The 54,895-nt window shown below is 63.6% G+C and carries 59 protein-coding genes, 2 pseudogenes and 1 riboswitch (2 of these 62 cut by a window edge); of the genes and pseudogenes, 13 read left to right on the top strand and 48 right to left on the bottom strand.

Features of this window, described 5'->3' with window-relative positions; translation table 11 throughout:
- Together FJ938_RS15655 and FJ938_RS15650 are read right to left on the bottom strand one after the other, a co-directional pair.
- A protein-coding gene (locus FJ938_RS15655; RefSeq protein ID WP_181165565.1) for a type II toxin-antitoxin system VapC family toxin crosses the window boundary here: on the bottom strand, window positions 1-102 show its beginning. The gene continues 300 nt to the left of window position 1, outside the view; 102 of the gene's 402 nt are visible here — the first part of the coding sequence; it begins with the start codon at window positions 100-102; the stop codon falls past the left edge of the window.
- Complete coding sequence (locus tag FJ938_RS15650) at window positions 99-371, bottom strand: antitoxin (protein WP_140608982.1); 273 nt, start codon at window positions 369-371, stop codon at window positions 99-101. Before FJ938_RS15650 ends, FJ938_RS15655 begins: the two co-directional genes overlap by 4 nt.
- Before the next feature lie 225 nt (window positions 372-596).
- Between FJ938_RS15650 and FJ938_RS15645 the strand changes: the two genes are divergently transcribed.
- The 3 genes from FJ938_RS15645 to FJ938_RS15635 all read left to right on the top strand — a co-directional run bounded on the left by FJ938_RS15645 (window position 597) and on the right by FJ938_RS15635 (window position 3,439).
- The gene (locus tag FJ938_RS15645; RefSeq protein WP_140695159.1) at window positions 597-1,583 is read left to right on the top strand and encodes a sulfate ABC transporter substrate-binding protein; all 987 of its coding nucleotides are present in this window, start codon (window positions 597-599) and stop codon (window positions 1,581-1,583) included.
- A 254-nt stretch (window positions 1,584-1,837) separates the two neighbouring features.
- Window positions 1,838-2,287: an Rrf2 family transcriptional regulator gene (locus FJ938_RS15640; protein WP_023768256.1), complete on the top strand. Its 450-nt coding sequence runs from the start codon at window positions 1,838-1,840 to the stop codon at window positions 2,285-2,287.
- Window positions 2,288-2,296: 9 nt separating this feature from the next.
- The gene (locus FJ938_RS15635; protein WP_140695157.1) at window positions 2,297-3,439 is read left to right on the top strand and encodes a hypothetical protein; all 1,143 of its coding nucleotides are present in this window, start codon (window positions 2,297-2,299) and stop codon (window positions 3,437-3,439) included.
- On the opposite strand, the gene FJ938_RS15630 is transcribed toward FJ938_RS15635, so the two are convergent.
- The 7 genes from FJ938_RS15630 to FJ938_RS15600 all read right to left on the bottom strand — a co-directional run bounded on the left by FJ938_RS15630 (window position 3,434) and on the right by FJ938_RS15600 (window position 11,340).
- Entirely contained in the window at window positions 3,434-3,982 is a 549-nt protein-coding gene (locus FJ938_RS15630; protein WP_140608988.1) for a gluconokinase, read from the bottom strand. The genes FJ938_RS15635 and FJ938_RS15630 overlap by 6 nt on opposite strands.
- A gap of 2 nt (window positions 3,983-3,984) precedes the next feature.
- Complete coding sequence (locus tag FJ938_RS15625) at window positions 3,985-4,971, bottom strand: ABC transporter permease (RefSeq protein WP_140695154.1); 987 nt, start codon at window positions 4,969-4,971, stop codon at window positions 3,985-3,987.
- Entirely contained in the window at window positions 4,968-5,948 is a 981-nt protein-coding gene (locus FJ938_RS15620) for an ABC transporter permease (protein WP_140695151.1), read from the bottom strand. Before FJ938_RS15620 ends, FJ938_RS15625 begins: the two co-directional genes overlap by 4 nt.
- Entirely contained in the window at window positions 5,945-7,492 is a 1,548-nt protein-coding gene (locus tag FJ938_RS15615; RefSeq protein WP_140695148.1) for a sugar ABC transporter ATP-binding protein, read from the bottom strand. The genes FJ938_RS15620 and FJ938_RS15615 overlap by 4 nt, the downstream gene beginning before the upstream one ends.
- Window positions 7,493-7,567: 75 nt before the next feature.
- Window positions 7,568-8,695: a sugar ABC transporter substrate-binding protein gene (locus tag FJ938_RS15610; protein ID WP_140695145.1), complete on the bottom strand. Its 1,128-nt coding sequence runs from the start codon at window positions 8,693-8,695 to the stop codon at window positions 7,568-7,570.
- 223 nt (window positions 8,696-8,918) lie between these two features.
- Entirely contained in the window at window positions 8,919-9,953 is a 1,035-nt protein-coding gene (locus FJ938_RS15605; protein ID WP_181169113.1) for a LacI family DNA-binding transcriptional regulator, read from the bottom strand.
- 157 nt (window positions 9,954-10,110) lie between these two features.
- Complete coding sequence (locus tag FJ938_RS15600) at window positions 10,111-11,340, bottom strand: MFS transporter (protein ID WP_140695142.1); 1,230 nt, start codon at window positions 11,338-11,340, stop codon at window positions 10,111-10,113.
- A gap of 160 nt (window positions 11,341-11,500) precedes the next feature.
- On the opposite strand from FJ938_RS15600, the gene FJ938_RS15595 reads away from it, so the two are divergent.
- Window positions 11,501-11,791, top strand: coding sequence for a DUF3175 domain-containing protein (locus tag FJ938_RS15595; RefSeq protein ID WP_140609000.1), 291 nt, complete (start codon window positions 11,501-11,503; stop codon window positions 11,789-11,791).
- 14 nt (window positions 11,792-11,805) lie between these two features.
- Here FJ938_RS15595 and FJ938_RS15590 read toward each other — a convergent pair whose 3' ends face one another.
- Together FJ938_RS15590 and FJ938_RS15585 are read right to left on the bottom strand one after the other, a co-directional pair.
- The gene (locus FJ938_RS15590) at window positions 11,806-12,582 is read right to left on the bottom strand and encodes a FadR/GntR family transcriptional regulator (RefSeq protein WP_140609002.1); all 777 of its coding nucleotides are present in this window, start codon (window positions 12,580-12,582) and stop codon (window positions 11,806-11,808) included.
- Window positions 12,583-12,684: 102 nt separating this feature from the next.
- Window positions 12,685-13,581 (bottom strand): NAD(P)-dependent oxidoreductase, encoded by an 897-nt coding sequence (locus tag FJ938_RS15585; protein ID WP_140695139.1) that lies wholly within the window; start codon window positions 13,579-13,581, stop codon window positions 12,685-12,687.
- Between the two features lie 118 nt (window positions 13,582-13,699).
- On the opposite strand from FJ938_RS15585, the gene FJ938_RS15580 reads away from it, so the two are divergent.
- Window positions 13,700-14,638, top strand: coding sequence for an NAD(P)-dependent oxidoreductase (locus tag FJ938_RS15580; RefSeq protein ID WP_140695136.1), 939 nt, complete (start codon window positions 13,700-13,702; stop codon window positions 14,636-14,638).
- A gap of 252 nt (window positions 14,639-14,890) precedes the next feature.
- Here FJ938_RS15580 and FJ938_RS15570 read toward each other — a convergent pair whose 3' ends face one another.
- Together FJ938_RS15570 and FJ938_RS15565 are read right to left on the bottom strand one after the other, a co-directional pair.
- A complete protein-coding gene (locus FJ938_RS15570; RefSeq protein ID WP_140695134.1) occupies window positions 14,891-15,673 on the bottom strand; it encodes a FadR/GntR family transcriptional regulator in 783 nt (260 codons plus the stop codon).
- A 189-nt stretch (window positions 15,674-15,862) separates the two neighbouring features.
- On the bottom strand, window positions 15,863-16,852 hold the full coding sequence (locus FJ938_RS15565) for a sugar-binding protein (RefSeq protein WP_140695131.1): 990 nt from the start codon (window positions 16,850-16,852) through the stop codon (window positions 15,863-15,865).
- A gap of 454 nt (window positions 16,853-17,306) precedes the next feature.
- Here FJ938_RS15565 and FJ938_RS15560 point away from each other — a divergent pair, with 454 nt between their 5' ends.
- From FJ938_RS15560 to FJ938_RS15550, 3 genes and pseudogenes are all read left to right on the top strand, one after another.
- Complete coding sequence (locus FJ938_RS15560; protein WP_140609134.1) at window positions 17,307-18,050, top strand: ATP-binding cassette domain-containing protein; 744 nt, start codon at window positions 17,307-17,309, stop codon at window positions 18,048-18,050.
- Window positions 18,051-18,110: 60 nt separating this feature from the next.
- On the top strand, window positions 18,111-19,109 hold the full coding sequence (locus FJ938_RS15555) for an ABC transporter permease (protein ID WP_140609012.1): 999 nt from the start codon (window positions 18,111-18,113) through the stop codon (window positions 19,107-19,109).
- A gap of 45 nt (window positions 19,110-19,154) precedes the next feature.
- Window positions 19,155-19,283 (top strand): annotated as a pseudogene (locus FJ938_RS15550) (amidohydrolase); the annotation flags it as partial.
- A gap of 107 nt (window positions 19,284-19,390) precedes the next feature.
- On the opposite strand, the gene FJ938_RS15545 reads toward FJ938_RS15550, so the two are convergent.
- From FJ938_RS15545 to FJ938_RS15515, 7 genes and pseudogenes are all read right to left on the bottom strand, one after another.
- A complete protein-coding gene (locus FJ938_RS15545; RefSeq protein ID WP_140695128.1) occupies window positions 19,391-20,656 on the bottom strand; it encodes an ABC transporter substrate-binding protein in 1,266 nt (421 codons plus the stop codon).
- 23 nt (window positions 20,657-20,679) lie between these two features.
- On the bottom strand, window positions 20,680-21,516 hold the full coding sequence (locus FJ938_RS15540; protein WP_140695126.1) for a carbohydrate ABC transporter permease: 837 nt from the start codon (window positions 21,514-21,516) through the stop codon (window positions 20,680-20,682).
- Window positions 21,513-22,436 carry a sugar ABC transporter permease gene (locus FJ938_RS15535; RefSeq protein ID WP_140695123.1) on the bottom strand — a complete coding sequence of 308 codons (924 nt, stop codon included), beginning with the start codon at window positions 22,434-22,436 and terminating at the stop codon, window positions 21,513-21,515. Before FJ938_RS15535 ends, FJ938_RS15540 begins: the two co-directional genes overlap by 4 nt.
- Window positions 22,429-23,586 (bottom strand): ABC transporter ATP-binding protein, encoded by a 1,158-nt coding sequence (locus FJ938_RS15530; RefSeq protein WP_140695120.1) that lies wholly within the window; start codon window positions 23,584-23,586, stop codon window positions 22,429-22,431. The genes FJ938_RS15535 and FJ938_RS15530 overlap by 8 nt, the downstream gene beginning before the upstream one ends.
- The gene (locus FJ938_RS15525; protein WP_140695117.1) at window positions 23,583-24,419 is read right to left on the bottom strand and encodes a metallophosphoesterase; all 837 of its coding nucleotides are present in this window, start codon (window positions 24,417-24,419) and stop codon (window positions 23,583-23,585) included. Before FJ938_RS15525 ends, FJ938_RS15530 begins: the two co-directional genes overlap by 4 nt.
- 184 nt (window positions 24,420-24,603) lie before the next feature.
- Window positions 24,604-24,843 (bottom strand): annotated as a pseudogene (locus tag FJ938_RS15520) (carboxymuconolactone decarboxylase family protein); the annotation flags it as partial.
- Between the two features lie 21 nt (window positions 24,844-24,864).
- Complete coding sequence (locus tag FJ938_RS15515; protein WP_246673345.1) at window positions 24,865-26,364, bottom strand: DHA2 family efflux MFS transporter permease subunit; 1,500 nt, start codon at window positions 26,362-26,364, stop codon at window positions 24,865-24,867.
- A 117-nt stretch (window positions 26,365-26,481) separates the two neighbouring features.
- On the opposite strand from FJ938_RS15515, the gene FJ938_RS15510 reads away from it, so the two are divergent.
- Both FJ938_RS15510 and hutH read left to right on the top strand, forming a co-directional pair.
- Window positions 26,482-27,483 (top strand): ornithine cyclodeaminase family protein, encoded by a 1,002-nt coding sequence (locus FJ938_RS15510; RefSeq protein ID WP_140695114.1) that lies wholly within the window; start codon window positions 26,482-26,484, stop codon window positions 27,481-27,483.
- Window positions 27,480-28,991, top strand: a complete 1,512-nt coding sequence (gene hutH, locus FJ938_RS15505; RefSeq protein ID WP_140695111.1) for a histidine ammonia-lyase — start codon at window positions 27,480-27,482, stop codon at window positions 28,989-28,991. The genes FJ938_RS15510 and hutH overlap by 4 nt, the downstream gene beginning before the upstream one ends.
- Here the strand turns inward: hutH and FJ938_RS15500 are convergent.
- The 17 genes from FJ938_RS15500 to FJ938_RS15415 all read right to left on the bottom strand — a co-directional run bounded on the left by FJ938_RS15500 (window position 28,956) and on the right by FJ938_RS15415 (window position 44,487).
- On the bottom strand, window positions 28,956-29,756 hold the full coding sequence (locus tag FJ938_RS15500) for a 3-methyl-2-oxobutanoate hydroxymethyltransferase (RefSeq protein WP_140695108.1): 801 nt from the start codon (window positions 29,754-29,756) through the stop codon (window positions 28,956-28,958). The genes hutH and FJ938_RS15500 overlap by 36 nt on opposite strands.
- A 45-nt stretch (window positions 29,757-29,801) precedes the next feature.
- The gene (locus FJ938_RS15495; protein WP_140695105.1) at window positions 29,802-30,116 is read right to left on the bottom strand and encodes a MocE family 2Fe-2S type ferredoxin; all 315 of its coding nucleotides are present in this window, start codon (window positions 30,114-30,116) and stop codon (window positions 29,802-29,804) included.
- 28 nt (window positions 30,117-30,144) lie between these two features.
- The gene (locus FJ938_RS15490; protein WP_140609033.1) at window positions 30,145-31,224 is read right to left on the bottom strand and encodes a fatty acid desaturase family protein; all 1,080 of its coding nucleotides are present in this window, start codon (window positions 31,222-31,224) and stop codon (window positions 30,145-30,147) included.
- Between the two features lie 18 nt (window positions 31,225-31,242).
- Entirely contained in the window at window positions 31,243-32,157 is a 915-nt protein-coding gene (locus FJ938_RS15485; RefSeq protein ID WP_140609035.1) for a sugar phosphate isomerase/epimerase, read from the bottom strand.
- Window positions 32,158-32,214: 57 nt separating this feature from the next.
- On the bottom strand, window positions 32,215-33,303 hold the full coding sequence (locus FJ938_RS15480) for a Gfo/Idh/MocA family oxidoreductase (protein WP_140695103.1): 1,089 nt from the start codon (window positions 33,301-33,303) through the stop codon (window positions 32,215-32,217).
- Window positions 33,304-33,470: 167 nt separating this feature from the next.
- Window positions 33,471-33,929 (bottom strand): DUF126 domain-containing protein, encoded by a 459-nt coding sequence (locus tag FJ938_RS15475; protein ID WP_140695100.1) that lies wholly within the window; start codon window positions 33,927-33,929, stop codon window positions 33,471-33,473.
- Complete coding sequence (locus FJ938_RS15470; RefSeq protein ID WP_140695097.1) at window positions 33,926-35,176, bottom strand: aconitase X; 1,251 nt, start codon at window positions 35,174-35,176, stop codon at window positions 33,926-33,928. Before FJ938_RS15470 ends, FJ938_RS15475 begins: the two co-directional genes overlap by 4 nt.
- A gap of 228 nt (window positions 35,177-35,404) precedes the next feature.
- Window positions 35,405-36,472 (bottom strand): ABC transporter ATP-binding protein, encoded by a 1,068-nt coding sequence (locus FJ938_RS15460; protein WP_140695095.1) that lies wholly within the window; start codon window positions 36,470-36,472, stop codon window positions 35,405-35,407.
- A complete protein-coding gene (locus FJ938_RS15455; protein WP_140695180.1) occupies window positions 36,472-37,260 on the bottom strand; it encodes an ABC transporter permease in 789 nt (262 codons plus the stop codon). The genes FJ938_RS15460 and FJ938_RS15455 overlap by 1 nt, the downstream gene beginning before the upstream one ends.
- On the bottom strand, window positions 37,260-38,129 hold the full coding sequence (locus tag FJ938_RS15450; protein ID WP_181165567.1) for an ABC transporter permease: 870 nt from the start codon (window positions 38,127-38,129) through the stop codon (window positions 37,260-37,262). Before FJ938_RS15450 ends, FJ938_RS15455 begins: the two co-directional genes overlap by 1 nt.
- Before the next feature lie 67 nt (window positions 38,130-38,196).
- On the bottom strand, window positions 38,197-39,258 hold the full coding sequence (locus FJ938_RS15445) for an ABC transporter substrate-binding protein (RefSeq protein ID WP_140695093.1): 1,062 nt from the start codon (window positions 39,256-39,258) through the stop codon (window positions 38,197-38,199).
- Between the two features lie 40 nt (window positions 39,259-39,298).
- Window positions 39,299-40,273 carry a PfkB family carbohydrate kinase gene (locus tag FJ938_RS15440; protein WP_140695091.1) on the bottom strand — a complete coding sequence of 325 codons (975 nt, stop codon included), beginning with the start codon at window positions 40,271-40,273 and terminating at the stop codon, window positions 39,299-39,301.
- Entirely contained in the window at window positions 40,270-41,310 is a 1,041-nt protein-coding gene (locus tag FJ938_RS15435) for an ADP-ribosylglycohydrolase family protein (RefSeq protein ID WP_140609049.1), read from the bottom strand. The genes FJ938_RS15440 and FJ938_RS15435 overlap by 4 nt, the downstream gene beginning before the upstream one ends.
- Window positions 41,311-41,313: 3 nt before the next feature.
- Window positions 41,314-42,039: a GntR family transcriptional regulator gene (locus FJ938_RS15430; protein ID WP_140609051.1), complete on the bottom strand. Its 726-nt coding sequence runs from the start codon at window positions 42,037-42,039 to the stop codon at window positions 41,314-41,316.
- Between the two features lie 416 nt (window positions 42,040-42,455).
- On the bottom strand, window positions 42,456-42,620 hold the full coding sequence (locus FJ938_RS15425; protein ID WP_140609053.1) for a DUF3309 family protein: 165 nt from the start codon (window positions 42,618-42,620) through the stop codon (window positions 42,456-42,458).
- Window positions 42,621-42,942: 322 nt separating this feature from the next.
- Complete coding sequence (locus FJ938_RS15420) at window positions 42,943-43,506, bottom strand: hypothetical protein (protein ID WP_140695177.1); 564 nt, start codon at window positions 43,504-43,506, stop codon at window positions 42,943-42,945.
- 345 nt (window positions 43,507-43,851) lie between these two features.
- A complete protein-coding gene (locus FJ938_RS15415; RefSeq protein WP_226890641.1) occupies window positions 43,852-44,487 on the bottom strand; it encodes an isoprenylcysteine carboxylmethyltransferase family protein in 636 nt (211 codons plus the stop codon).
- A gap of 684 nt (window positions 44,488-45,171) precedes the next feature.
- Between FJ938_RS15415 and FJ938_RS15405 the strand changes: the two genes are divergently transcribed.
- The gene (locus FJ938_RS15405; RefSeq protein ID WP_181169112.1) at window positions 45,172-45,702 is read left to right on the top strand and encodes a hypothetical protein; all 531 of its coding nucleotides are present in this window, start codon (window positions 45,172-45,174) and stop codon (window positions 45,700-45,702) included.
- Between the two features lie 153 nt (window positions 45,703-45,855).
- Here the strand turns inward: FJ938_RS15405 and FJ938_RS15400 are convergent, their stop codons facing one another.
- From FJ938_RS15400 to FJ938_RS15385, 4 genes are all read right to left on the bottom strand, one after another.
- A complete protein-coding gene (locus FJ938_RS15400; RefSeq protein ID WP_140695086.1) occupies window positions 45,856-46,881 on the bottom strand; it encodes an ABC transporter substrate-binding protein in 1,026 nt (341 codons plus the stop codon).
- A gap of 27 nt (window positions 46,882-46,908) precedes the next feature.
- Complete coding sequence (locus FJ938_RS15395; RefSeq protein ID WP_140695083.1) at window positions 46,909-47,673, bottom strand: ABC transporter ATP-binding protein; 765 nt, start codon at window positions 47,671-47,673, stop codon at window positions 46,909-46,911.
- The gene (locus tag FJ938_RS15390; protein ID WP_140695081.1) at window positions 47,670-48,464 is read right to left on the bottom strand and encodes an ABC transporter permease; all 795 of its coding nucleotides are present in this window, start codon (window positions 48,462-48,464) and stop codon (window positions 47,670-47,672) included. The genes FJ938_RS15395 and FJ938_RS15390 overlap by 4 nt, the downstream gene beginning before the upstream one ends.
- Before the next feature lie 125 nt (window positions 48,465-48,589).
- A complete protein-coding gene (locus FJ938_RS15385; protein WP_140695079.1) occupies window positions 48,590-49,198 on the bottom strand; it encodes a YkoF family thiamine/hydroxymethylpyrimidine-binding protein in 609 nt (202 codons plus the stop codon).
- Window positions 49,189-49,302: riboswitch (TPP riboswitch) on the bottom strand. Its footprint overlaps the gene before it by 10 nt.
- A 183-nt stretch (window positions 49,303-49,485) precedes the next feature.
- On the opposite strand from FJ938_RS15385, the gene FJ938_RS15380 reads away from it, so the two are divergent.
- The gene (locus tag FJ938_RS15380) at window positions 49,486-49,794 is read left to right on the top strand and encodes a hypothetical protein (RefSeq protein WP_140695077.1); all 309 of its coding nucleotides are present in this window, start codon (window positions 49,486-49,488) and stop codon (window positions 49,792-49,794) included.
- A gap of 167 nt (window positions 49,795-49,961) precedes the next feature.
- On the opposite strand, the gene msrA is transcribed toward FJ938_RS15380, so the two are convergent.
- Together msrA and FJ938_RS15370 are read right to left on the bottom strand one after the other, a co-directional pair.
- Complete coding sequence (msrA, locus tag FJ938_RS15375) at window positions 49,962-50,480, bottom strand: peptide-methionine (S)-S-oxide reductase MsrA (protein ID WP_140695075.1); 519 nt, start codon at window positions 50,478-50,480, stop codon at window positions 49,962-49,964.
- Between the two features lie 160 nt (window positions 50,481-50,640).
- Entirely contained in the window at window positions 50,641-52,155 is a 1,515-nt protein-coding gene (locus FJ938_RS15370; protein WP_140695073.1) for a glycosyltransferase family 39 protein, read from the bottom strand.
- A 196-nt stretch (window positions 52,156-52,351) separates the two neighbouring features.
- On the opposite strand from FJ938_RS15370, the gene FJ938_RS15365 reads away from it, so the two are divergent.
- A complete protein-coding gene (locus FJ938_RS15365; RefSeq protein ID WP_140695071.1) occupies window positions 52,352-53,059 on the top strand; it encodes a hypothetical protein in 708 nt (235 codons plus the stop codon).
- Between the two features lie 156 nt (window positions 53,060-53,215).
- Here FJ938_RS15365 and FJ938_RS15360 read toward each other — a convergent pair whose 3' ends face one another.
- The 5 genes from FJ938_RS15360 to FJ938_RS15340 all read right to left on the bottom strand — a co-directional run.
- Entirely contained in the window at window positions 53,216-53,533 is a 318-nt protein-coding gene (locus FJ938_RS15360) for a hypothetical protein (protein ID WP_140695174.1), read from the bottom strand.
- 102 nt (window positions 53,534-53,635) lie between these two features.
- Window positions 53,636-53,830: a hypothetical protein gene (locus FJ938_RS15355; RefSeq protein ID WP_140609073.1), complete on the bottom strand. Its 195-nt coding sequence runs from the start codon at window positions 53,828-53,830 to the stop codon at window positions 53,636-53,638.
- On the bottom strand, window positions 53,815-54,054 hold the full coding sequence (locus FJ938_RS15350; RefSeq protein WP_140695068.1) for an ABC transporter permease: 240 nt from the start codon (window positions 54,052-54,054) through the stop codon (window positions 53,815-53,817). The genes FJ938_RS15355 and FJ938_RS15350 overlap by 16 nt, the downstream gene beginning before the upstream one ends.
- Entirely contained in the window at window positions 54,051-54,251 is a 201-nt protein-coding gene (locus FJ938_RS15345; protein WP_140695066.1) for a hypothetical protein, read from the bottom strand. Before FJ938_RS15345 ends, FJ938_RS15350 begins: the two co-directional genes overlap by 4 nt.
- Before the next feature lie 2 nt (window positions 54,252-54,253).
- Window positions 54,254-54,895, bottom strand: partial view of a glycosyl hydrolase 108 family protein gene (locus FJ938_RS15340; RefSeq protein ID WP_246673343.1) — the 3' portion only. It continues 111 nt past the right edge of the window; only the last 642 of its 753 coding nucleotides appear in the window; its start codon lies beyond the right edge, outside the window — the gene reads right to left on this strand; its stop codon occupies window positions 54,254-54,256.

Below are 54,895 nucleotides of genomic sequence, written 5' to 3'. Positions count from 1 at the left end.
CACTGCGGAGTCCCCCACACGCAACACGGTACTCGCGGCTTTGCCAGCCGGGTTTCGGATCATGTCGCTGATGATGTTCGTGTCCAGCATGAACCGCATCAAAGAATGTCCTCGGGTTTGACAGGCGCGTCGTCGAATTCAGGGAAATCGTCCTCGGGACCGAGCGGTAGCTCGTTCGCCCACTGGGCAAGCAGCGCGGTGAGACCCGGCCTGCGAACCGGCTCGATGACCAGACGGTCGCCTTCCCGACTGATCAGGACCCTGTCGCCCGGAAGCTCGAACTCGACGGGAATGCGCACTGCCTGGCTTCGATTGTTGCGGAACAGCTTCGCCTCTTTGGGCGTCGTCGTTGACTGGCGGTGCTGGGGCATTGTTGGCTCCTTTGCATATGCCAAATGTATATGCATATAAAAAAGCAAATACAATGCGCGAGACCGCCCGACCGGCTGGTTGGAACGAAATACCAATCAGACGCTGTTTCGCCCACGTCTTTTCTCACGGCCCGGGCGCAGAGCCTCCCCGCATGCCTCGTCGGGCGCTCCACACCCCGGCTATGGTGTGAGCCCATACACGCATTGCATCCGGAGCCTGTTTTCATGAAGCGATTTTTCCTCGGCATCGCAGCTTTTGCGGGTCTCGTCCTCGCATCCTCCCAAGCCTGGTCGGCCGACAAGCTGCTCAACGCCTCCTATGACGTCGGCCGCGAACTGTTCGTTCAGGTCAACAAGGCCTTCATCGAGAAGCATCCAGGCGTGACAATCGACCAGTCGCATGCCGGCACCTCGGCCCAGGCGCGCGCCATCGCCGAAGGCCTTGGCGCCGATGTCGTCACCTTCAACCAGGTCACCGACGTCGATTTCCTGGTCAAGAAGGGCCTCGTCTCCGCCGACTGGCAGAAGGATTTTCCCGACAACGCCTCGCCTTTCTATTCGCTGCCCTCTTTCCTGGTGCGCGCCGGCAATCCCAAACACATCAAGGACTGGAACGATCTGGTGCGCGACGACGTGCAGGTGATCTTCCCCAACCCGAAAACCTCCGGCAATGCGCGCTACACCTATCTGGCGGCGACCGCCTACGCCAAGGAAGCCTTCAAAGGCGACGACGCCAAGGTGAAGGAGTTCATCACTAAGCTGTTCAACAACGTGCCGATCTTCGACACCGGCGGGCGCGCCGCGACCACCACCTTCGTGCAGCGCGAGATCGGCGACGTGCTGATCACGTTCGAGTCCGAGACGCGCGGCATCCGCAAGGAATATGGCAGCGACAAATTCGAGCAGGTCACGCCCTCGGTCAGCCTTTTGGCGGAGTTCCCGGTGGCGATCGTCGACAAGGTCGCCGACGAGCATGGCACCCGCGATCTGGCCAAGACCTATCTCGACTTCCTCTACACGCCAGAGGGCCAGGACATCGCCGCCGAAAATGGCCTGAGGGCCCGCGACCCCGCCGTCGCCGCCAAATACAAGGCCGATTTCCCCGATGTGCGGCTGCTGACGGTGGAAGATGTTTTCGGCGGTTGGGGCAATATCCAGAAAGAGCATTTCGCCGCCGGCGGCCTGCTCGACCAGGCCTATGGCAGCCGCTGAGAGCTGCAGCACCGAGACGCGATGAGAGAGCCGGCGCTTTGCCGGCTTTTTCGTTTATGTGCCGGCAGCCGGTTCCGGCCGGGATTCTGCCGGCGCAATGCAAAACGTTACAAAGAATCAACGCGTTTGTGCCTAACGTGCCGTCCGGCGACTTGTTGTCGAGAAACGGCAGCGCGGGGGAAAAGCGTCATCATTTACACACAAACAGCCGCCAGATGCGGGGTGGTTGGGGTTTTTAGCGGGTTGACTTGGGCATGCTGACGAAAAAGGGCAAATACGGCCTCAAGGCCCTCGTGCATCTTTCCAGCCTTCCGGTTGGCCAATTGGCCTTCGTCAACGACATTGCCGTCGCCAACAACATCCCGAAGAAATTCCTCGACGCCATCCTGGGCGAATTGCGCAATGCCGGCTTCGTCCAGAGCCGCAAGGGCAAGGAAGGTGGCTATCGCCTCGCCCGCCCCGCCTCCGAGATCAAGATCGGCCACGTCGTACGCGTGCTCGACGGGCCGCTGGCGCCGATCCCTTGCGCCAGCCGCACACAATATCAGCGCTGCGAGGATTGCGACGAGGCCACCTGTCAGGTCCGGCACATGATGCTGGAAGTGCGCCAGGCAATCGCCGAGGTGCTGGACAATCGCAGCCTCGCCGCCATGCGCGATGCCGACAATGATGATTTTCCGGTCGAGTTGACATCCCAGATCTAGAGCCGGTGGATGAGGCTGCCGAAGTTCGCGAAATCCGGAAAAGCCGCCCGCAAGCAGCCATCGGCTGCCAGCTTTCGCACCGAAATCATCGCCGACATCTTTGTCCCGGAATATGCCGAGGATGTGCGCTTCTTCAGCCGCAAGCTGGTTCATCCCGGCCGGCTGCGTCGCTTTTCCAACCGGGATTTTCGCGAAAGCCTGCTTGCCGTCTTCTATCTGGCGGTCGCGGCGATGCTGCCGGTGCGCTGGTGGGCATCGATCTGCGACCGGGCGTCCCGGCTTCGCCTGAAGCGCCATATGCGCAAGGACTTTTCCGGCTATGCCGGCGCCGTGCGCGCAGTGCTTGGCGACAGCATCGACGCGCGCAAGCTGTTCGAAGCCTTGCTCGCCGCCCACCATCGCCGCCGCTTGCAGCTTGCCGCGCATCTGGCTGCCAGACGCTGGTCACCTGTGGTCCGGCTGGAAGGGCTCGACGGGCTGCAGGCCGCCCTGCGGCGCGGCCATGGCGCCATCCTCTGGTGTGATCAGTTCACCGCCCAGACCATCATCGGCAAGCGCGCCTTGCATGAGGCCGGCATCGAAGCGCATCAGGTGAGCGTCAACACGCATGGCGTGTCGGAAACGCCTTTCGGCCTGCGCTTCCTCAACCCGGCGATGGTCCGTGTCGAAAACCGGTTCCTGAAAAGCCGGATCATCTTCGATCGCCATGACGCCTATCAGGTCACGATCCGCATCCAGAAGATCCTGAGGCAGAACGGCGTTGTGCTGATGACCAACACCATCCATGCCGGCTCGACCTTTACCGAGGCCGCCATGGGCGAGAGCGGCTGGACGCACCTGGCCTCGGCACCGGCGAATTTCGCCGCCAGAAGCAAGACGCCGCTGTTTGCCATGTCGACTTTCGAGGCGGTTCCCTTCCGCGACTACCGCGCCCTGATCAGCCCCGAACTGCTGCCGGCGACATCGGCGACAGACCCAGCCAGGGACGGAGCGAAGAACCTTGCCTTGCAGGCGCATTACATCCTGCTGAAGCGCGACTGTCTGCTGCAGGCCCTGAAACACTGCCCCGAGCAGATGATGTCCTGGTCCGGGCGCCGGCGGCTGACAGAGGCGGCTCCAAGCGTCGGCATCGGCGCCGAAGAAGCCTCATGATCGGCGTATCGAACGGACCGCGTCGGTGACGAGTTCGTCGACCGGGCGCGTCGCGTCGAGCGTCAATGCGCGTTCCTCCACCCCAGGCGGTTCGAGGATGGCGAACTGGCTGTCGACAAGGCTCGCCGGCATGAAATGGCCCTTGCGGTTGCCGACGCGCCGCCTGGCGGTGGCGGGATCGATCTCCAGATAGAGGAAGACGATGTCGGGGCAAAAGCGGCGCAGGCGAGCGCGATAACCCCACTTCAGCGCCGAGCAGGCGGCGACCACGCCTTGCCCCCTGCCAACCGACGCCGCGATGCGCTCGCCGATCGCATCGAGCCAGCCTTCGCGCAGCTGGTCGGTGAGCGGCTCGCCGCGTGCCATGCGGGCGACATTCTCAGGCGGGTGCAGTCCGTCGCCTTCGATGAAGGCCGCACCCAGCGCAGCGGCCAGCGCGGTGCCGACGGCCGACTTGCCGCAGCCCGCGACGCCCATCACCACGATGGCCGGGGGCGCCGAGCCGGGAGCGCCCGTCGGCGCCTGTGCTGCCTCTTCGTCCACTGTCAGCGGCTTGCCGGCGCGCGGCCATAAAGCAAGAGCATGGCCACGATGACGACGCCATAGATGATCTGCCGTCCGGCTTCCGGCATCTGCATGACCGACAGGATGGATTGCAGCAGCGTGATCAGGATGACGCCGGCAACGGTGCCAAGATAGGAGCCGCGCCCGCCCAGGATCGAGGTGCCGCCCAGCACGACGGCGGCGATCGACGGCAGCAGGTAGGCGTCGCCCATCGATTGTGCCGCCTTGGACGCGTAGCCGGCCAGGAGCACGCCACCGAAGGCCGAGAGCCCGCCGGAGACGGCGAACGCGATCATCACCACGCGCCGCGTATCGACGCCGGAGAGATAGGCGGCGCGCTCGCGGTTTCCGATGCCATAGACCGTGCGGCCGAAGCCGGTGCGGGTCAGCACGAACACCATCGCCGCACCGATCAGCGCCCAGATGATGACCGCGTTAGGGACGCCGGGAATGGTAAAGCCTGTCGCAAGATATCGCATGGCGCCCGTAGCCGAATCCTGTGGCGAGAAGCCCCCCGTATAGACCACCATCAGCCCTTGCGCGACGGCATTGGTGGCGAGCGTGATGATCATCGAGGGAATGCGCAGATAGGCGACGCCGAGGCCGTTGACGATGCCGATCAGCACGCCGCAGAAGATGCCGAACGGGATGGCCAGCGCCACGCCGGCCGGACCGTAGGCCGCGGCCGCGCAGGCCATCATCGCGCCCGTCGCCACCGACCACGGCACCGACAGGTCGATCTGGCCAAGCAGGATGACCAGCATCATGCCGGTCGCGATGACGCCCAGGAACGAGGCCACCTTGAGCTGCTGCAAAAGATATTCAGGCGACAGGAAGCTGCGCGAATAGAGGCTGCCCAGCAACAGCAGCACCACGATGCAGGCAAAGGCCGTCAGCACCGCCGGATCGGCGCGCCGGATGAATTTCGGCATGCGGCCGGCAATGCCGCCAAGCGTCGTTTCGCTCACAGGAACCACTCCAGCCGGTTGCGGACCCGAAACAGGGCGAAGGCGCCGAGGCTGACCGCGACCAACAGGATAATGCCCTGGAACAAAGGCTGCCAGAGCGGATCGAAATCAAAGACGAACAACAAATCGCCAATCGTGCGGAAGGCAAGCGCGCCGAAAATCGCCCCGATGGCACTGCCCTTGCCACCAAATAACGAGACGCCGCCAAGCACCACGGCAGCGATCGAAAACAGCGTGTAGGCATTGCCGCTGGCATAGGCCGCCTCGCCCGTATAGGTGAAGAAGGTGAGGAACAGCCCGCCGATCGACGCCAGCAGCCCGGCCAGCGTGTAGGCGGCGAACTTGCCGCGCCGGATCGGCACGCCGGACATATAGGCCGCCGTCTCCGACGACCCCGCCGCGTAGGCCGCGCGGCCAAGCACCGAGCGGCTGAACGGCACCCAGATCACCAGCACGACGGCGAGCAGCACGACAAGGCTCGCCGGCACAACGCCGAACACGCGGCCCGTCAACGCATCGGCCAGGTCCTCATTGACCGAACCGCCCGGAAAGGGCCGCAGCAGGAGGCCGATACCGTAGTAGATCGCCCCCGTGGCGATGGTGGCGACGATCGGTTGCAGCCTTCCGTAGATGACGATGGCGCCGTTGATCGCGCCGCACAGAAGGCCGACCGCCAGCACGGCAAGCACGCCAAGCGCCGTCTGGATCGGAGTGCCCACCACAAGCCAGGAAGCCAGGCAGTTGGTGAGGAGGAAAATCATGCCGACGGACAGGTCGATGCCGGCGGTGATCACCACCAGTGTCTGCGCCATGGCGACGAAGGCAAGCAGCACGCCCTTGTTTGCCGCCGTCTGTACCACATTGGGGGTGAAGCCGGCCGGATGGTTCGAGGTATAGATGACGAACATGGCAATAAAGATGCCGAGCGCCAGCAGCGTTCCACGTTGCTCGGCCAGCCAGTAGCGCCAATCCTTCACGCCTCCGCTCCCAGGCCCACCGGGCTCTCCTCGCCATGGATGTTGAGCGCGCTCGCTATCAGCGCCCGCTCGGTGATCTCGGCGCCGACTAGTTCACGCTTGACCGCTCCGTCATAGAGCACCAGCACCCGGTCGCAGCAGCCGATCAACTCGTCATAGTCGGTCGAATAGAACAGGATCGCCGCCCCGGCATCCGCCAATTTGCGCATCAGCTGATAAATCTCCTGTTTGGTGCCGACGTCGATGCCGCGCGTCGGATCGTTGAGCAGGATGATGCGCGGCTGGCGCATCAGCCATTTGGCGATGACCACCTTCTGCTGGTTGCCGCCCGACAGCGCGCCGACCGGAATGTCGAGACCAGCGGTCTTGATCGCCAGAAGGCCAACCATATCGTCGATCAGCCGCTGTTCGGCGGCGCGGTCGATGATGCCGCCCTTCGACAACCGGTCGAGCGAGGCGAAAGACAGGTTCTCGCGCACCGTCATCGGCAACATCAGGCCCTCGGTCTTGCGGTCTTCGGGGATGAGCGCCATGCCGATGCCGTCCTCGCGCGCCGTGGCGGGACTGGTGATCGCAACGGGTTTGCCGTCGATCAGGATCTGACCGGACAGACCGCGCAGTACGCCAAAAAAAGCGAGCAGCAATTCACGCTGACCCTGGCCGTCGAGGCCGCCAAGCCCAACCACCTCTCCTGCCCTGACGCTCAGCGAGATGTTGTCCAGCCGGTCCGTCCAACCGAGCTTGCGCGCCTCGAGCCTAGGGGCGGCACTGGCCGGAGCCGCCGGCAGTTTGGGCGGAAAAATGTGGCTGTATTCGCGGCCGATCATCAGCTCGACCACCTCGTTGTCGCTCTTCGAGCCGGCCTTGTAGCTGGCGACGTTACGGCCATTGCGGAACACCGTGCACTGGTCGGCGAGTTCGGCGATCTCGTTCATGCGATGCGAGATGTAGAGCAGCGCCAGCCCTTCCGAGCGCAGCCGTTTCAGGACACCGAATATTTTCGAGACATCCCCGGCTGTCAGCGCCGAGGTCGCTTCGTCAAGGATCAGGATGCGCGGCTTCCTGGCCAGCGCCTTGGCGATCTCGACCATCTGCCGGCGTGACAGCGGCAGGTCCCTGACCAGCGCCAGCGGATGGATGTCGGCGGCACCCGCCCGTGCCAGCGCGTCCTCGGCGATGCGGCGCTGGGCCTTGCGGTCGATCATGCCGAAGCGCTTGGGCGGATCGGAAATGACGATGTTGTCGGCGACGCTGAGTTCGGAGATCAGCGACAGTTCCTGAAAGATGCAGACGATGCCCGCTCTGTTCGCCGCACCTGGCGAAGCGAAGGTCACCTCGCGCCCGTCCAGCAGCATGCGGCCCTCGTCGGGGGCCACGACGCCGGCCACGACCTTGATCAGCGTCGACTTGCCGGCACCGTTTTCACCGAGGATGGCATGGATGCTGCCGGCCTCGACTGAAAGTTCGGCCTTTTCCAACGCGCGCACGCCGCCATAGCGCTTGGAAATACCTTCCATGCGAAAGAGAGGAGCCGCACCGTCCATCAACCCTCCAGGGCGATCATGGGATTGCAGGCTGGCGCCGAGGGGTGAGCCGCGGCGCCAGACGATGGCCAGCGATTACTGGTTTTCCTTGGTCTGCCCCATGATTTCCTGGGCGCTGAAATTGATGCCGCAGGTCGGGAAGGAATTGCCGACGAAGAAGTTGTCCGACTCTTTCGGGAAGTAATCCGTGCCTTCCTTCATGTCCGGATCCGTGGCGACAGCCAGGGGCAGCTTCACCTCCTGCGGCACCACTTCGCCTTCGAGTGCCGCGATGGCCGTCTTGATAGCGACGGCGACCTGGGCCGGGCCGGAGCCGGCGGAGGTGCACTTCAAGCCGTCGGCCGAATGCGCCGCGCAGAATTTGCGGAAGCCGTTTTCGGTCTCGCCGCCGAACGGCACGAATGGATGCTTGGCGTCGATCATCGCCTGCACGATGCCAGTGTCGCCGCCCTGGCCGGTGATGCCGTCGAACGGACCGTTGGTGGCGATCGCGTCGGCGGTCACCTTCTGCGCCACGCCGTCATCCCATTTACCGGCAACTTCGGTGACGGCCCATTTCTTGCCGGAAGCATCCAGCACTTCGTGGATTCCGTTGTGGCGGTCGGTGTCGACCGAGGTCCCGGCCACCCCGCGCACTTCCAGGATCTTGCCGCCATTCGGCACCTTTTCGACCAGCCATTTGGCCCACAATTCGCCAAGGCCCTTCTGGTCGACATTGACGTTGATGGCGTCCTTGGTGTCGAGGATGTTGTCGAAGGCGACCAGCACGATGCCGGCTTCCTTGGCGCGCTTGATGACCGGGCCGAAAGCGGTCGGGTTCTGCGCGTCGGTGACGATGGCATCATAGCCGGAATCGATGAAATTGTTGATCGCCGAAATCTGCGCCGGCACATCCTCTCCGGTCGACACGACCTTGAATTCCTTGATCTTTGCCTTGACGTCGGGCTGCGCCGCATAGGCTTTGGCCGTCTGCACCATCTGGATGCGCCAGGTGTTTGCGATATAGCCATTGGCGAAGGCGATGCGGTACGGCCCTTCCTTCTTCGGATATTTGAAGAATTTCGTGTCCGCGCTCCACGGCGCGAAACAGTCGGCCTGGGCGGCGGGACCGGAGACGATCTCCGGGCCGGCGGCCATGGCGGCCGAGTTGAGCATGACGAACGCACTGACGGCAACGATGCCACCGACAAGTGACTTGATCATCGATAATCCTCCCGATTGCAGTTCTGATTTGTCGTTTCAGTTTTATGGAATTTCCGCGTTTCCGGCTGGCCCTTCATATTATCCATAATAAACAAGCTTTAGCTGTTACTTATGTATAATAAACAGACTTGGCGCCTGAGGCTCAACACTCTGTTCACAAATAATGGTAGCGCTACCATGACGCTGTGTAAAGCACCATTCGGGGGCGCTCTCGAAAGCGTGTTCAGCGTGCCGTGCTCTCGCGCCGTTTCAGTTCGAAGCCGAGGTCGACGATCCGCTCCTGCGGCCTGTCACCGGCGATCGCCGCCAGCGCCATGGCGACCGCGCGCTTGCCGATTTCATAACGATGGGTGCGGACGCTGGTGATCGAAGGAAAGGCCACCTGCATCATGTCAAGATCATTGAAGCCGACGATGCCGATTGTGTTCGGCACTCCGATCGCGGCGCGGTGGCATTCGAACAGCACCCCGAGTGCGATGTCGTCATTGTTGCAGAAGACGCCGTCGAGCGTCGGCATCTTGGCCAGGGCATCGCGAAACAGTTCGCGGCCAAGCGATACGCTGGACGGCACCGGCGTGGTCGTTACCAGACGCGGATCGAACAGGCCGGCCTTCTCCATCGCCGCGCGGTAGCCGGCCAGACGCCGCTGCGAGCGCGGATCCATGCGCGCGCCGATGAAGCCGATGCGGCGATACCCCACTTCGATCAGATGTTCGGTCGCCGTCCTGCCGCCGTCGAGATGCGAGAAGCCGACCATCATGTCGATCGGATCGGGCCCGGTCTCCATGACCTGCACCACCGGGCAGCCGGCAGTCTCCAACAGCTTTCGCGAGGCTGGCGTCTGGTCGATGCCGGCCACGATCAGCGCCGCGGGCCGCTGGGAGCCGAACACCTGCAGCAGCCGCTCTTCCTCCAGCCCCGAATAATGCGTGTTGCCGAGCTGGATGCGGAACGGGCTGTCCGACAGGCTGTCATAGATGCCGCGCACCACCTCGGCGAAGACGTTGTTGGTGAGCGACGGCACCAGCACGCCGAACACCTCGGCGCGGGCCGAAGCAAGCGCCCGCGCATTGGGATCCGGCACATAGCCAAGCTCATCGACAGCGGCCTGGATCTGGCGGCGCAAATCTTGGCTGACCCGTTCCGGCTCGCGCAGCGCGCGCGACACGGTGATGGCGCCGACGCCGGCCTTGCGCGCGACGTCCGCTATGGTCGGGCGGCCGCCGCCGCGGCGCGAGCGCGGCTTGATCAAGGCCATGGCCCGTGCGCATGGCCGCCGAAGCGCGCCTCCAATACGATCATTCCAGCTGTCGTCATCTCACCGGCCTGCTGCCGCGCCCCTTGGCCTCTGGCGTCGCCCAGCGACTGGCCGTTGTCAAGCCGAGGTGATCGAGGGCCACGCCCCCTCCCTTGCCTCAGACCGCTACGGCGGTCCTGTGCCTTGCCTTCCAGAGCACCAGCACCATGGCCAGTATGTTCAGCAGATTCCAGGCGATGCCGTTCAGGAATGCGGCGGCGTAGGAGCCGGTCAGGTCGTAAATCCAGCCCGACATCCAACCGCCGATCGCCATGCCGAAGATGGTCGCCATCATGACGATGCCGATGCGCTGGCCGGCTTCCCTGGCGGGCATGTATTCGCGCACGATGATCGCGTAGCAAGGCACGATGCCGCCCTGCGACAGGCCGAAGACCAGCGACACGACATAGAGCGAGGCGAGCCCGTCGAACGGGATGTAGAAGAACAGCGACAGGCACTGCAGCACCGAGCCTATGAGCAGGGTCTTCACACCGCCGATCCGGTCGGCGACAAAGCCCGAGGCAAGCCGGCTGACGACGCCCGCCGCCATCATGATCGACAGCATGTCGGCGCCGTGCGCCACGCCGTAGCCGAGATCCATGCAATAGGCGACGATGTGCACCTGCGGCATCGACATCGCCACGCAGCAGCCCAGGCCGGCGACGACCAGCAGCACCTGCAGCGCCGCGGGCGACAGGGAGATCGGCTGCACCAGCCGGCTTCCTGGCGAACCGGCGGCGGCCGCTTCCGGAGCGCCGCGCCGCAGCATCAGCACCAGTGGCACCATGGTCACCAGGCAAACGATACCGATCGCCGCATAGGTGAAACGCCAGCCTTCCGCCTTCATCAGCGTGGGCATGATGGTCGGCCAGATCGTCCCGGCAAGATAGTTGCCGGCCGCGGCCGCGGTCACCGCGACACCGCGCCGACGGTTGAACCAGTGCGAGATGTCGGCAATCAGCGGGCCGAAGATCGCTGACGTACCGACACCGATCAGCAACCCCTGGGCAAGGGTGAATTGCAGGATCGATGTCGACAGCGCCGCGAGCAGGAAGCCGGCGGCGAGCGCGACAGACGAGAGCAGTGCCGGCATCCAGTAGCCCATGCGGTCGATGGCCCGACCGACCAGCACGTTGCCGGCGGCGAAGCCGACCATGGTCGCGGTGTAGGGCATGGATGCCGCGGCGCGGTCGATGCCGAACTCGGCCTGCACGGCGGGCAGCACCACGACAACGGCCCACATGCCGACGCCGCCGATCGTCGCCAGCAGCATCGAGATGGCGAGCCGCATCCAGGCATAGGAGCTGTCGATACCGGGGAGTGGCCGGCTCAAGTCGGTTCGGGTCAAGGCGTTTCCTGTCGGCTGCCGTTGCCGCCACTATCGGCGCATTCTGGGTCTACAGCAGCGCCACGGCGGGCAAATCGGTGGCTCCAGAGCAGGCGGGACGCGGGAACCGACGCCAATCCATGGAGTTTTGCGACCAGCAACCCTGCAAAGGAGCCCCGTCATGACCGCAACCAAGAAGAAATGGTCGGCCGAAGTGACCGAGCACAGCAACGCGATGGATCTCGAGGATCACATCTTCGAATCCGACGATGCCAAGAAGATCGCCGCCTCGCTCAAGCGCTCGGCCGAACACAGTCATCGCCGCAAGGCCGAACCATTCCAGTCCGCCATGTCGATGCTGAATTTCTACATCAACCGCGCCGGCAAGAACCTGCCCGCCGCACGCAGACAAGTGCTCGAGCGCGCCAAGGACGAACTTCGCGTAGCCTTCGGCCGCGAAAAAGAGGATTAGCGGTCAGCTCGGGCTTAGCGTGATTTGATCACGTGGTCGGTGTTGGCGAGCAGTTTCCGCACCGCGGCGCGCGCCGCGTCCGGCCGCTGCAGGCGGATGTTCTTCTCGATCGCCTCATGCAGTTTCTGCGCGTAGTTCAGGTCGTCGACCGCCCGCGTCGTATAGGTGAACAGATGGTCGAAGGCAGATTCGATCAGCACACCGAGCGGCACCAAAAGGTCGTTGCCGGAGGCCCGCAGAATGGCGAGGTGGAAGCGCGTGTCGGCACGCGTGCGCTCCTGCAGGCTGGCCGCCTCCCCCATCTCGCGGCAGGCCTGGCTGATCTCGGCCATCTGCTCGTCGGTCCGCCGCATGGCGGCGAATGCCGTCGCTTCCGGCTCGATGATATGGCGGAACTCCTGCACGGTTTTCAGGAACACTTCGCGGTCCGGCGAGGTCGCGTACCAGGCGAGCACGTCACGATCGAGCAGGTTCCAGCGCTCCTTGGGCTCGACCCAACTGCCGATCTTGGGGCGTGAGGCAAGCAGGCTTTTGGCCATCAGCATCTTGATCGCCTCGCGCACCGCCGAGCGGCTGACGCTGAAAGTCTCCGACCACTTCGCCTCGTTGGGCAGGATGGTGCCGGGCGGATAGTCGCCGCGCACGATCCTCAGGCCAATTTCGCTCGCCAGCGACGTGTGCACGCTGGCGCCAGGAATCCGCGCTGCGTCGGGCCGGCGAACACCGGAGGACCGTTCGGCGGCTGTCGGCTTTTTCGGCGATTTTTCCTTGTTCGGCTTTGCGTCCCGCATACACTTCAGAAAGGCCGGTTTGCGGAAGCTGTCAAGCACCCGCGGGCGGTTGGGCCGCAAAGCCCGCCGCTATGCACAACCCAGCCCGGTTTGCTCGTTCGCTCAGGCCGTTTTCACATATTTGCGCCAGCTGTGCTCCGGGCGGAAGCCGAGCATGTCGCGGGCCTTGCGGTTCGAGAGCAGCGTCTCGTATTCGCCAAGCTCGCCCTTGACCGGCACGCTGGGATAAAAGCGCTTCAGCAGCTCCGCCGTCGGCAAGTCCGACGAGGTGTCGTCATTGGCGGCGTTGAACACCTGGTAGCCGAGCCCATCCTTCTCGATGGCGCGCAGCGTGATCTGGCCAAGGTCGCGCGCATCGATATAGCTCCAGGCAATGCGCTTGCGGAAACCCGGATCGGCGAACCATTTCGGGAACAACTGGTATTCGTGCGGTTCGATGACATTGCCGATGCGCAAGGCATAGATATCGCTGCCGCTGCGCAGCGCGAAGGCACGCGCCGTCTTCTCATTGACGATCTTGGATAGCGCGTAGCTGTCCATCGGGTCGACGTCATACTCCTCGTCGAGCGGGAAATGCGTTGGATTGCGCGGCTCGTTGGCGAAAACCAGCCCGTAGGTCGTCTCTGAAGAGGCGATGATGACCTTGCGGATGCCAAGCTTCACCGCGGCCTCGATGACGTTATAGGTGCCCATCGCGTTGATGCGGAACAACTCATTGTCGGGCGTGATCATGATGCGCGGGATGGCGGCGAAATGCACCACGGCATCGACCGGCTGGGGACGCAGCGACGGATCGAATTCATGCAGGCCCATGTAGCTCGACAGCGCGTTGAATACCTGCCCGCTGTCGGTGATGTCGGTGATCAGTGTGCGGACCGTGGGATTGTCGAGCGGCCTGGTGTCGATGTTGAGCACCTGGCAGCCCTGCTCGACAAGATATTGCACGACATGGCGTCCAGCCTTGCCGCTGCCGCCGGTGAACATGATGCGCTTCGTCATTCTGGTCTCCATCACGGGCTCTGGAATTCCCGTCTATTGTCAGACAATATTGCATTTCGCAACCACTCAAGGCTAAAACGGCAGCGCAATTATCGATAATCCCAACAGGACGGATGACATGAACACCACGGCCGCGCGCGAAAAAATCGGCTTCATCGGCCTTGGCCTGATGGGACACGGTATTGCCAAGAACATAGTCGACAAGGGCTATCCCCTGACATTCCTTGGCCGCAAGAACCGCAAGCCGGCGGAAGACCTTCTGGGCCGAGGTGCCGAGGAAGCGTCGACGTCGCGCGACGTAGCAGCGGCATCCGATATCGTCTTCATCTGCGTCACCGGTTCGCGCGAAGTGGAAGCCATCATTCGCGGCCCCGGCGGCCTCAAGGAAGGCTTGAAGAAAGGCTCGGTCGTCGTTGATTGCTCGACCTCGGACCCGGTCTCCACCGTGGCCCTTGCGGCCGAACTCAAGGCGCTTGGTATCGACTATGTCGACGCGCCGTTGAGCCGCACGCCGAAGGAAGCCTGGGAAGGCACGCTCGATGCCATGGTCGGCGCGCCCGACGCCGTCTTTGCCAGGGTGCAGCCGGTGATCGAAACCTGGGCCGGCCGCATCGTCCATATCGGCGACACCGGCGATGGCCATCGCATGAAGCTGCTCAACAATTTCATCTCGCTCGGCTACGCCGCCATCTATTCCGAGGCATTGACACTGGCCGAGAAGGTCGGTATCTCGCCGCCGCGCTTCGACAGCGTCATCCGCAACGGTCGCATGGACTGCCCCTTCTACCAGACCTTCATGCGCTGGACACTGGAAGGCGACCGCGACGCCCACAAATTCACCATCGCCAACGCCTTCAAGGACCTGACCTATCTGGAGTCCATGGCGGGTGCTGCCGGCATCGCCAACCCGCTCGGCAATGCCACCAAGAATTCCTTCGCCGGCGCCCACGCCACAGGTCCGGCCGAGCAGTTCGTGCCGATGCTGGCGACCCATATCGGCAAGGTCAACGGCGTCGACCTGATGCCGACGAAGGATGGCAAGAAACAGACGATTTGAGAGCCTGGACGCTGACACTTCTAACAAAGGCTGCGCTGCCCCTCATTGTCCTGCCGGACATTTCTCCCCGTATAGTGACGGGGAGAAAGACGCCGTCATCTGCGATTTCGCCAATCGTCGGCGTTTTGAAAAAAGCGCAGAGGGTGCGATTGGCCCCCTTCTCCCCGTCGCTTTACGGGGAGAAGGTGCCGGCAGGCGGATGAGGGGCAGCGCCAACCTATGTCGTGAGCCACCTCCACCACCTGCCTTGGGTCACCGCCGCCCTCTTCCAATCCTCTCATCGGTGTCGGCGAGCAGCTTGTGCACGGCATTGCGGGCCGCCGCCGGACGCTGCAGGCGGATGTTCTTCTCGATGGCCTCGTGCAGCTTCTGCGCCCGCCACTGGTCGCCGACCTGCCGCGTCGTGAAGACGAAGAGATGGTCGAGCGCGGATTCGATCAGCACGCCGAGCGGCACCAGAAGGTCGTTGCCGGAGGCCCGCAGGATGGCGAGGTGAAAGCGTGTGTCGGCGCGGATGCGCTCCGGCAGGCTCGACGCCTCGCCCATCTCGCGGCAGGCCAGGCTGATCTCGGCCATCTGCTCGTCGCTGCGCCGCATGGCCGCGAAGGCGGACGCTTCCGGCTCGATGATGTGGCGAAACTCCTGCACGGTGCGCAGGAACGCTTCGCGATCGGGCGCCGTGGCGTACCAGGCAAGCACGTCGCGGTCGAGCAGGTTCCAGCGTTCCCTCGGTTCGACCCAGCTGCCGATCTTCGGCCTTGATGCCAAAAGGCTCTTGGCCATCAGCATCTTGATCGCCTCGCGCACCGCCGAGCGGCTGACATTGAAGGTCTCGGCCCATCTGGCCTCGTTGGGCAGGATGCTGCCGGGCGGATAGTCGCCGCGCACGATCCGGAGACCAATCTCGCTGGCGAGCGAAGCATGAACACTGAACCCGGGAAAGTGCGCCGCATCCGCCCTGCGCACGGCAAGCTGGTCGCGACCCGCTGGCGCCTTGGCCCGGCTGGCTTTTCCCTTCGCCTTCTCGTGCGGCATCCACGTTCCAATAGTCGGCCGGCTGTCGTCCGGATTGATCCGAACCTACGCAGGCGCGCCGATCCTGTAGCCGAAAATCCAAATTGTGGACGCGTCGAAGCCGGAGCCAGAGGCTCCAAACCACAGCGTCTTCTTGAAGACTTCGATAGAATGGGGGCGCTCGCTGCCGAGCACCCCCGGAGTCGAAACCTACCTCTGGATGCAGGTGTCGACTGTGTCCTTGGTGCATTCGTCGAGGCCGGTGAACACCGGATCCGCGACCTTGGTGCCCTTGATGAGATCGATCATCACCGACGGGGCCTTGTAGCCCATCTCGAACGGCCGCTGGCCGACCAGCGCGGTGACGAGGCCGTCCCTGGCGATCGCCACCTCGTCGCCGATCGTGTCGGCGGCGCCTATGACGAAGTCGTTCTTGGCGATCCGGTCCTTCAACGGCCCGAACAGGTCGCGGTAGGGCTGCGGCGCCCCAAACAGCGGCCAGCCGCCCATGATGCCGAATGCGTCGAGCTTGGGATTGGCGGCAAGGATATCGGTCATCGCCTGCACGCCCTTGGCGCCGTCGTCATTGGTGAATACCGGGCAACCGGCGACTTCGGTCCAGCCACCCTCACCTGCCAAAGCCGCAAGTCCTTCCTTGCCGGACAGCGCGTCGCGCATGCCTTGCGCGCGGCGCAGGATGTTGTCGGCAGCCGGATTGCCCTCGATGGTGCAGATCGTGCCGCCCTTCGGCTTGGCCTTCTTGATGTATTCGCCGATCTTCTTGCCCATCAGATAATTGTCGGTGCCGAGATAGGTCTTGCGAAGGGCAGCGTCCTCCTTGGTCAGGTCGGCGTCGACGGTCATGATCGGGATCGTCGGGTTGGCGCTCTTGATCGTCTGCGCGATCAGCGGCGCGTTGGACGGCGAAATCGCCATCGCCGCTGTATCGGGCTTGCTCAGCATGTCCTGCACGATCTGCGCCTCGCCTGCCTCATCCGAAGTCGACGCCGGACCGGTGTAGAAGCATTCATATTCTGCGCTGGCGTTTTCCTTGTTCCATTTCTCGCACCCCTGATGGATGGCCTCGAAGAACGGATTGTCGAGACCTTTCACCACGATCACGACCTGCTTCTTGGCCAGAGCCGGCCCGGCGCCCAGCGCCATGGCGGCGACGGCGGCGAGCAAAACTGTTTTCCTCATGTCAGTCCTCCCTTGGAAACAGACGGACACGGCGTGCCCGCCACACGAACCAGCCCGGATACGAGATGACAAAGGCGCGAGCGCTCGTGCCACCAAGCCAGGCCGATAAGCATTTTCAGATGCGAGCGGACCGGCAATCGCCAGCACGATCGATAATCTTCAGCCGCTCCCGCCGGCAATGATGGCGTCAGGGAGACGGCATGTCTTCCTCCGGCGCCAAGCTAATAACGGCGAAGCGTCAACGTCAATTGCAATTTGTCCTACAAAACGGATTTTTCAAAACAGCATCGCACTATTCATCTGACAATTGCCGGTTCCTATTCATCCGACAATTGACGCCCGCGCGGCCATTTGCGTAAATGACGGCATCGCTGTTCCAGGGAGGAGCTGGAGGAAAGCGAAAAAGGCTGCGCCGGCCATGGGCATGCGGCAAGGCACGGGGAGGCAAAGGCTGGTGGCGGTTCTCGAACTCACCAACATCTCGAAGCATTTCGGCGCCATCCAGGCGGTCAATGACGTGTCGCTGTCGATCGAGCCCGGACAGGTCGTCGGCCTGATGGGCGACAACGGCGCCGGCAAGTCGACGCTGGTCAAGATGATCGCCGGCAATTTCCGGCCGAGTCATGGCGTCATGCGCATGGACGACAGGGAACTGATCCTGCACAAGCCGGCGGAAGCCCGCCAGCACGGCATTGAGATCGTCCACCAGGACCTCGCGCTGTGCAACAATCTGACGGCCGCCGCCAATGTGTATCTCGGCCGCGAGCTGCGGCGCGGCGTCGGTCCGTTCCGCATCCTCGACTATGCCGCCATGTACAAGCGCGCCGGCCAGCTCTTCGCCGAACTGAAGTCGGAGACGCGGCCGCGTGACCTGGTCAAGCAGATGTCGGGCGGCCAGCGCCAGGCAGTCGCGATCGCCCGCACCATGCTGTCCCAAGCCAAGATCGTGCTGATGGACGAGCCGACGGCGGCGATCTCGGTCAGGCAGGTCGCCGAAGTGCTGAACCTGATCCGCCATCTGCGCGATCAGGGCATTGCCGTTGTGCTGATCAGTCACCGCATGCCCGATGTCTTCGATGTCGCCGACCGTGTCATCGTCATGCGGCGCGGCCGCAAGGTCGCTGACAAGACGATCGCGTCCAGTTCGCCCGAGGAAGTCACCGGGCTGATCACCGGCGCCATCGAGCAGGTGGCATGATGGCGAAAAACCGCATTTCACCACGCCGGCACGCATCGGCGCTGGCAGGAAAGAACGATAATGGCAGTCACCCTTGACCAGACGATAGCGCAGAAGCAGCACACTTTCCTGTCGCGTCTGTTCTCCAGCCAGACCTTCTGGGTGGTCATTGCCGTTATCCTGGCCTGCGTCTTCCTGTCGTTCGCCACCGACGCCTTCGCCACCTCGAAGAACCTCTACAACATCACCCGCAACATCACCTTCGTCGCCATTGTCGCGCTCGGCATGACCTTCGTCATCATCACCGGCGGCATCGACCTGTCGGTCGGGTCCGTGCTGTGCCTGTGTTCGATGGTGCTGGCCGTGACCATGCACGCCGGCTATTCGATCGAGGTCGGCATCCTGGCCTCGATCGCCACCGCGCTCGCCATCGGTGCCTTCAATGGCCTCCTGATCGCCTATCTCGGCTTTCCACCCTTCGTGGTCACGCTCGGCATGCTGTCCATTGCCCGTAGCCTGGCCATGGTCGCCTCCAACAACACGGTCGTCTTCCAGTTCGGCCCGGACCACAACAAGCTCCTGGCGCTGGGCGGCGGCGCCTGGATGTTCGGCATCGCCAATCCGGTGCTCTATATGATCCTCCTGGCGCTGATCACCGGCTTCATCCTGCGCTGGACCAAGTTCGGCCGGCATATCTTCGCCATTGGCGGCAACGAGCATGCGGCGACGCTGACCGGCGTCCCGGTGAAGCAGATCAAGGTCGCCGTCTATATGATCTCGGCGCTGTCGGCCGGCATTGCCGGCATCATCCAGACCGGGTGGCTGGGCGCCGTCACCACCAATCTCGGCACCGGCATGGAACTGCAGGTGATCGCCGCCACCGTCATCGGCGGCGCCAACCTGGCCGGCGGCGTCGGCACAGCCTTCGGCGCCATTGTCGGCGCGGCGCTTATCGAGGTGATCCGCAACAGCCTTGGCCTGCTCGGCATCAATGCCTTCTGGCAAGGCACCTTCATCGGCGGCGCCATCCTGCTGGCGGTGCTGTTCGACCGCATCCGCAATTTCAGGCGCAGCGACTGAGAGCGCGTCGAAGCCTTATTCGTTCTGGTGCCTGTCGCTCAGTCTGGCCTGTCCTTCGACCTGCAGCTTTTCCCTGCTCAGATGAAGGACGGGCTGACATTGGTTGGGGAAAATCTCGAAACCAATTTCATCCTCATCCATGCCGGTATGCTGACCGGCATGGACAAGGAAACACAAGCTGATATCTTCTGGAACACGGCGGAGCGAGTTTATAAGCCTGTGTGAGCGCCGGACCTCGCCTTCTCCCACAAAGGGGAGAAGGCGAAAGCCAGCCGCAATCCTTACTGCGTTGGCAGCATGCCTTCGACGTCGCCCGCAGCGTCGGCGAGCGCGTCCTTCGGCGATGCCGACTGGTCGACGATGCGCGACAGATTGTCGACGATCGTCTGCGTCACCTTGACACCGTTGGTGCCGGGAAAGGCATACCACGGAACCATCAGCGGCATCTGGCTGAGCCCGGCCTGGAAAAGCGGGTTCTTCTTGTAGAAATCGCCGAGATAGTCGGAAGATTTCGCCGCGAGCTCGTTGTTGGGGACGTAGCCCGTGCCCGGCACGACGACCGAGGCGCCATAGGGACCGGCGGCGAATTTGGCGAACTTCCAGGCGGCGTCCTGCTTGGCCGTATCCTTGGTCAGGATGACCACGGCATTGCCGCCGGTCGGCAGACGGCCATTGACCGGATCGATCAGCGGAATCTTGGCGGTCCGCAACGTGAACTTGTCGCCGACATTCTTGATCGTGTTGACAAGGGCGCCGGTGGTCTGGAACTCGAAGCCGACCTTGCCGGCCGCGAAAGCCTGTTCGCCAGCCGGCTTGGTGAAGACCGGCATGCCGCCCTCCTTCACCATCCGCTCGAGGATCTCCACCGCCTTCTCGCCTTCCGGCCCGTTGAAGGCGACCTTGCTTCCGTCGTCGTTCAGCATCTTGCCGCCGGCGCCGAACAGCAGCGCCGAGAACATCCAGTCATCGCCCTGCCAGCGGAAATCGATGCCGTCGACGCCGTTGCCGAGCGCCTTGATCTTGCCGCCGAGCGCGATCACCTCGTCCCAGGTCTTGGGCGGATTGTCCGGATCGCCGCCGGCCGCCTTCACCAGGTTGGCATTGTAATACATGATCGGGTTGGAGGTGGCGAAGGCGAGGCCAACCTGCTTGCCGTTGACCTGGGCGAGCTTCAGGATCGTGTCGGAGAAGCCGAGCTCCGCCATGTTGCCTTCCTTCTTGACCATCGGGCCGAGATCGGCGGCGACGTTGCGCTCGTTGAGCATGCGCAGGCGGTTGAGGCCGATGAAGGTGATGTCGGGCATTTCGTCGGTGCCAGCCTGGCGAAGAATGGTCTGGATGCCCTCTTCATAAGTCGCCGACGGGCTGGCGAACTGGATCTTGATGTCGGAATTTTCTTCCATGAACTTCTTCGAGATCGTGTCCATCACGTTCTTGAAGAAGCCTGGCATCGGGTAGTGAACCGTCAGCGTCGTTTCGGCATAGGCCGGAAGGGCCGCCGCCAGCGACAGCGCCGTTGCGGCAAAGATCCTTGAGAAATGCTTCATTGCTCTGCTCCTTGTTGGTCCGGTCAGCCTTTGAGACCGGTCATGGTGATGCCTTCGACGAACCGCTTCTGCGCGAGCAGGAAGGCGGCGACGAGAGGAAGGGTGATGATCAGCGTGGCGGCCATCAGCGCGCCATAGTCGTCGCCGGCCTCGGCGGCCCGGAAATACATCAGGCCGAGCGGCGGCGTGGCGTAGGCCTGCTTGCTGACGACGATCAGCGGCCAGTAGAGATCGTTCCAGTGCGCAACGACGGAAAAGATCGCGAATGCGGTGACGGCCGGCCATGCATTGGGCACGATGACGCGCGCGACGATGCCGAGTTCGGACATTCCGTCGAGCCGTGCCGCGTGCAGCAGGTCGTCGGGCATGGCGCGGAAGAACTGCAGGAACATGAAGATCGCGAACACCGATATGGTGAACGGTGCCACCAGCGCGATGTAGCTGTTGAGCAGGGACAGCCTGTCGAAGGCGACGTAAAGCGGCAGCGCCGTCGCATGGATCGGCACCAGCAGGCCGAGCATGACCAGCACCATCATCAGCCGCGCGGCCCGGAACTTCAGCTTGGCCATGGCGTAGGCGCAAGGAATCGCGACCGCGACCTGGAAGAAGAAGATCAGGCCGCACACCACCACGCCGTTCCACAAAAGCGTTGCCATCGGCACCTTGTTGAGCGCCTTGGCGAAATTCTCGGCGAAATAGAAGTGCTGGGGGATGAGCGACAGCGACGACGTGAAGATGTCGCTCTGCGTCTTGCCCGCCGTCGAGATCATGAAGATGTAGGGCGCGAGGATCATCAGCGCGCCAAGCGAAAGCAGCGCGAAGCGGATGATGCGGCCTGCGGGGATGGCGGTGCTTGTCATGTGTAGTGCACCCGCCGGTCGAGCACGCGGTATTGCAGAAGCATCAGCACGACCAGGATCGCCAGGAAGACGACGGTCATCGCCGAGGCGTAGCCGACGCGCAGATAGACGAACCCTTCCTGATAGATGGTGAAGAGCAGCACTTCGGAGGCCTTGTTGGGGCCGCCATCGGTCAGCATCTTCACCGTTTCGAAAACCTTCACCGCATTGGTGATGCTGATGGTGACGACGAACAGCGTCGTCGGTCCGAGCATCGGCCAGGTGACCAGGAAGAACCGGTCGAGCGCCGATCTCGCGCCGTCGACGTGAGCAGCGGCGTAGAGCTCGCGCGGGATCGCCGTCAGGCCGGCCAGGAACAGCACCATGTTGAAGCCGACCGACTGCCAGATTCCGATGATCGACAGGCTGTAGAGGACAGTATTCGACGCGCCGAGCCAGTTCGGGCCGGGAATGCCGGCCAGCGAAAGCAGCGCGTTGAGCGGCCCGATCGTCGGGTGGAAGATATATTGCCAGACAGTCGCCATGGCGACGATCAGGGAGGCGACGGGCAGGAAGTAAACGGTGCGGAAGAAGCCGCGCGCGCGCCCCTCGCCTTCGATCAGCAGCGCGACGCCCAGGCCAAGCACGATCGAGACCGGCGCGACGAGCGCCGTATAGACCGATGTGTTCCACAGCGATCGACGAAAGGTGCGGTCGCCCAGCAGATGTGCGTAATTCTCGAAGCCGACCAGGCGAAACTTGCCATAGCCGAGCTCGAAATCGGTGAAGCCGAGGAAGATGACGGCGGCCACGGGCAAGAGCACGAACAACAGCAACAGCACGATGGCCGGCAATGCCAGCAGCCAGGCGGTCCGGTCTTCGCTGCGCTGCCGAAGCGCGGCGGCACTCGGGACCCTGCCCGCCACCGCAACGCTAGACATAGGCCGGCTCCTGCCGCGCGCCCGTCGTGCCGGCGATGCGCAGGCGCCTTCCCTCCGGTCCAAAGACCATGGCCTGTTCGATGGACACAAGGACGCCCACCGGCATTCCCGCGATCAGTTCCCTCGCCTCGTGCGGCACGAGCTTGGCGATGACGGTCTCGCCGGAGGCGTCGAGCCGGCAATGGGCAATGACTTCCGACCCGAGGAATTCGAGACGCTCGATCCGCCCGGCAATGCCGCTCCGCCCGTTCGGTGACAGCTTCACGAATTCGGGCCGGATGCCGAGGCTGACCGGGCCGGTCGCCACCTTCTCCAGCAGGGCCAGCCGGATGCCCTCGAAGCCGACGCGGCCGCTTTCGGCCTGCGCCTGGACGATGTTGATCCTCGGCTGGCCGACGAAACGCGCGACCTCGATATGGGCGGGATCGTTGTATATCACATCGGGCGCGGCCAGCTGCAGCAGATTGCCGCCGATCATCACCGCCACACGGTCGGCCATCGAAAGTGCCTCGGCCTGGTCGTGCGTCACATAGAGCGTCGGCACGCCGGCGCGGCGGTGCAGTTCGACGATCTCGCCGCGCGCATGGACGCGCAGATTCGCGTCGAGGTTGGAAAGCGGCTCGTCCATCAGGAAGATGCTGGGCTGCCGCACCATGGCGCGCGCCAGCGCCACGCGCTGCCGCTGGCCACCCGACATCTGCCCCGGCTTGCGGTCGAGCAGATGATCGATCTTCAAGACAGTCGCCATTTCGCGCACGTCGCATGAAATACCGGCGCGAATATCCTTCTGGCCAGGCAGCAATGAGCCGATCACCGGCAAGCGCTGGCCCCCGCTCAGCCGCTTCATGGCCAAGGGAACCGCGATGTTCTGGCCGGCGGTGAGATGCGGATAGAGCGCGTAGGACTGGAACACCATGGCGATGTTGCGGTCGGCCGCGGCGACCGGAGACATGTCCTTGCCGCCGACGACGATTTCGCCACTGTCGGCATGGTCGAGCCCTGCCAGGATACGCAGCAAGGTGCTCTTGCCGCAACCCGAAGGACCGACGAGAGCGATGAACTCGCCGGGTTCCACATCGAGGCTGATTCCATTCAGGATGGCGTTGCCGCCAAACGACTTTTTCAGGCCGCGAAGCGAGAGCGCGCTCATGATACGACCTTCTTGCGAACCTTGTGCGCCTCGTGCGGATAGACCTCCTCGACCACATCGTCGAGGACGTGAATGGTCATGCCTGGAATAGCGACGATCTCGCTGGAGACCGTGTCGCCGAAATCATGCATGACGGCGCCGAGCAGCCGCTCGCCCGGCATATCGCGTTCCATGTCGCCGACGACGAAGGCCGCCGACGGGCCCCACACCAGTGACGTGTTATCGTATTTGCCTTGCCACGCCCGGTGCAGGTGACCGCTTGCAAACAGCGCGACATCGTGAGCGGCGATCAGATCGTAAAGGCGTTGGCGGTGTGCCGGGCGGACGCTCCAGTAGCCGGTATCGCCCTCACCCGGTTCGTCGATAAAGAGCGGCTTGTGGGCGAAGAGCGCGACGCGCCGGCCGCCGCGGCTTTCCAGTATGGTCCGCAGCCATTCGAACTGCGCCTCTTCCTCGGCGTCGTCGAAACCCATCAGCAGGCTGTCGATCCCGACGAGCCGCCAGCTTCCGGCGTCCTCCATCCAGTAGTCGGGGCCGACCAGCCGGCGCCAGCGATCGAGCCGCCCGGCATTGACCGGCTGCAGCGATCCGGGCAGATGGCCAACATCGTGATTGCCGGGCACGATCAGCATCGGCTTCGCGATTTCCTGCATCAGATCCATGCAGAAGGCGATGTCATCGTCCCTGTCGGCGCCGTCGACACTGAGGTCGCCCGTGTGGATGACAAGGTCGGCGCCGCTCTGCTCGATCCAGGCCGCCAGCGGCTGCCAATTGCCATTGAAGTGTGGCTTGGTCGGGCTGAAATGGGTGTCGGTGATCTGAACGATTTTCATGACGGCTCCACTGCGGGGCCGACGCTGGAGAACCCCAGGCGACCACTTCGCGTGAGGCTTCCATAGTGCCGTTACATGTCACTTCCTTAACAGCATGGGGACAAAAGTTCTCGCCGTGCATATCGGCCGGCTGGCGGCGTGGCTGCTGATCCCTTTTCCCTTGTGGGAGATGGGAAGCCTCATCTCACTTCACTTCGAATTGCGGATCGACCGGAATCTGCATCCCGTAACCAGATGATTGGTCTGGGCGGCCAGCCGATGATCGAACCAGCTCGCCATGCCGCGCCTCGGTCATGCCCATGGCCCGCGCCGCCGCCGTGTGCGAGTAGACACAGTACGTGTGCGAGCGGACACAGTAGGAGCAATCATTCGCCGTCGACACCGGATCATTGGCCAGCCCGCGCCAGAAATTGTTGACGAGATCGGGATGCGCGAAAGCATCGCATCAAGGCAAACGATCGGTGCGGAATTCACCTACGCGTCGACCGGAAAATTCGATTTCAATTCCTCGCCGCGTGGCCGGAACCTCGGCACCTGCCCCTTGCGGCAGCACGAGGAAACGGAGCGCCGCCACCAGCCCGATGGCGCCGATCGCCAGAAAGGCGATTCGAAAATCGACGAGGTCGAGTGCCGGCCCATCCCTGGCGATCTGGGATAGGTTGAGGATCGCCGCCGCCACGGCGACGCCGAACAGCATCGCCACCTGCTGCAGCATCGACGACAGCGTCGCCGCCGAACTGCGCTGCGCCGCGGCGATATCGGCAAAGGCCAGCGTGTTGAGCGCGGTGAACTGCATCGAACGCGACAGACCGGCGATCAGCATCAGCACGACAACCAGGGCCTGCGGTGTCTGCGGCGAGATCGCCGCGCAGGCCATGATCGAGGCCGAGGCGGTGATGCCGTTGACGACCATCACCGAGCGAAAACCGAAACGCCGCAGCGTCGGCGTCGTCACTGTCTTCATGCCGAGATTGCCGAGAAAATAGGCCAGGATCATCATGCCGGCATCGACGGGCGAGAGGCCGAAGCCGACCTGGAACAAAAGCGGCAGCAGGAACGGCGTCGCGTTGATCGCCACCCGGAAGATGGTGACGGCGGCCAGCGTCGAGATGGCGAAGGTCTGCACCTTGAACGAGGACAGGTCGAGCAATGGGTGCGGGGCGCGCCGGAGATGCCGCACCGCCAGGCAGCCGACGACGATCCCCGCCGCGATCAGCAGCACCGTCGGCAGCATGCCATCCTCGGGATGCGCGAAGCGCTCGAGGCCATAGAGCAGGCAGGCGAGCCCGAGCGAGGTCAGGAAAAACCCCGGCCAATCGAGCGGCTTGGGATCGGCCTCACGGTCGCCGGGGATGAAGCGGGCGACAAGCCCCAGCCCGACCAGCCCAAGCGGGATGTTGATGAAGAAATTCCAGTGCCAGGACAGATAGGTGGTGATGAAGCCGCCAAGCACAGGCCCGACCACGGGCGCGAACAGCGCCGGCCAGGTGATCAGCGCGGTGGCGTTGAGCAGTTCGGATTTCGACGCATTGCGCAAGACAAGAATGCGCCCGACCGGCGTCATCAGCGCGCTGCCCAGGCCCTGCACGGCGCGTGCGGCGACGAATTCTGTCAGGTCCCGGGAGAAGCCGCAGGCGAGCGAGGCCAGCGTGAACAGCGCGATCGCGACGAGGAAAATGTTGCGCGCGCCGAACCGGTCGGCGAGCCAGCCCGATAGCGGCACGAACACCGCCATGGTCAGCATGTAGACGGTGATGCCGATGCTCATCGCCACTGCCGGCACGCCGAAGGAGGCGCCCATCTGCGGCAGCGACGTCGAGATGATCGTCGAATCCAGCAGTTGCATGAAGAAGGCGATGGCAACGATCAGTGCCACGCACCGCGCGTTTGTTGCTGCTGTCGCCGTCGGTTGAGGTGGGGCTTCGTCTTCGGAAAGAGCAGTCATGACGACCCGGTTTGAACAGCATCCGGCTGGCTCAGTCCATAGGTTATCCAACAAACTTTCGTGCGGCCTGTTTGCCTGTTATGGAGGGAGTGGGGGCTCCCGAGGAACAGTGCGCGCATGAAGCCCATCTATATCGACTATCTCAATGCCTTCGACATCGACGCCCTTGCCATGACCGATGCGGAAATCATCGGCGCGGTCGAGGCCGGGCTCGTGGCGCAGGGCAAAGGCCAGACGGTGATCGAGCCGCGCGTCCACCTGGAGCCCGACCCGTCCTTCCACGGCCATTTCAACGTGCTGCGCGGCTATGTGGCGCCGCTCGATGCGGCGGGCGTGAAGATTGTCGGCGATTATGTCGACAACTATCTGCACGGACTGCCGTCCGAGTTCGGCATCCTCAATCTGTTGGATCCGCGCACCGGCACGCCGCGCGCCATTCTCGACGCCACCGTCATCACCGACATGCGCACCGGCGCGGTCACCGCCATCGGCGCCAAGCATCTGGCGCGCAGGAATTCCAAGGTGCTGGCCCATATCGGCGCGCGCGGCACTGCCTATTGGAACGTGCGGCTGCTCGACCATCTCTGCGACTTCGACGAGATCCGCGTCCATTCGCGCCGCCCGGAAAGCCGCGACGGCTTTGCCGCCAAACTGTCGGCCGATCTCGGCAAGACGGTAACGGCGGTGGCCGACTGGGAAGGCTGCGTCAAGGGAGCGGACATCGTCGTCGAGGCCTCGCGTCTGCCGGAGCCGCAGCCGCTACTCAAGACCGAATGGATCAAGCCCGGCGCGCTTGTGGTACCCTATGGCACGATGAGCGCGGTGGAACTGTCGCTGACCGACATCATGCAGAAGATGGTCGTCGACGATTGGGGCCAGTGCAAGGGCGGCAAGTTCGGCTCGCTGCGGGCCCATGTCGAGACCGGGCGGCTCAGCGAAAAGACGCTGCATGCCGAGCTTGGCCAGATCGCCGCCGGTCTAAAGCCGGGTCGCGAAAGCGACGACGAAACAATCCTGTTCTGGCATCGCGGCCTGTCGCTCTCCGACATTGCGCTCGGAAAGGCGATGCTGTCCAAGGCGCAAGCCCAAGGCATCGGCCAGAGGCTGCGCTTCGCATGAGCGCGCTGGTCCTCACCGGAGCCCGCATCGGCACAGGCGATGTCGCCGCGGTCGCCCGTGAAGCGCGCAAGGTGGAAATCGGACCCGATGTCATCGGCAGGTTGGAAAAGGCGCGAAAAGTGCTCGATCATGCCGCCGCCTCTGGCCAGCATATCTATGGCCTGAACACCGGACTTGGCGCCAATCTCGGCACGACGGTCGAAGGCGACGCCAGCGCTTTCCAGCGCCAATTGCTGGAAGGGCGCAGCGGAGCGGTCGGCGAAACGCTGCCGATCGAGACTGTCCGCGCCACCATGGTCGCGCGCGCATCGATGCTTTCGGCCGGCGGCTCCGGCCTTTCGCCTGCCGTGTTCGTCGCTTTGGTCGACGCCCTCAATGCCGGTATCCATCCGGTGATGCCGTCGCTCGGTTCCATCGGCGCCGGCGACCTGGTGCTGATGACCACGCTTGCCCGCCTGCTGATCGGTGAAGGCGAGGCCGATTATCAGGGACGACGGATGCCGGCGGCAAAGGCGCTGATGATGGCCCGCCTTGCCCCGATCCGCCTGGCGCCCAAGGACGGGCTGTCGCTGATCAACGCCTCGGCGGTCTCCGCCGGCAGTGGCGCGCTCGTGGTGACGGATGCGCTGTCGGCCCTTGTCCAGCAGCAGCAGGCCGGCGCGCTGACCATGGAAGGCATCGGCGCCAACCGCACCATCCTTGATCCGCGCCTGCACATGGCACGCCCGGCGGCCGGCCAGCAGGAAGCCGCCAAGGCGCTGCATGATCTTCTCGCCCGCGACGAGGCGCCGGCGCCGACAACCCTGCAGGACCCGCTATCGATCCGCTGCATGCCGTCGATCCATGGCGCACTGATCGAGGCGATCGGTCAGGCAAAGCGGGCCGTCGAGATCGAGCTCAACGCCGCTGCCGACAACCCGCTGGTGCTCGGCGACGACGGCGTGGTGATGTCGACGGGCAATTTCCACACGGCTGCCCTGTCGCTCGCCTTCGAGACGCTCGGCCTTGCGATCGCCCAATGCGCGGCCGCCTGCGTCGCACGTCTGATCCAGCTCACCGGTTCTGGCCGCAACGGCCTGCCCAAATATCTGTCGCCGGTGGGCGGCGCATCGGCCGGCTTCGTGCCGCTGCAGAAGACGGCGACATCGATCCTGGCCGCCATCCGCCACAAGGCCAATCCGGTTATGCTCGACTTTCTCCCTGTGTCGGAAGGTGTCGAGGACCACGCGACCCAGTCGCCGCTCGCCATTGCGAAATGCGCCGGGATGATCGTGCTGTGGCGGCGGCTGATCGCCTTCGAACTGATGGCCGCCGCCCAGGCCGTCGACCTGCGTGAAGGGCTGGTGCTGGCACCACGTATATCGGCCGTCCACGCGGGGATCCGTGCGCTCGTCCCGGTGCTGAAGGAGGACAGGCCGCTCGGCATCGACGCCGAAGCGCTGCATGCCGCGCTTGCCAGCGGGAATTGGACCTTACATCAGGCTGACCTTGTCCAGGAACAGGCGTAGCTCGGCCGGATCCATGTGCACGATGTGCCTGTCCTCGGGATAGGCGCCGCTGTTGACGTCGGCGACATATTCGGAGAATGCGGCCGTCCGCTCCGCTTGCAGCCGGTCATACTCGGCGGCGAAGTTGCGATAGACTTTGGAGTGGCGGGGCATGTGACCACGGTTCTGGCCAAGAATATCCTCGGCGAACAGATATTGCGCGTCGCAGCCCGTGCCCGCCCCCATCGACAGCATGATGAGCGGAGTACGCTCCGAGATCGCCTTCGCCACCTCGACCGGCACCACTTCGATCTCGGCGCCGATGGCGCCGGCCGCCTCCAGTTGCTTCACCGCCTCGAAAACCTGCATGGCGGCGTCGGCGGTCTTGCCGACGGCCTTGAAGCCACCGGTCCAGGTCGCGCGCGATGGAATGAGGCCGACATGGCCGATAACGGGGATAGCATCGTCGGCCATCCGCTTGATGGTGGCGTAGCCGGCGCTGCAATAGACCGCGTCGGCGCCGGCCTTGTAGAGGCGGAAGGCCCAGCGGACGAAATCATCCGCCGTGCCGATCTCGAAGAAATTCTCGCCCGGCATGGTGAACAGGCTGGGGGCTGCATCGCGGTATTGCGGGTTGAGCACCAGTTCGGGCGGCACCGAGACGATGTCGACCCCTGCCCGTTCGGCGGCCTCGGCCTCGTCCAGGGTCAGAACACGCAGCATGGTCAGTTGGCGCTTACCCTTCATCGCGCGCAGATCGGCGACGGTCGGTCTCTTTCGGCTCATCGAACTTTGTTCCTTCATTGTGTTGGGGGAGGCCATGTCGGCCGATCAGTCGATCTCGATCATCACCTTACCGGCCTCGACCTTGACCGGATAGGTCTTGAGATTGACGCAGACCGGCGCGCCCTTGGCCTGGCCGGTCTTGTAGTTGAAACGGCCATTGTGTTTCGGGCATTCGATGATGTCGTCCATCACCAGCCCGTCGGCCAGATGCGCCTTCTCATGCGTGCAATAGCCGTCGGTGGCGAAGAACTCGTCATCCGGCGAACGGTAGACCGCGAAGGTGCGGCCGCCATGATCGAAGCGAATGACATCCTCTTCCTCGACGTCGTCCACCGCGCACGCTTCAACCCAATTGGCCATCTCGGGCTCCTCACGACATTGGCGATCGCTACTCGGCCGCCGCCGACATATCGGCCCCATGGAACTCGCCGCGATAGGGTCTGGCCGTCGGCGGCAGTTCACGCTTGAGGTAATAGTCCTCGTATCTCAGCTGCCTGAGCAGCACCGGCCAGACCTCGCGATAGGCATGCCACATCGACGGGTTCGGCTCCGGCAAATCGTGCTTGATCAGTTCGTGCAGCCTTGGCAGCGCGTGATAGGGCACCATCGGGAACATGTGGTGTTCGACATGGTAGTTCATGTTCCAGTAGATGAACCGGCTGATCGGGTTCATGTAGACGGTGCGGGTGTTGAGCCGGTGATCGACGACATTGTCGGCAAGGCCGATATGCTGCAGCAGGCCGGTCGTCACCATATGCCAGGTGCCGTAGAGGCGCGGCACACCGATCAGCACCAGCGGCACCCATGATCTAAGCCCGATCGCGAGAGCGATCGTCGCGACATAGATGGCGACATGCCAGCGGGCCGCGACCACGGCCTTGTGCTGTTCCATCTCCGGGATGTAGCTCTTCTCGTCGTCAGACAGCGTGCCGAAAGCCTGGCGCACAAGCGTCGGCAGCGAATAGCGGAAGTCGAGAATGCCGGTGAAGGCCAGCGCCGCCTTCAACAGGTCCGGCGGACGCATGACGGCAATCTCGGCATCGCGGCCGACGATGATGGTGTCGGTGTGGTGGCGGGCATGGCTCCAGCGCCATTGCACGGGATTGCGCATCAGCATGAAGGAGGCGATGTGGTAAACCACGTCGTTCATCCAGCGCGTGCGGAACGCCGTGCCGTGGCCGCATTCATGCCAGCGCGAGTCGCTGGACGAGCCGTAGAGCACGCCGTAGACGAACAGGAACGGCACCACCCACCCCGAGCCCCAGAACCAGACGATCCCGGCGGCCGAGCCCAGGATCGCCGCGAGCCAGATCGCCGTGTCGCGGATCGCCGGGCCGTCGCAGCGCCGCATCAACTCCTTCATCGCCTTGCGCGGCACGTCGGTGTGATACCACTCGGCCGAGGCCAGGCCGGTCTCGATCGCGATCCGTGTGCTTTCGCCGACCAGGCTGTAGTCGCGCTTCGCCATCGTCTTCTCCCGCTGGCCTCAAAGGCCGTTGGCGCGGAATTTCCCGTCCAGAAATGTCTTGGCGCGCGGCACGTCGTCCTCGGTCAGATGCTCGATGATGACAGGGATGTTCGGGTGCTTCTCGCTGAGCCGTCTGAGATAGAGATCGTAGTTGAGCGAGCCGAGACCAGGAGCGGGCAGTTCGATCTCGCCGACGCCACGGAATGTCAGCCCCTCATGGGCGTTCTCGTCGCCGATGTCCGCATGCTTTTCCGACTTGTCGCCGCCCGAGCGCTTGACGTCCTTGGCGTGCGCGATCCTGATCTTTTCGGCCAGCGTGTCGAACACCTGGTTCAGCACCTGGTCCATGCGATCGATGTTGTGGGCCTCGAAATAATTGGTCGGGTCCATCAACAGGCCGAGCCCGGGGTGATCGACCTGCGCGAACATTTTCACCGTCTCCTCGACCGAGCCGACGACATTGTTGACATAGGTTTCGAGCAGGAACACCGCGCCGTGGTCATAGGCCGTCCGGGCAAGGTCGGAGATCACCTTGCGGCATTCCTCGAAACCCTCTTCGGTCTTGTTCCTGGGATGATGCACCCAGTCGGATTCGGTGTTGTAGGTGCCGGTTTCGGAGATCACATAGGGCGAGCCGAAATCGCGCGCGTTGCGGATGATCTCCTTGAGATAGCCGACGCGCCTTTCGCGCTCGGCTTTGTCGGGATGGATGATGTTGGTGTAGCCTGAAATGCAGCAGACCGGCAGATTGTGGTCGCGGAATGTATCGCGGACCTTTTTTGCCTTATCCCTGGTGATCTGTCCCGCCGACAGGTCGATATCCCTGAAATGCAGGTCGAGCTGCACGGTGTTGAAACCGAGCCCGCGGATGCGCCTGGCGGCCTCATCCAGCTCGTAAGGAAAATAGCCTGTAAAGATACCTGCCTGCATCATGGGGTGAAGTCCTCCCGGTAAGCGATTCAGTGGCCATACTAATCCGTGGCCGGATGTTCAGTCGGTCGAGATTTCGGAGAGCCTGACGGTGCGGCCTTTTGCCATCGAGCGATAGCCGGCTTCGACCAGCGCCATGGTCTTGACGTTGTCGGCGACCGACAGCGCCGGCGGCGTGCCGGTCTTTACGGCATATTGAAGCTGCTCCATCACGCCGATGAAGGCGTGCGGGAACCACATCGTGTCCCAGCTCGGACTGACCCATTCTCCGCCGGTCGTCTCGGTCGAGGCATAGGTCAAGGTCGATGCCACGCCTGTCGGCCAGCCGATCGTGCCCTTGGCGACACCCTTGGTGCCGTCGACGCGCCAGTTGATGTGCTGATCGTCTCGATAGCCCTGCTGACGGGGCCCGGACCACACATCCTCCAGCGACACAGCGAGCACGCCGGAAGGGAACCGCAAGGTCGACACCGTGATGCCATCGGAATGCTCGAACGTCGTGCGCGGATCCTTGCGCGTTAACGTGGTGATCTCCAGGGGATCACCGAACAGGAAGCGCAGCACGTCGAGATGATGCACGCTCATATTGGCAAGTGTGAGCCGGTCGTAATCGGCGAGGAAGGCTTGCCAGTGCGGGATCGCGTGCATATCGATCTGCGCGAAGACGATCTCGCCAAGCGCGCCGGTATCGAGGATCTGCTTCAGCACGCGCATCGACTGGTCGTAACGCATGTTCTGGTTGACCGAGAGGATCTTGCCTGAAGTTGCCGCCTCGTCGCGCAGTTTGACAGCTTCCTCGACCGACAGCGCCAACGGCTTCTGCGCCAGGATCGCCTTGATGTGCTTCTGCTTCAGCGCGTGGCGGATCAACGCCGGCTGCTGGTCGGGAGGAAAGGCAAGATCGACGATTTCGACATTGTTGTCTTCGATCAGCTGCTCCGGCGTGTCGTGCACGGTCGGGATTGCCCAGCGCCTCGCTACCTTCTCGGCGCTGGCCTTCGTCCGCGACGCGATCGCCACCACTGGAAATTCGGCTTGCGCATAGGCGGCCAGGTGGCACTCGGCCATGATCATACCGGCGCCGACGCAGCCGATCCGGTATTCCCTGACGCGCACCTTGACGTCCGGCTCGAATCCCATGCTCGCCATCCAGTCCTCCCGTCGAGGACTGGATATAACGCCATGGCCCCGGCATCGGCCAAGGCCTGCACCATCATTTCCCATCAGGACAATGCGGGTGAAAGCCGTGAAGGTTCAAAAGCAAAAAGGCCGGCTCAGTTGGGCGCGGCGTCGAAATCGCAAGGCGATGTTCGCCCTTATTGGACTGCGGCTTTCTCGGCGACCGCGGCATCGACAAAGCTGACGATCGCCCCGCCATCCTCGCCAGCACCGATCGCAATGCGCCCGCCGGAGGCGATGCCCGCAATGTCGCAAACGACGAGCGGCATACTGATCCCGTAAAGAAACTCGGCGACGATGGCGCCGACGGCGAGGATCGGGTCCGGCCTCTCCAGAAGGATACCTGCGGGCGCCGTGCCCCGGCGGATCGCCTCGGCCAGGACAGAGGACGAGGAAGACGACCCACGCCCGCTCGGCATGACGAGGATCTTGCCGGCGACGTTCTGGCCGAGGCCGGGGTGCGAATGATCTGTTATGTCGCCGGTTTCGGCATCTATGCCACCCCAGAAGCTGAGCGGCTGCGAAAACACCAAGCTGTGTCCCTCTGCTGCGCCGATCAGTTGGAAGCTGCCTGCTCGTTCGATCAGCTTGCTCATGACGTGCCTCGCACGACATGCCCGACAGCGGCGGAACGGATGCAATCCCCCATCTCGGCGAAAGCGACAGTCACGCCGATATTGCCCGGCGCGTAATGTGCCCATTTGCCGGAATTGGTCATAACCACGCCGTCGAGCCGTTCGAGGATCGCGGTGACATAGGTGCAGGTGTCGGCGACGGGGATCAGGCCGAACGCCTCCATGCCGTCAAGCGCGCCCTCCTCCTGCAGCCGCGCCAGCGTCGCCCGCCCGGTGTTGACATAGATCGGAATGCCCTTGCCAGGCGCGACCTCGCGCAGCATGGGCAACAGGCGCATCCATTCTTCGTGGGAAAAGTGCGGCGTGCCCAGCGACACGGCCGAGAGCGGCGCACCGTCGGCCACTCCAGACAGCCTGACCAACGCATGATCGATGTCGGCACGGCTGATGCGGATAGTCTCCTCGGGCACCATCCCCTGGAACGCCTCATCGAGCGTTCCCGCTTCCGGCGTTATGCCGACCACATGAAACAGCGCCACCGCGCCGGTCGTTGCCGCCGCCGCGCCCATCGCCTTCAACTGATCCTCGTCGCGCGGCCTTGGCAGGCCGATGACGACAGGAATTCGGTCGCCGCTGGCTTGCCCGATGATCAGCCCGATGCCCACGAACAGGCTGTCGCTCGGTTCCGGATCGGCAACCGCCAGTTCGAACAGGATGCGGCCGCGCCGGTTTTCGCTCAGATGCAGGCCCCAGGCCGGCGCGCGTCCAGTCATGGCGCAGCACAGATCGATGAAGTCGCCATAGCGGTTGGTGCGCGCGCCGATCACCGAATTGGCGAAAACGATGGCGTTGGATTCGCCCCAGGCGATCTGCTGGCCGAATCCAGGCCGAAAGCGCGTCTGATAGGGCGCGCAGGTGAAGGTCGCCTCACAGCCAAGCTCCAGATGCGCCTTCATCAGCCGTCGCGCTGGCACTTCCTCCGCTGCCGCCATCTTCACCATGCCTGGATGGATGAGGTCGAACGAGCCGACATTGAGCGTCGTCGGCACGCGGACACGCCCGCCGCCCTCGACCAGCCGTTCGACGAAATCGAGCCCCGCCTTGCCATGATAGAGACAACCATCGATATGGGCACCGGTGATATCGAGCAGGCTCTCGGCTCCAACCGCGTTGGAGAAGGCGACCAGGATTTTCATCGCGGCAGCGGCCGAAGGGCCTTGCTCGCCGTCGAGCATGGATTGATCTCCGACAGTCAATTCCAAAGTCATCGGTACTCCAGAAGCTTACTCGACAGTATGGCGGGACAGCGCCCCCTCTGCCCTACCGGGCATCTCCCCCACGAGGGGGGAGATTGCCAGCTTCGGCTTTATTGCACTTTTTGCAACGTGGAATTCCGCGAAACCGGCGACGACAGCCGATCCCCCCCTCGTGGGGGAGATGTCCGGCAGGACAGAGGGGCGCGAAGGAACGCAAGCGGCCCATCTATCGACAGCGACCTAACCCGCAGCAATCAGCACCGTGCTTTCCGGCGACCAGCGCAGCACCACGTTCTGGCCTTCCGCCAGCCGCTCCATGCCGGTGTTCTGGACGATGACCTTCAGCGTCTGGCCAGCGCGCTCGACGAAATAGGTGCTGTTGTTGCCGGCGAAGATGCGCTTCGACACCTGCCCCTTGAGCATGTTGGCATTGGCGGCATCCATGGCCTCGGCATCGGTGTCGATGCGGATGCGTTCGGGCCGCACGGCACAACTCGCCTTGGTCCCGGCGGCAAGCGTCGCACCCGCGCCGGCCGCGATGGCCGTACCGTCCGGCAGGCGGATACCGTTGCCGGTCGCGTCGCCGCGAAAGATGTTGGCGTCGCCGAGGAAGGTGGCGGCGAATTCGCTCTTTGGCCGGTCGTAGATTTCCTCCGGCGGTCCTTCCTGCACCAGCCTGCCGTCGCGCAGAATGCCGATGCGGTCGCTCATCGTCAGCGCTTCTTCCTGGTCGTGGGTGACGAAGATGGTGGTAATGCCGATCTCGCGCTGGATGCGCTTCAACTCGATCTGCATGTCGACGCGCAGCGCCTTGTCGAGCGCGCCCAGCGGCTCGTCGAGCAAAAGCACGCGCGGCTTGGTGACGATCGCGCGCGCCAGCGCCACGCGCTGGCGCTGGCCGCCGGAGAGCTGGTGCGGGCGCCGGGCGCCAAGCTTGCCGAGTTGCACGAGGTCGAGCGCGCGCTGCACTTCCGTGGCGATCACAGCCTTCGCCGCGCCGCGCACCGACAGGCCGAAGGCGATATTGTCGGCGACACTCATATTGGGAAACAGCGCATAATTCTGGAACACCATGCCGATGCGCCGCTTTTCCACCGGCACCCGCTCGACGCTCTCGCCGCCGATGGAAATACGGCCCGAGTCGGGAAAGTCGAAACCGGCGATCTGCCGCAGCAGCGTGGTCTTGCCACTGCCGGACGGGCCAAGCAGGGCATAGAAGCCGCCATCGGCGAAATCGATGGAGACATCGTCCAACGCCTTGTGCGCGCCGAAGCTGCGCGAGACGTTCGATACCTGCACGCCGGCCATTATTTCTCTCCGCCGAATTTGAAGAAGCGCGCCGTGAGCAGCATCAGCGCCATCGACACGACAATGATGATGGTCGAGACCGCATTGATCTCGGGCGTAAAACCCTTGCGGATCGCGGCATAGATTTCGACCGGCAGCGTCGTCTGTCCCGGCGTCGACAGGAAGTAGGAGACGACGAACTGGTCGAACGAAACCGCAAAGGCGAACAGCCCGCCGGCGATGACGCCCGGCATGATCCAGGGCAGCGTGACGCGATTGGTCACCTGCCACTGATTGGCGCCAAGCGAGCGCGCCGCCTCTTCCAGCTCCGGCGCGAAGGTCTGCAGCCGGGCCGAGACGACGACGATGACATAGGGCAACGCCAGCGCGACATGGCCGAGCAGGATGGCGAACAGGCCGCGCCCGATGCCGACGCCGAAGAAGAAGATCAGCATCGCCGTGCCGGTGATCAGCCACGGAATGGCGATCGGCGGGAACAGCAGCGCCTGCAGCAATTTCTTGCCGCGAAACTCGTAACGAAAGAGCGCCAGCGACGCAGCCGTGCCAAGAACCACACAGATGACCGTAGTGATGACGGCGATCTCGAGGCTGTTCCAGGTGGCCGCGATCAGCTGGTCGTTCTGCCACAGCGAAGCGTACCACTCGGTCGTCCATTCGAACGGCAATTGGTAGAAGGGCGAGGCGTTGAACGACATCAGCGCCATGATGATGATCGGCACATAGAGGAAGGCCAGCAGCAGCAGGATATAGAACCGGCCGAGCCATTCCAGGATGCGAGTGGTCGGCATCATGTCGTCCTCCGCAGCACCGGCGACGCGATCGCCAGGATGACCAGCACGACGGCCAGCAGGATGAAGGACAGCGCCGCCCCAAGCGGCCAGTTGAACACGGCGACGAACTGGTCCTCGATGACGGTGCCGTAGAAGGTGCCGGTTCGACCGCCGAGGATGCGCGGCTCCATGAAGGAGCCGACGACCGGCACGAAGATCAGCGCGGCACCGGCCACCAGCCCCGGCATCGACAGCGGGATGATCACCCGCTTCAGCACCTGAAGCCGCGAGGCGCCGAGCGAGCGCCCGGCCTCGATCAGCGAGTCGTCGATGGCTTGCAGCGTGAGATAACAGGTCAGCACCATATAGGGCACATAGGAGTGCACCAGTCCGATGATGACCGCCGGATAGGAATACATGAGGTCGATGTTGATCTTGAACGGCAGCACGGCATTGAGCGCCGTGTCGAGGATGCCGCCTTCGCGTAAAACCATCGCCCAGGAGAAGATGCGCACCAGCCCGTTCGACCAGAACGGCAGGATGACGAGCAGGAAGATCGCCTCGCGGCTGCGTCCCTTCAGCACCTTGGCCAGCACGTAAGCGGCGGGATAGCCGATGACGATGCACCACAGCGTTACTTCAAGGCCGAGGCGCAGCGAGGCCAGGAGCAATGTCAGGTAAAGGCTCTGCGAGAAGAATGCGGCATAGTTGCCAAGCGTGAATGCCCATGGCTTTCCCGACAAAGGCAAGTCGGTCATGAAGGAGAAAAAGACCATGGCGGAAAGAGGCAGGAAGATCGCCACCGTCAGCCAGAGATAGGCCGGCGCCAGCAATGGCAGCGCCGATCTCAGCCCGCCGCGTGACGCAACTGCCCCCTGCACTGCCATGATAACCCTCCTCCCCAGGATTGAAGGACCAGCCGGCGCGAGCCGCCGGCTGGTCCGGATGTGGGTGTTACTTCACGTCGACCTTGAGTTGCTGCCAGAGCGCAAGGTAGGCCTCGCGTTGGGCGTCGGTGATCGGCGCCTGGAACTGGATGCGCTTGGCCACCGCAGGGTCGCCCATCACCTTGCGGTTGAAGGCATCTTCGGGCAGCGCTTCCACCGCCTTGGTATTGGCGGAGACGGGAGCACCGACCTTGGTGACCCATTCGACGTAGAATTTCGGGTCGATCATGTAGTTGATGAAGGCCTCGGCGCCGGCGACGTTCTTCGAACCGACCGGAATGGAAAAGGCGTCGAGCCAGGCGACGGCGCCTTCCTGCGGGATGACCAGCGAGACCGGCAGTTTGAAGTGGGTCTTGGCGCGGTCGGCCGAGCCGCTCCAGTAGGTGCCGATATCGATCTGGTTGGAGGCGACCATCTGGTTCCAGTCGTTCTCCGAGCTCCAGAAGGTCTTGATCTGCGGCATCAGCGAGGTGAGCTTGGTCTTGACCGCACCCATATCCTTGATGTCGTTGATGTTCTGGCCGGTGGCGATGGCGCCGAACTGCACCGCCTCGACAGCATCGTCGCGGATGATGACGCGGCCCTTGTGCGCCGGATTCCACATCTCGGCGATCGACGTCGGCGGCTTGTCGAAGGATTTTTCGTTGATGGCGAGCGCCGTCAGGCCCCAGACCCACGGCACGCCATAGACCTTGCCGTCATGGTCGAGCATCGGCGACCCGGCCTTGTCCTTGCTGATGTCGGCATAGTTCGGCAGTTTTGAGGTATCGATCGGCTGGATCAGCTTTTCCGCCATCGCCTGGTCGTTGAAGGCGGCATTGATCATGACGACGTCGTAGAGACCCGGATTGGTGCGGATCTTGGTCAGCATTTCCTGTTCGGAATTGAAGAAGTCGTTGACGACCTTGTTGCCGGTCGCCTTTTCGAACGCCTCGATGGCCCAGGGTTCGTCGGCGCCATAACCCTTCCAGTTGAGCACATGCACTTCACCAGCGTTGGCGGCGAAGGCGAGTGCGGAGGTGACGACGGCGGTCGCCGTCAGCAAAGCAGTCAAATTGAGCATGCGCATGGTTCGTTCCTCTCTTTGGTTTGCCCGGTTCCCGGGCTTGTCAGGCTGTCTGATGGGCCTTCTGTGCCTGGCCGGGCGCGCCGGCCGCGCCCTCGCCCAGGAAAGTCTGGATTTCGGCGTCCGTCGGCGCCGACGAACCGCCATAACGGGTGACTGAAATGGCGGCCGCCGCATTGGCGTAGCGCGCCGCCTCGAACGGCGGAACACCATTCGACAGCGCGCTGACGAAGGCGCCGATATGGGTGTCGCCGGCGCCATTGGTGTCCACCGCCGCTACCTCGAATCCCGGAATACTCTGGGCGGAACCATTTGCCAGCCGCACATGACAGCCCTTGGCGCCGCTGCGGATGATGATGCCATCGGCTTTTGGGCAATGGTCCGCAAGCAGTCGCCCCGCGAGTGCCTCGACGTCACCAGGGCCGGCAATCTCGGCGGCCTCCGTCGCGTTGCAGCTTAGCCAAGTCGTACGAGCAAGCACTCGCGACAGGATAGGACACGGAATGTGCGAGATGACCGGGGTCGGGTCAAAGACGAAAGGGGTCTGCGCAGGCAGCGCCTCGATCCATTCGGTGAGCGCCTCGCGGCTTCCGGGATAGCTCAGCGTATAGCCCGAGGTGAACACCCAGTCGCCCGGCGAGACAACCACGGGCGCCATCATGTCGAGGCTAAGAATGCTCTCCGCACCAGGCCAGGACACGAAGGTGCGTTCGGCATCGCTTGAGATCATCGCGACGCAATTGCCGCTGTCCATGGCAGGCGATGGCGGCGTCAGCGTTTCGATGCCGTCGGCGGCAAAGGCGGAGCGCAGGAAATCGCCATTCGGCCCGCTGCCGAGCTGGCCGCCAAACGCCACTGTCATGCCGGTCCGGCTGGCCGCGACCATCATGTTGAAGCCGCCGCCAGCGACCTGGTCATAGCTCGACGCCGTCTTCTCCGTGCCCGGCGCCGGCAAGGCATCGATGCGGTAGACGTAGTCGACCACCGCGCTGCCGATATGGACGAGCCGCCCACTCATGCCGCCGCATCCTTGCCGGAGCCGGTTTTCGCCAATCGCGCCGCGACGAGGTCGCCGGCGAGTTCGCGAACTTGCTCGACGTCGATGCCAAGGAGGCGCGCGACGTGCTGTCGCGGCAACTTCGAAAGACCAGTGCAGGCGCCCCCCATGCCGGCCGCAATAGCGCCGATCGTGTCGGTGTCGCCGCCGAGATTGGCGCTGATGACCGCCGCTTGCCAGGGATCGCCGCCGGTGACTTCCAGCACCGCGAAGGCGGCCGGAACGGACTCCTGGCTGGCGACGCCGGTGCCGACCAGGTCGGTGATCAGCCGGATCGCGTCCCTCGTCGCTTTGCCACGCACCAGATCCTGCGCCCAGACGATACGCGCGGCGATATCGCCGCCGGTCACCCAGTAGCCGAGCGTCGCTCCTCGCCCCGCCGCCACGACGGCACTGTCGGAGGCGGCGCGCCAGTCACCGCCGGAAACGCCGCAGCTGACAGCGGCCGCGACGGCAGCGGCCGAGGCAATAGCGATCGAGGTGTTGTGTGTCGCCCGGCAGGTCTCGGCCACCTTGGCGACCAAAGCCTCCAGCGCTTCGACCGGCATCATGATGCCGACCGGCGCGATGCGCATGGCTGCACCATTGGTGTCCCCGCCACGCCCCGCGTCCTCGGCTGGCACACCATTGTTGATGGCGTCGATGGCGCGCTTGGTGGACGGCCCGAGCAGATCGTAGCTGCCGCGCGCCTTGACGTCACGCTCCCAGTCGAGCAGCGCATTGACCCAGCGCGTGTGGTCGAAGCGGCCGCCCGATTCGATGAGGATGCGGCCAAGCAGCAGCGCCTGTTCGGTATCGTCGGTGATGGTGCCGGCCGCCAGCCCCTTCGACACCGGATGGTCGGCAACGGGCGCTACGAAATCCTCGACATGACCGTACAGCTCGGCGATCCGCGCCGGCGACAGAAGCTGGGTCGGCATGCCGAGCGCATCTCCCAGCGCCCCGCCGATGAGAGCGCCCATGGCGCGGTCGATCATGTCCGTCGCTTTGTCCGACATCGCTCAGAACCTCATATGCAGCGCGAAATGCGCTGGGTTGAGCAGACTGGTGACATATTCGATCGGCCGGTCATCAGCGGCACGGGTCAACCGGCGGCCACGCAGGAATGGCGTGCCCTCAGGGCAGCCGAGGATGGCCGCGTCCTCGGCATTCAGCATCTCGATCCCGATCCACTCCTCGCCATGGTCGGGCACGAGCCCGGCGGCGCGCAGCGTCTGGTGCAGCGATCCCTCGCGCAGGCCGCGCAGCGGAACGTCTTCGAGTTCCGGCGACAGCGGCAGGCGGCTGCGCTCGATGGAGATCGCATGACCGTCTCTGGCATTGGTGCGTACACGATCGACGGCGATGAAGAACGGGCTTTCGATCTCAAGCAGCGCGGCAAGCCCCGCATCTTCGATCACCTCGAGCCGCAGCGTCCTTGTCTCGGCATTGGCGCCGGCATTGGCCAGCGCCCGCGACCAGCCGATCGCGTCGTCGACCGGCTTGCCGTCGAAAGTGACGAAGGAGCCGATACCGACCTTGGTGGTGATCAGCCCGCGGCTGGACAGTTCCTCAAGGCCCTTGCGGACCGTGTTGCGGCTGACGGAGAAGCGCTGGACGAGTTCATTCTCGCTTTGCAGGCGATCGCCGAAGCCGAGCACGCCGGAGCGGATTTCATGCTCCAGAACGGTGGCGATCTGCTCGGGCTTGCCCGTACCGGGAGAGAGCTGAATCGCGCCGCGCTTCATATGGGCACCTGTCCAGTGAACCTGTATAATCCTGTTCACTACTCTGACGCGGCAGCTCTGTCAACGATCAAGCGATGAATGCCCCCCGCATCAACGCAGGCAAGCTGAGAGCACGGACTGGCAGGCAGCCACCGCCAAGCAGGCAACGCTCGACATCCACGGCGCCAAGGTCGGCAAGGCGTCGACACCGTGTCCGGAGAAAAAGAAAGCCCGCTCCGGGAAGCCGGGGCGGGCCTTGGAGGAGGATAAGGGGTGGGACCCTCTCCTCTTGTTTCCACGGGGGGTGTGGACCGCCACCACCATACCTGAATCTCGCGCGATACCGGATCACAAGCTGGCTTTTTCCATCACAATCCGGTGCGCAACGATATCGATACGGTCACGAAATCGCGATCACCATGGATCGAATCGCGCCTCTAGATGCGTCCGAGCACGACAAGGATGATGACGATCAGCAGCACAAGTCCGAGTCCGCCGCCCCCATAATAGCCGGTTCCGTAGAACGGCCCGCCGCCGAGTCCGCTGAAGCCGCCAAGTAACGCAAGGACTAGAAGGATGATGAGTATGGTGCCTAAGCTCATGATTCCCGCTCCTTTGTGCGCTCGTGCGCCGGTTAGACATTGCTTGCTGCGATGTTCGAAGATGAGAACGCTCGAGCGGCCTTACCGTTCCGCCCCCGCGAGGATCGCCAAGCAAGAAGGGTTCGTCAAATGAGTTAGCTCCACCCTCTTGGCGCCGTGATAGGTTGCGGATCCAAGGCGAGGAGCGATCATTCGGGGCGACCTGAGAAGACCCAATGACGCGGAAAGCCCGCCAGGAGCGACGGACTTTCCGACCGGCCGGAGGCTAGGAGAGTGCGCTTGAAAGCCTCGCGGCTGGTTCCGCACTGCTCATCCTGAGGGCTCAGCGGCGGGCGATCAACAGGCAGAGTTGGCGCAGGTCGCGATCGTAAGCGCCCTCGTTGCTCAGCACGTCGACACAACGCTTCTTCATGCGAACCACCTGGCTGTTAGACATCTGGGCCACGGTGCCGGACAAGCTCGTTTGGCTGGGATTGGTGGGGTTTGACAGGCTGCTCGGATTGGCTCCGCCGATGCCGATGCCGCTCGTGTCGCCAACATTGGCGCCAAGCCCGGCGGTGATGCCGCTCGTGCCGCCGACATTGGCGTTCGCGCCGATGCCGTTGCTGCCGCCGATGGAGGCACTGAGCCCAGCATTGCCATTCGAGCCGCCGGCACCGGTACCAAGACCGGCATTGACGCCGTTGCTGCCGCCAACGGAAGCGCCGACGCCAGCATTGCCACCCCCGCCACCGCCTCCATTGGCGCCGACACCAGCGTTGACACCGCCGCTACCATCCACCGAGGCGCTGACACCTAGCCCCGCTGCACTCACCGGCATCGAAAGGACGACGACTATCGCACTTCCCGCCAACACACTGGCGACCGTCTTGATAGTAAAAGTCATAACACTCTCCTGTTGCGCTAAGGCAGTCGGCGCACCGCCGATTGCAATCACAGCTACGTCGGAGATGATCTTTGGTTCAAAGCGGGGTATATTTGTAAATATGATGGTATTTATTGCTTGAATGGGGAACTTATAAAAATAATAAAAATGCACCATACTCGCAGAAAATATTTCTTGGTCGAAACCGATGTTATCGGTATTATCATTTATTCGGAAAGAAAAGCGACTTTAGCCGCTGAGGAGATCCCGTCATTGTCGGTGTGCGGCTCCGCGGATAGCACGAAAATCGCGTGCCGGTCGCCGGAAGGCGACCAATCAATCCAAACAGGTCGGCTAACCTTGCCTTCAGAATATCCGTTGGAACAGCCTATAGCGCACACGTTCCATATAGGCGCGATACTCCGGCTCGGCGGCCAGCAGGGCCTCCTCGCGTAGTATCCGATACAACTGCATGTAGGTGATGACCGCATAGACCGCGAGATTGTGGAAGGAAAAGGCCGACAGCAGGTAGAGCACGTGTCCGGCAAGATAGCCGGCGTAAATCGGGTGCCGCACAAGCCGGTAGGCGCCGCCCGTCATCACGCCGCGATTGGCAGGCAGGATGGCAAAGGAGCGGCCCAGCGATATCTTGCCCCAGATGACAAACAACAACGCGATCACCTGCAGCGGTGCGGCGATGTAGACTGGAACAAGCGCCATGCCAGGTTTGAGGCTGATCAACGCTACTCCAAAACTTGCGGTCACGGAGACGATGACCGCAAGCGGATTCCAGTCACGCGTCACCGGACGCCGCGACAAAAGCAGCCAGGTGAAGGTGAGTATCTCGGAAATCGCAACCAGCGCGACGTTGAGCCGGGTCGGATCCTCCAGCAGTTGATAGACGCCGCGATAGACGAACAGTCCCGCGCAGGCCAGGGCGCAGGCGCGAAAGAAGCCTTCGCGCAGGTCGGTCAGGATCTCGCGCTTGCGCGCTTCGGACAAAACCCCGTCCCGGTTGGCACGCGAGAGCGCTTCACTTTTTGGCATAAGCAAGGCAAACACCCCGATGATCCCTCGCGGCGACCTTTGCACGCAACCATTGCCGGGCGGTTAACCGGCAAGGTCAGATCGGGATTGAACGGGAAGCAACGCCCTCAACCAGCGAGCGGGCTGCGGGAACCGCGATGCAAACTGTGTCTGCTATATTGCAATTTATGCTTGCATTGCGGAACAAATAAAGAACAATAGGCGGATTACCGCTGAAGTGGACCAGGGTTTTCGGGGGAGGACCAGCCAAATGGCGAGTTGGAAGGGTGCGGGGCAGCCGCTGCTATCATATCATTCGTGCAGGCGAAGACCTCCTCAAACGGCGGCAATTGGCTGGGCTTGCGGTCATCCTTGCGCTGAACCCACCGGTCCTCGCGTCAGAGAAGGACTATGCAACCTGCATTGGCGAGAGTGTCGAGCCGGACAAGCACATAGCCGCCTGCACGGCGATTGCCGAGGACACCGCGGAGCCGCCGAGCATCCGCGCCACCGCATACATCTATCGGGCCGTCGCCCGGGACGACAAGCAGGATTACGATCGGTCGATCGCCGATTACAGCGAGGCGATTGCGCTCGATAACAAGCAGGCTTCGGCATACTTCAGATCTCTACGAGACGGTGGCGAGGTCGCCCCAGCCGATGACCACCGCCGACGTCGATGCCGAGATCCGGAAGCAGGGCCTCCAGATATTCAAGGCGATCGCCCGGGAATTTCCGGACGATTACGATGCGATGCTGCGCAAGATCACTGCCGCGGCCCAGACCGGAAGTGGAACAGAAGTGCGCAATGTCAGCAGACAGGCGGTCGCCGATCCGAGGCAAAGATATACACCGCTCCTGACTTCAGCGCCGGACAGCGAGGTCTCGCAAGCGCTTTCCGCGCAGCTCGACATGCTCAATCATGTCATGGCACGAGAAACGCCTGCCACGTGCAACAATTACCTGCGCAATGGGCCGGACGCGATCAGCGCGCCCGGCCACGATTTCCTGGCTCACCCGGACAAGATTGGTGCCACGCTGTTCAACGCCTTCGGCGCAGCCAAAAAGAAGCGGTTTGCCGGCGGCCATGCCCAGCGATCAGGACTGGTCGCTGGTCGCCGACGCCTTCATCAGAAGCGGCGGCACGCCGGTCGAGATGGACGCCATCGCGAACGTAGACCAGGACTTTGAGGGTCTCTGCCCCGCCGTCGCGAAGTTCTACGCCGCCGCCCTGTCGCTGCAAGGCGAGCCTGGGTGGCACATCAAAACCGCCCTGCTCTACGCCATCGCGAAGAATTAGGCGCGGCGGCTGACGTGTCTTGACCGGACGCCGCGTTCCTTCGCTCAGGCGCCTACAAACTCGTTGGTGAAATACCCCTCGAAATCCGGCTTTTGCTTCAGCGCCTTGCCATTGCCATCGAGCAGTATTCCCGACGAGAACAAATACCCGCCCATCGCCTCGACCTTGGCCTTGTCGATGGTGCCGATAGCGCCGGCGGCACTCTTCAGGAAATGACCGTCGTTCAGCGCCTTCAGCGAGGCTTGGATCAAAGCCGGATTGGTGAGCGTATCCTTGTTCGCGGTAATCAAGAGGTCGCCGGCCTCTTGCGGCTGGTCGACGGCGAACTCGTAGCCGCGCCGTGTCGCCTGCACGAAGGCGGCGGCCGCCTTTGGATTAGCCGACAGGAACGCATTGCTGGAAGCGATGAAGGTGGTGTGCTCGTCCGGCACGCCGTAGTCGGCGTAGCGGAAGCTGCGCTGCTTCAGGCCCTTGAGCCCGGCCTCCACGCCTTCCCAGGTCGAGACTTCCAGCGTGAAATCCACGGCGCTGCTCGCCAGCGCATCATAAGCCGAGGTACCGAGCGTCACTGTCTTGAAATCGCCCTTGCCGCCGTCGTGGCGGATGATGGTCGAGATCAGCGCGTTCTCCCAGGCGCTGCCGAAACCGCCATAGGTCAGGCCGTCAAGATCCTTCGGGCTCTTGATAGCGGCGCGGTCGGCGTTGAAGACGACGCGGCCGGTCTCCGACTGGACGACGGCATAGACCGCCTTGAGATCCGCGCCCGCGCTCTTCTGCGTGAACAGGCCGAGCGCGCCGGAAATGCCGAAATCAGCGACGCGGTTGGCGACCAGCGTGCCCGAGCCGGTATCGCCATAGGGCAGGATTTCGACATCGAGCCTGGCATCGCGGTAGAAATCCTTGTCGCGAGCGACGAACAGACCGATGTGGTTGGTGTTGACAGTCCAGTCGAGCGCGACGGTGATTTTTTGCGCTTCCGCCCTGGCGCGTGCGGCCCCGGCGAGCGAAGCCAGCGGCAGGCCGGCGGCCAAAGCCAGGAGCAGCGCCTGGCGGCGGTTGAGTTCAGTCATTTTTCTCTCCATCAAACAATCGGGCCATCAAACGATCGGGAATTCGGTTCGGCCTGCCCCCAGCAGCGTGTCGAGGATGCTGGCCTCGATTGCCGCCGCCTCGCGGGCGAGCGCTGCACTTTCGGTGCGCGGGCGCGGTAGCGGCACGGCCACTTCGGCAACGACACGCGCAGGCCGCTCCGACAGCACATAGATGCGGTCGGACAGAAGCACCGCCTCGCGCACGTCATGGGTGATGAGCAGCGCCGTCCAGCGATGGCTCGCCCACATCTTCTCCAGCCAGCGCTGCATGGCCGTGCGGGTGAGCGCGTCGAGCGCGCCGAAAGGCTCGTCGAGCAGAAGCATGTCGCGCTGCTGCACCACGGTGCGCAGCAAGGCGGCGCGCTGGCGCATGCCGCCGGACAGTTCGGCCGGCCAGGCGCGCTCGAAGCCGGCAAGGCCGAACTCGGCGAACAGCGGCGCGACCCGCTCGCGCGCGGCGCGGCGCCTCACGCCCTGCACCTCCAGTCCAAGCGCGGCGTTGTCGATGACGCGCCGCCATGGCATCAGCGCGTCGCGCTGCGGCATGAAAGCGAAATGGCGGCCGTGATCGTCCAGCGGCGCGCCGTCGAAGCGCATCTCGCCCTCGCCCGCAATCGCACCGGTCAGCAACTGGAGGAGCGTCGACTTGCCGGCGCCGGACGGCCCGAGGATAGAGACGAACTCGCCATCGTCCACGGTCATCGAGATGCCGGAGAGCACCTCGAGCGCGCCGAAGTTCTTGCGCACGTCGCGGAGTTCCAGCCGGGTCATGACCGGTCCTCCTCGGCCGGCTCCGGCTTTGCATCGCGCCCAGCCCTTTCCCACGGCATGGCAAGGCGCTGGACGAGCACCGTCAGTCCGAACAAGGCAAGCGTCAGCGCCGAGCTGACGGCGACCGCGGCGAGCACCAGGTCGGGCCGGAAATTGTTCTTGGCGCTCAGCATGTAGATGCCCAGCCCCTTCGCCGCGCCGGCATATTCGGCGAAGATCGCGCCGACCACGGCATAGGTGATGGAAATGCGGAGGCCGGCAAAGAAATAGGGCAGCGCCGAAGGCAGACGAGCCAGCCAGAAAATGCGCCAGCGCCCCGCCCCCATGGCGGCGAGCATCTGGGCAATCTCTTTGCTGGTCGACGCATAACCTTCGACCAGCGCCACCATCATCGGGAAGAAGGTGACCAGCGCGACGAGCAGGATCTTTGGCAGCAGCCCGAAGCCGAACCACAGCACCACCAGTGGCGCGATCGCCACCAGCGGCAAGGTCTGGCTGGCGATCAGGATCGGGAACAGCGCGCGGCGCAGCCTCGGCAGGAAATCGACCACCGTTGAAAGCACGAAGGCGGCGGCGAGCGAGCAGGCAAAGCCGGCCAGCGTGGCGCCGATGGTGGGCAGCGTGTTGTCGGCCAGCGCTGCGCGGTTCTCCCACGCCTGCGCCAGCACGCGCGACGGCGCCGGCAGCACGGTGGGCGCGATGCCGCCGAAGCGGGCGTAGAGCTCCCAGGCGGCAAGCAGCAGGGCGAAAGCGAGGGCCGCGGGGGCTGCTCTGGCGAAGGCGGCGGTCACCGCCGCCTTCGCCAATCACCAACGGCTTCGCTGCTCCCTGTGGACGCCTGGGCGTAGGGGCACCTTTCCCAGGCGGATCAAACGAACCAACCACGACAATATCCTCGACGGCGGCCAAGCGCCGCTCAAACCGCGGTCGGGCTGTTGGCCGAAATGGTGATGTCGAGGGTCACGTGGCCGGCGCCCGGGCCGAAGCGGCAGAAAGCTTCGTTGAGCGTGGCGAAGATCGCGCCGGCATCGCCGCGCAGCTTGGTGCAGAAATGCTTGGAGCGCTCGAAGACGCCCGACTGCTTCAGGAAGTCGATGCAGCCATAGATCTCGTCCATGTGGTCGCCGGTGCCCATCACATAGAGCGAGAATTGCGCGGCCGCCGGCTGGTCGGTCGAAGGTGTCGACTGCACGGCACGGATTCCGGCCAGCTTGCGCTCGCCGAGCGGGATTGCCGGGCCGCCGATCTCGTCGGAGCGGCAGATCGGATCGTCCGGCTCGCCCGGGCAGCCGCGCGAGACGGCGGCCGACAGCACGCAATGCTTGCCGCTTCTCGCCGCCGCCACGAACAGATCGCGCATGGCCGGAAACAGCACTTCGGGCGGCCCGACCAGCAGTGTCGTGATGTCGTCGGTCTCGATCCGCAACCTATCCCGGTAGGGATCGAGCGCACCGAGCGCGCGCAGGATGACGCCGACGAAATCGTCGGCCATGGGATATAGGGAAATCTGTGCGCCTGAAAACATCGCCCGCCTCGCTCCGCTGGTATTACCCAGATCAGCTTCTAGGGTCTGTGGGCTTGCCGCCCCCGTCTCAGCCCCGACCGTACGGAGCACCCCTGTGGATGAGCGCGTTAAAGCACCATTCGATCGATTGGGGAAGCGGTTTTTTTCGGCGAGCTGCGCCACAGGCGTTGCGCCAGAGCAGTGGCAGTGGGCTGCGCCGGCGCGAAATTTTCCGGGAACCTTCACCAGGTCGAGAGGTTGTTTCGCCAGTCGCTACGCGACGAGTTCACGGAAAATGGAGACCAGCCATGTTCATGAAAATCCTCGCAGCTTCGGCGCTCACTGTCACTCTTGCCAGTTCCGCGATGGCGCAAAGCAATAGCGCGAGCGGCACCGATGGCTCTGGCGGCAGCGGCAAGTCGGTCACTGTAGAACCGAGCACGCCAGCTTCGCCTGATACGCTCGATCCGGCAATGACCAACAGCACGACCATCACGCCGGGCGACATGAATTCCAATGCGGACCGGAATTGCCCGACCAACCCGCAAGGTGCGCAGTCCGATGCCAGTGGCAACGCCACGGCGCCGACCTTGAACGACAAGAACTGCGGCAAATAAGTCATTGCCCAAACAGAGAAAGCCGCCGGGTGGATGCCTGGCGGCTTTCTCTGTTTCGATATCGTTCCCAACGCTCCCGAAAGGGATTCGCGGCGGATCAGGGATATCGCCTGTTATCAACCGAGGCGTCCGTTTGGACCCAAGGTTCCATGCTTTGAGCCGAGACGTCAGGACGCCGCCTTTTCGCGAACCGGCAGCTTCCAGCCGGGCCTGACGAAATGGCAGGTATAGCCGTTGGGATACTTCTCCAGATAATCCTGATGCTCGGGTTCGGCCTCCCAGAAGTCACCGGCCGGCGCGACTTCGGTGACGACCTTGCCAGGCCATAGACCGGAAGCATCGACGTCGGCGATGGTGTCTTCAGCGACGCGCATCTGCTCGTCGCTGGTATAGTAGATCGCCGAACGGTAGCTCATCCCGACATCGTTGCCCTGCCGGTTGCGCGTCGTCGGATCGTGGATCTGGAAGAAGAATTCCAGCAAGGTGCGGTAGCTGATCCTGGCCGGATCGAAATCGATCTCGATCGCCTCGGCGTGGGTACCATGATTGCGATAGGTGGCATTCGGCACATCGCCGCCGCTGTAGCCAACCCGGGTGGAAAGGACACCCGGAAAGCGCCGGATCAGATCCTGCATGCCCCAGAAGCAGCCCCCGGCAAGTACCGCTCGTTCGCTCGAAGTCGCCATGTTTCGTCTCCCAAAAAGCAATTCCGGCTGTTTGACGGTTTCCCGTCAGGAATTGCGCAAAGAAAATTGAGTTGCCCCATAAATGGGCATTGCCGCCCGTTTCGTCCAGTCGCCTGGGAATGAGCGGCGGCCTCGGCCAGTGGCAACCGGACGACAGGCTTCAGCCGCGCGGATACCACGTGCCGGGCGGAATGACAGCAAAGTTGATGGCTATTGGCGGTGCCCCGCGCGACCAGTTGAAAAGAACGGTCTTGACCGGGATGTTGCCCAGCCATGCCCGCAGCGGCAACGGTACGCCGCGACCAGACCAGACCATCAGCATGCCGTGGTCATGCAGCCGCTGGCTTGTGATCCAGGGCGCGAACTTCATATTCAGGTCGGTGAAGATCGACGGCTTGTCATACGCATTGAGGCCGGCCAGCATGGCCAGGTTGGTATCGCCGCCGACAATGTCGAGCCGGCCAGGTGCCGCTGCGTGCCAGATCGCTTCCGCCTCGTCAGAGATGGGCTGCGCCGGCCAGCAGACAGCATCCATGCGCCCCCTTATGTTGCAATTCGTCCAGCGAATGGCCGCATATGCGCCTGACATGGTGAGGATGCAGATGAAGGCGCAGATCGCCAGCCTTCGCATCTCGACGGCGCCAAGCCGATGGCCAAGGAAAGCGAGCACCACGACGCCAATGAGATTGTACATCGGCGCCCCCCAGGACTCGCCGGTGCCGGTGAACAACGAGGCGACCATGATCAGCATCGCCGGCCCGAGCCCCATCCACACGAGATAGGCGAGCTTGCCGCGCTCGATGGGCTCCTGTGGAGCTGGCGTGCGCCGCAGCAGCCCCGATATGGCCAGCACCAGGAGGAAGCCTGAGAGCCCGGCCAGTTGGACACCGATATAGTAGAGGCGGGCACGGTGTTCGGTCACCCACGCGTCGCGGTAGGCGAAATAGGTCAGCGGCAAGAAATCGATGCGATAGAGCTCAATGGCCAGCGGCGCGGCCACGGCGAGAAAAACGGCAAGACCAAGCCATGGCCAAGGCGTGGCCAACCGGCTGCGCGCACGTGCGTCGCACAGCAGCCAGAGTGCACCGAAGGCAAGCAGCAGGCCGGTGGAGAACTTGGCATAAAGCCCGACGCCCGACACCAGTCCGAGCGCCAGCCACCAGCCCGGCCCGCCGCCGCGGCCGGCGCGCCAGAGCAGCCAGCAGATAGCCGCCCAGAACGGCATCTGCGCGTAGTCATGATTGAATTGCGGGGTTGGCCAGCCGAAGAAATAGACCGACGGCAGCAGCAAGACGGCAGCCAGCGCACGGTTGCGCCCCAGCATGTCGCGGGCCAGCAGATAGACCAGGACGAAAGTCGTGGAGATCGTCAGCTGAGCAAGCAGATATTGCGGCCAGCGGAACGATCCGGTCAGAAGATGGCTGGTCTCGAGCAGCCAGGCGGGAAGCTGCGGATGCTTGTAGGTCAAAAGCACCCATTCGCGGCCCCACATGAAGCCTTCCACGATGTCGCCAGGCGGCGCGGGATTGACCAGCGATGGCACCACCGTCCAGCACAGGATCTGCGCCAGGCACAAAAGCGCCAGCAAATACCAGGGGTGACGAAGCAGGCCACGCCAGACCGATGACGAGTCCAGGCCCGTGCCGGGCAGTCCTGCCGGCACCCAACGATCCATGGAGTCATCTATTCCCACCATGCGGCGCTTAAACCACATCGCCCAGTTTGCCGAACAGCCCTAACATCAAAGCTTACAAAAAAGTATACCTGCGTGCCATTGCGACACCAAGATTGAGCAGGAATTTCGGCGTAACACCGCCTCCCCGAGCAAACAGCCCACACATCCGATCCCCTCCGAACTTCCTGGACACTCGATGCGTCACCAGCATGCCGTCATCCACCATCGCGCGCTCGACTTCTGGCTGGCGCGTGCCGCGGTGCTTGTCATCATCTGCCTGCAGCTTCTGGTCATCAACGATCTTTCCTTCGGCTCGCGCTGGCTGGCGCCGGTCCTGGAAGCTGCCCTGCTGGTGCCCCTGTCGGTGGCTACTGCCTGGACGCAGGTCGCCACCCAGAAGGCGGTCGAGGAGAAGCACTGGTATCTGGTCGGCCGGTTTCGCGTCATGATCCGCAGGACAGCCCTGGTGATGACCGGCGTCATCAGCGTCATGAATTGCGGTTCACTGGTGTTCCTGGTGCGCGCGCTGCTGGCGGGCCATGCCGGCTCGAGCGGGCAGACGCTGTTGGTCGATGCGCTCAACATCTGGGTCACAAATGTCATCGTCTTTGCCTTGTGGTTCTGGAGCACCGACCGCGGCGGGCCGCCGACCTGCGGTCTTGTCACACGCGCGCATTCCGATTTCCTGTTCCCGCAAATGACCCTGAGCGACCGCGAGATCCGCGACTGGCTGCCGGGCTTCGTCGACTATTTCTTCCTGGCCTTCACCAACGCGACGGCGTTTTCGCCGACCGACACCTTGCCGCTCTCGCAACGCGCCAAGCTGCTGATGATGGCGGAGGCGATGATCTCGCTGCTGACGATCGCGCTGGTCGCGGCCCGCGCCGTCAACATCCTCGCCTGATACAACTCCAGCCGGATGCGGGCGGGGCCTCAGCGCCGGGATATGGCAGCGGCCGATCAGGAGCCACAAACGCAAAAGAGCCCGCCCCGGCGAACCGAGGCGGGCTTCAATCGACCGGGCCATCAGGCACGGTTGTCGACGCTGGTAGAACGGGGGCTATTCCTCCGAGGCTGGCCTGAATTTCCGCACGATCACCTCGAACAGAATATCCGAGATCCACATGGCGCAGACGCCGATGAGAAAAGCCGCCGCCAGCGTGGTCGTGTCGTCATTGGCCAGCGGCAGGCCCGTAGCGCGGGAATACTGCACCACGGGCAGCGTCAAATAGGCGGCGGCGAGCGCGCCGCAGATGGGGGAAGCCACCATCTCGCGCAGCTTGTACCGATGCCGCGACAGCGCACGCAGTACGCCGCCGGCAAGACCGGCGGCGACGACCGGTCCCTTGATGCCCAGCAGATCGAAGAAGTCATGCATCATTTCATCGTCCTCGTGATGAGGAAGCCGAAGATCGATCCGGCGCCGAAAAAGCCAGCACGCCGAGCAGCGTGGCTGGATCCAGGGGAAGTGCCACGACCGTCATGGCTTCCACCCGCACAGTTTCTCGCCCTTGCGGTTGTGCGCCAGCAGCGCCTTGACCTCGGCGTCCGACAGCGCATCGACGGCGTCCGCCGACAGACGCAGCGGGCTGGATACCGCGCAGAACCCGCCCTTGACGGTTGTGCAGCCGGCCATCACGGCCAGGACCGACACCAGCATCAATCCCTTGCCCATGATTTGAGCTCCTTTCGCGCTGTGGCGGCCGGCAGCGCGCCGATATCGTTCTGGACCTGGTCGGCGATTTCGCGCGCAGCGGCCTCGGCGGCGGCCTGCCGGGCACGCTCGCTGCGTTCGCCGGCCAGCCGCTGGCGAACGCCCCAACCGAGTGCCGCGAGGATGGCCGCTCCGATGCCCAGAATGGTTGGACTGCCGAGCAGGAAAGCGAGGAGCGCGCTCATTGGTTCGATGCGTCCTTGACCAGATAGCCGACGGCAAAGACGGCGATCGGCAGAAGCGTGGCCCACGTCTCGGCGTCATACCAGGCTGGCCAGATGTTGCGCACGAAGACGCCGGAAACCGAGACGGCCGCGGCGGCGATGGTCGCGGCCGTCAGCTTGTTGGTCGGACGGATGGTCGGTTGGGTGACGGTGGCCATGATCAGAAAATCCGTTGCAGGGCGACGGCAATGTGGCGCCAGGCGGCATAGGCAAGCAGCAGGCAGGCGGCGACGAACCCACCTGCCTTTGCGGCAAGCGGGATGGCGGGGCGGTGCGGTGCCGGCGATACCGGTTCGACCGCGGGCGCCTCGCCAGCGGGTGTTTCGACTCGAGGCGATTGCTGGACCGGTTCAGGCGCGGGCGCCGGCTTTGCAGGCTGCACTGGCGCGGGCACTGTCGCGGGGGCCGACATCAGCAGGGCCTGGGTCCGCACCGACCTGACGCGATCGGACCAGCCGCGCCCGAATGTCGCCCATGTCGGCAATCGCCTGAGAAACGTCAGCCGCGCATCGCAGAGTTGGTCAATGACGACGCCGGCCGGCTTTGCCCCGACTGCCGCGAGCGTCGCCGGCCCGATGCGTCCGTCCTGGGAGACGCCTATGGTTGCCTGAAAGTATTTGGCCGCCCTGCCCGGCCCGCTGTTCACCGCGAAATCGAACACGGCGTAGTCGACGCCATCAGGCAGCTCGGCACCGAGCACAGCGTCCCAATAGAACCGCCGATACACCGTGGCGACCTGGGTATCGTTGATCTTCTTCAGATCGGCCTTGCTGGCATCAGCCTTCACGTAGCGGCGGAAGTT

The organism is Mesorhizobium sp. B2-4-14 (assembly GCF_006442155.1).
Taxonomy (GTDB): domain Bacteria; phylum Pseudomonadota; class Alphaproteobacteria; order Rhizobiales; family Rhizobiaceae; genus Mesorhizobium.
This window is presented reverse-complemented; position numbering and strand designations above follow the sequence as displayed.

Coding starts and splice junctions, on each gene's coding strand:
- FJ938_RS15650 (WP_140608982.1), bottom strand. CDS start 371: ATGCCCCAGCACCGCCAGTCAACGACGACGCCCAAAGAGGCGAAGCTG.
- FJ938_RS15645 (WP_140695159.1), top strand. CDS start 597: ATGAAGCGATTTTTCCTCGGCATCGCAGCTTTTGCGGGTCTCGTCCTC.
- FJ938_RS15640 (WP_023768256.1), top strand. CDS start 1,838: ATGCTGACGAAAAAGGGCAAATACGGCCTCAAGGCCCTCGTGCATCTT.
- FJ938_RS15635 (WP_140695157.1), top strand. CDS start 2,297: ATGAGGCTGCCGAAGTTCGCGAAATCCGGAAAAGCCGCCCGCAAGCAG.
- FJ938_RS15615 (WP_140695148.1), bottom strand. CDS start 7,492: ATGGACGGTGCGGCTCCTCTCTTTCGCATGGAAGGTATTTCCAAGCGC.
- FJ938_RS15610 (WP_140695145.1), bottom strand. CDS start 8,695: ATGATCAAGTCACTTGTCGGTGGCATCGTTGCCGTCAGTGCGTTCGTC.
- FJ938_RS15605 (WP_181169113.1), bottom strand. CDS start 9,953: ATGGCCTTGATCAAGCCGCGCTCGCGCCGCGGCGGCGGCCGCCCGACC.
- FJ938_RS15595 (WP_140609000.1), top strand. CDS start 11,501: ATGACCGCAACCAAGAAGAAATGGTCGGCCGAAGTGACCGAGCACAGC.
- FJ938_RS15590 (WP_140609002.1), bottom strand. CDS start 12,582: ATGCGGGACGCAAAGCCGAACAAGGAAAAATCGCCGAAAAAGCCGACA.
- FJ938_RS15585 (WP_140695139.1), bottom strand. CDS start 13,581: ATGACGAAGCGCATCATGTTCACCGGCGGCAGCGGCAAGGCTGGACGC.
- FJ938_RS15580 (WP_140695136.1), top strand. CDS start 13,700: ATGAACACCACGGCCGCGCGCGAAAAAATCGGCTTCATCGGCCTTGGC.
- FJ938_RS15570 (WP_140695134.1), bottom strand. CDS start 15,673: ATGCCGCACGAGAAGGCGAAGGGAAAAGCCAGCCGGGCCAAGGCGCCA.
- FJ938_RS15565 (WP_140695131.1), bottom strand. CDS start 16,852: ATGAGGAAAACAGTTTTGCTCGCCGCCGTCGCCGCCATGGCGCTGGGC.
- FJ938_RS15555 (WP_140609012.1), top strand. CDS start 18,111: ATGGCAGTCACCCTTGACCAGACGATAGCGCAGAAGCAGCACACTTTC.
- FJ938_RS15545 (WP_140695128.1), bottom strand. CDS start 20,656: ATGAAGCATTTCTCAAGGATCTTTGCCGCAACGGCGCTGTCGCTGGCG.
- FJ938_RS15540 (WP_140695126.1), bottom strand. CDS start 21,516: ATGACAAGCACCGCCATCCCCGCAGGCCGCATCATCCGCTTCGCGCTG.
- FJ938_RS15535 (WP_140695123.1), bottom strand. CDS start 22,436: ATGTCTAGCGTTGCGGTGGCGGGCAGGGTCCCGAGTGCCGCCGCGCTT.
- FJ938_RS15530 (WP_140695120.1), bottom strand. CDS start 23,586: ATGAGCGCGCTCTCGCTTCGCGGCCTGAAAAAGTCGTTTGGCGGCAAC.
- FJ938_RS15525 (WP_140695117.1), bottom strand. CDS start 24,419: ATGAAAATCGTTCAGATCACCGACACCCATTTCAGCCCGACCAAGCCA.
- FJ938_RS15515 (WP_246673345.1), bottom strand. CDS start 26,364: ATGACTGCTCTTTCCGAAGACGAAGCCCCACCTCAACCGACGGCGACA.
- FJ938_RS15510 (WP_140695114.1), top strand. CDS start 26,482: ATGAAGCCCATCTATATCGACTATCTCAATGCCTTCGACATCGACGCC.
- hutH (WP_140695111.1), top strand. CDS start 27,480: ATGAGCGCGCTGGTCCTCACCGGAGCCCGCATCGGCACAGGCGATGTC.
- FJ938_RS15500 (WP_140695108.1), bottom strand. CDS start 29,756: ATGAGCCGAAAGAGACCGACCGTCGCCGATCTGCGCGCGATGAAGGGT.
- FJ938_RS15495 (WP_140695105.1), bottom strand. CDS start 30,116: ATGGCCAATTGGGTTGAAGCGTGCGCGGTGGACGACGTCGAGGAAGAG.
- FJ938_RS15490 (WP_140609033.1), bottom strand. CDS start 31,224: ATGGCGAAGCGCGACTACAGCCTGGTCGGCGAAAGCACACGGATCGCG.
- FJ938_RS15485 (WP_140609035.1), bottom strand. CDS start 32,157: ATGATGCAGGCAGGTATCTTTACAGGCTATTTTCCTTACGAGCTGGAT.
- FJ938_RS15480 (WP_140695103.1), bottom strand. CDS start 33,303: ATGGCGAGCATGGGATTCGAGCCGGACGTCAAGGTGCGCGTCAGGGAA.
- FJ938_RS15475 (WP_140695100.1), bottom strand. CDS start 33,929: ATGAGCAAGCTGATCGAACGAGCAGGCAGCTTCCAACTGATCGGCGCA.
- FJ938_RS15470 (WP_140695097.1), bottom strand. CDS start 35,176: ATGACTTTGGAATTGACTGTCGGAGATCAATCCATGCTCGACGGCGAG.
- FJ938_RS15460 (WP_140695095.1), bottom strand. CDS start 36,472: ATGGCCGGCGTGCAGGTATCGAACGTCTCGCGCAGCTTCGGCGCGCAC.
- FJ938_RS15455 (WP_140695180.1), bottom strand. CDS start 37,260: ATGCCGACCACTCGCATCCTGGAATGGCTCGGCCGGTTCTATATCCTG.
- FJ938_RS15450 (WP_181165567.1), bottom strand. CDS start 38,129: ATGGCAGTGCAGGGGGCAGTTGCGTCACGCGGCGGGCTGAGATCGGCG.
- FJ938_RS15445 (WP_140695093.1), bottom strand. CDS start 39,258: ATGCGCATGCTCAATTTGACTGCTTTGCTGACGGCGACCGCCGTCGTC.
- FJ938_RS15440 (WP_140695091.1), bottom strand. CDS start 40,273: ATGAGTGGGCGGCTCGTCCATATCGGCAGCGCGGTGGTCGACTACGTC.
- FJ938_RS15435 (WP_140609049.1), bottom strand. CDS start 41,310: ATGTCGGACAAAGCGACGGACATGATCGACCGCGCCATGGGCGCTCTC.
- FJ938_RS15430 (WP_140609051.1), bottom strand. CDS start 42,039: ATGAAGCGCGGCGCGATTCAGCTCTCTCCCGGTACGGGCAAGCCCGAG.
- FJ938_RS15425 (WP_140609053.1), bottom strand. CDS start 42,620: ATGAGCTTAGGCACCATACTCATCATCCTTCTAGTCCTTGCGTTACTT.
- FJ938_RS15420 (WP_140695177.1), bottom strand. CDS start 43,506: ATGACTTTTACTATCAAGACGGTCGCCAGTGTGTTGGCGGGAAGTGCG.
- FJ938_RS15405 (WP_181169112.1), top strand. CDS start 45,172: ATGACCACCGCCGACGTCGATGCCGAGATCCGGAAGCAGGGCCTCCAG.
- FJ938_RS15400 (WP_140695086.1), bottom strand. CDS start 46,881: ATGACTGAACTCAACCGCCGCCAGGCGCTGCTCCTGGCTTTGGCCGCC.
- FJ938_RS15395 (WP_140695083.1), bottom strand. CDS start 47,673: ATGACCCGGCTGGAACTCCGCGACGTGCGCAAGAACTTCGGCGCGCTC.
- FJ938_RS15385 (WP_140695079.1), bottom strand. CDS start 49,198: ATGTTTTCAGGCGCACAGATTTCCCTATATCCCATGGCCGACGATTTC.
- FJ938_RS15380 (WP_140695077.1), top strand. CDS start 49,486: ATGTTCATGAAAATCCTCGCAGCTTCGGCGCTCACTGTCACTCTTGCC.
- msrA (WP_140695075.1), bottom strand. CDS start 50,480: ATGGCGACTTCGAGCGAACGAGCGGTACTTGCCGGGGGCTGCTTCTGG.
- FJ938_RS15370 (WP_140695073.1), bottom strand. CDS start 52,155: ATGGATCGTTGGGTGCCGGCAGGACTGCCCGGCACGGGCCTGGACTCG.
- FJ938_RS15365 (WP_140695071.1), top strand. CDS start 52,352: ATGCGTCACCAGCATGCCGTCATCCACCATCGCGCGCTCGACTTCTGG.
- FJ938_RS15360 (WP_140695174.1), bottom strand. CDS start 53,533: ATGCATGACTTCTTCGATCTGCTGGGCATCAAGGGACCGGTCGTCGCC.
- FJ938_RS15355 (WP_140609073.1), bottom strand. CDS start 53,830: ATGGGCAAGGGATTGATGCTGGTGTCGGTCCTGGCCGTGATGGCCGGC.
- FJ938_RS15350 (WP_140695068.1), bottom strand. CDS start 54,054: ATGAGCGCGCTCCTCGCTTTCCTGCTCGGCAGTCCAACCATTCTGGGC.
- FJ938_RS15345 (WP_140695066.1), bottom strand. CDS start 54,251: ATGGCCACCGTCACCCAACCGACCATCCGTCCGACCAACAAGCTGACG.